Source organism: Paenibacillus sp. lzh-N1 (genome assembly GCF_002872435.1).
In the GTDB taxonomy this organism is placed as follows: Bacteria; Bacillota; Bacilli; order Paenibacillales; family Paenibacillaceae; genus Paenibacillus; species Paenibacillus polymyxa_C.
Genome location: NZ_CP025696.1, coordinates 2,980,685 through 3,038,355 on the forward strand (window position 1 = coordinate 2,980,685; position 57,671 = coordinate 3,038,355).

The 57,671-nt window shown below is 46.2% G+C and carries 54 protein-coding genes, 1 tRNA gene, 1 pseudogene and 1 riboswitch (1 of these 57 cut by a window edge); of the genes and pseudogenes, 31 read left to right on the plus strand and 25 right to left on the minus strand.

Features of this window, described 5'->3' with window-relative positions:
- Nucleotides 1-262: 262 nt before the first annotated feature.
- The 4 genes from C0638_RS13580 to C0638_RS13595 all read left to right on the plus strand — a co-directional run bounded on the left by C0638_RS13580 (nt 263) and on the right by C0638_RS13595 (nt 2,565).
- Complete coding sequence (locus C0638_RS13580; RefSeq protein ID WP_013372773.1) at nt 263-490, plus strand: helix-turn-helix domain-containing protein; 228 nt, start codon at nt 263-265, stop codon at nt 488-490.
- 420 nt (nt 491-910) lie between these two features.
- Nucleotides 911-1,393, plus strand: a complete 483-nt coding sequence (locus C0638_RS13585; RefSeq protein ID WP_025678785.1) for a hypothetical protein — start codon at nt 911-913, stop codon at nt 1,391-1,393.
- A gap of 165 nt (nt 1,394-1,558) precedes the next feature.
- The gene (locus C0638_RS13590; RefSeq protein WP_013372771.1) at nt 1,559-2,050 is read left to right on the plus strand and encodes a hypothetical protein; all 492 of its coding nucleotides are present in this window, start codon (nt 1,559-1,561) and stop codon (nt 2,048-2,050) included.
- An 80-nt stretch (nt 2,051-2,130) separates the two neighbouring features.
- Entirely contained in the window at nt 2,131-2,565 is a 435-nt protein-coding gene (locus tag C0638_RS13595; RefSeq protein ID WP_199771156.1) for a hypothetical protein, read from the plus strand.
- 72 nt (nt 2,566-2,637) lie between these two features.
- Here C0638_RS13595 and C0638_RS13600 read toward each other — a convergent pair whose 3' ends face one another.
- The 5 genes and pseudogenes from C0638_RS13600 to C0638_RS13615 all read right to left on the minus strand — a co-directional run bounded on the left by C0638_RS13600 (nt 2,638) and on the right by C0638_RS13615 (nt 7,503).
- Nucleotides 2,638-3,303, minus strand: coding sequence for a methyltransferase domain-containing protein (locus C0638_RS13600; RefSeq protein ID WP_233902203.1), 666 nt, complete (start codon nt 3,301-3,303; stop codon nt 2,638-2,640).
- A 102-nt stretch (nt 3,304-3,405) separates the two neighbouring features.
- Nucleotides 3,406-3,525 (minus strand): annotated as a pseudogene (locus C0638_RS26170) (rRNA (guanine-N1)-methyltransferase); the annotation flags it as partial.
- Between the two features lie 220 nt (nt 3,526-3,745).
- On the minus strand, nt 3,746-5,101 hold the full coding sequence (locus C0638_RS13605) for a dipeptidase (protein ID WP_025678779.1): 1,356 nt from the start codon (nt 5,099-5,101) through the stop codon (nt 3,746-3,748).
- Nucleotides 5,102-5,289: 188 nt separating this feature from the next.
- The gene (locus C0638_RS13610) at nt 5,290-5,466 is read right to left on the minus strand and encodes a YjfB family protein (protein ID WP_013372767.1); all 177 of its coding nucleotides are present in this window, start codon (nt 5,464-5,466) and stop codon (nt 5,290-5,292) included.
- Between the two features lie 57 nt (nt 5,467-5,523).
- Nucleotides 5,524-7,503 carry a methyl-accepting chemotaxis protein gene (locus C0638_RS13615; protein ID WP_058710312.1) on the minus strand — a complete coding sequence of 660 codons (1,980 nt, stop codon included), beginning with the start codon at nt 7,501-7,503 and terminating at the stop codon, nt 5,524-5,526.
- 164 nt (nt 7,504-7,667) lie between these two features.
- Here C0638_RS13615 and C0638_RS13620 point away from each other — a divergent pair, with 164 nt between their 5' ends.
- Nucleotides 7,668-8,084, plus strand: a complete 417-nt coding sequence (locus C0638_RS13620; RefSeq protein ID WP_058710313.1) for a hypothetical protein — start codon at nt 7,668-7,670, stop codon at nt 8,082-8,084.
- A gap of 221 nt (nt 8,085-8,305) precedes the next feature.
- Here the strand turns inward: C0638_RS13620 and C0638_RS13625 are convergent, their stop codons facing one another.
- Both C0638_RS13625 and C0638_RS13630 read right to left on the minus strand, forming a co-directional pair.
- The gene (locus tag C0638_RS13625; protein WP_058710314.1) at nt 8,306-9,433 is read right to left on the minus strand and encodes an SGNH/GDSL hydrolase family protein; all 1,128 of its coding nucleotides are present in this window, start codon (nt 9,431-9,433) and stop codon (nt 8,306-8,308) included.
- A 253-nt stretch (nt 9,434-9,686) separates the two neighbouring features.
- Nucleotides 9,687-10,400 carry a GT-D fold domain-containing glycosyltransferase gene (locus C0638_RS13630; RefSeq protein WP_058710315.1) on the minus strand — a complete coding sequence of 238 codons (714 nt, stop codon included), beginning with the start codon at nt 10,398-10,400 and terminating at the stop codon, nt 9,687-9,689.
- Between the two features lie 215 nt (nt 10,401-10,615).
- Here C0638_RS13630 and C0638_RS13635 point away from each other — a divergent pair, with 215 nt between their 5' ends.
- Genes C0638_RS13635 through C0638_RS13655 form a run of 5 tightly spaced genes read left to right on the plus strand, consistent with a single transcriptional unit; the run spans nt 10,616 to nt 15,656 of the window.
- Entirely contained in the window at nt 10,616-11,323 is a 708-nt protein-coding gene (locus C0638_RS13635; RefSeq protein WP_013372761.1) for a glycosyltransferase, read from the plus strand.
- A 19-nt stretch (nt 11,324-11,342) separates the two neighbouring features.
- A complete protein-coding gene (locus C0638_RS13640; protein WP_040103005.1) occupies nt 11,343-12,323 on the plus strand; it encodes a polysaccharide biosynthesis protein in 981 nt (326 codons plus the stop codon).
- 2 nt (nt 12,324-12,325) lie between these two features.
- Entirely contained in the window at nt 12,326-13,675 is a 1,350-nt protein-coding gene (locus tag C0638_RS13645; RefSeq protein WP_013372759.1) for a nucleotide sugar dehydrogenase, read from the plus strand.
- Nucleotides 13,668-14,531 (plus strand): class I SAM-dependent methyltransferase, encoded by an 864-nt coding sequence (locus tag C0638_RS13650; protein WP_102163554.1) that lies wholly within the window; start codon nt 13,668-13,670, stop codon nt 14,529-14,531. The genes C0638_RS13645 and C0638_RS13650 overlap by 8 nt, the downstream gene beginning before the upstream one ends.
- Before the next feature lie 9 nt (nt 14,532-14,540).
- The gene (locus C0638_RS13655) at nt 14,541-15,656 is read left to right on the plus strand and encodes a glycosyltransferase family 2 protein (protein ID WP_058710316.1); all 1,116 of its coding nucleotides are present in this window, start codon (nt 14,541-14,543) and stop codon (nt 15,654-15,656) included.
- Here C0638_RS13655 and C0638_RS13660 read toward each other — a convergent pair.
- Nucleotides 15,648-16,526 (minus strand): DUF72 domain-containing protein, encoded by an 879-nt coding sequence (locus C0638_RS13660; RefSeq protein ID WP_058710317.1) that lies wholly within the window; start codon nt 16,524-16,526, stop codon nt 15,648-15,650. The two genes, C0638_RS13655 and C0638_RS13660, sit on opposite strands and share 9 nt — an antisense overlap.
- 264 nt (nt 16,527-16,790) lie before the next feature.
- Between C0638_RS13660 and C0638_RS13665 the strand changes: the two genes are divergently transcribed.
- The 5 genes from C0638_RS13665 to C0638_RS13685 all read left to right on the plus strand — a co-directional run bounded on the left by C0638_RS13665 (nt 16,791) and on the right by C0638_RS13685 (nt 21,031).
- On the plus strand, nt 16,791-17,576 hold the full coding sequence (locus C0638_RS13665; RefSeq protein ID WP_058710318.1) for a class I SAM-dependent methyltransferase: 786 nt from the start codon (nt 16,791-16,793) through the stop codon (nt 17,574-17,576).
- A gap of 23 nt (nt 17,577-17,599) precedes the next feature.
- Nucleotides 17,600-18,610 carry an MBL fold metallo-hydrolase gene (locus tag C0638_RS13670; RefSeq protein ID WP_058710319.1) on the plus strand — a complete coding sequence of 337 codons (1,011 nt, stop codon included), beginning with the start codon at nt 17,600-17,602 and terminating at the stop codon, nt 18,608-18,610.
- Nucleotides 18,611-18,700: 90 nt separating this feature from the next.
- Entirely contained in the window at nt 18,701-19,336 is a 636-nt protein-coding gene (locus C0638_RS13675) for an NAD(P)-dependent oxidoreductase (protein ID WP_058710320.1), read from the plus strand.
- A gap of 167 nt (nt 19,337-19,503) precedes the next feature.
- Nucleotides 19,504-20,142, plus strand: coding sequence for a TetR/AcrR family transcriptional regulator (locus tag C0638_RS13680; RefSeq protein WP_043886140.1), 639 nt, complete (start codon nt 19,504-19,506; stop codon nt 20,140-20,142).
- A gap of 103 nt (nt 20,143-20,245) precedes the next feature.
- Nucleotides 20,246-21,031: an SDR family NAD(P)-dependent oxidoreductase gene (locus tag C0638_RS13685; RefSeq protein ID WP_013372751.1), complete on the plus strand. Its 786-nt coding sequence runs from the start codon at nt 20,246-20,248 to the stop codon at nt 21,029-21,031.
- A gap of 156 nt (nt 21,032-21,187) precedes the next feature.
- On the opposite strand, the gene C0638_RS13690 is transcribed toward C0638_RS13685, so the two are convergent.
- Nucleotides 21,188-21,625 (minus strand): GNAT family N-acetyltransferase, encoded by a 438-nt coding sequence (locus tag C0638_RS13690; protein ID WP_102163556.1) that lies wholly within the window; start codon nt 21,623-21,625, stop codon nt 21,188-21,190.
- Between the two features lie 75 nt (nt 21,626-21,700).
- Nucleotides 21,701-22,258: a phosphatidylglycerophosphatase A family protein gene (locus tag C0638_RS13695; protein ID WP_013372749.1), complete on the minus strand. Its 558-nt coding sequence runs from the start codon at nt 22,256-22,258 to the stop codon at nt 21,701-21,703.
- Between the two features lie 153 nt (nt 22,259-22,411).
- Here C0638_RS13695 and C0638_RS13700 point away from each other — a divergent pair, with 153 nt between their 5' ends.
- The 3 genes from C0638_RS13700 (at nt 22,412) to C0638_RS13710 (ending at nt 24,957) form a co-directional block, all read left to right on the plus strand.
- Nucleotides 22,412-23,470 carry a GerMN domain-containing protein gene (locus C0638_RS13700; protein WP_058710322.1) on the plus strand — a complete coding sequence of 353 codons (1,059 nt, stop codon included), beginning with the start codon at nt 22,412-22,414 and terminating at the stop codon, nt 23,468-23,470.
- A 93-nt stretch (nt 23,471-23,563) separates the two neighbouring features.
- Nucleotides 23,564-24,325, plus strand: coding sequence for a ribonuclease PH (rph, locus tag C0638_RS13705; RefSeq protein WP_013372747.1), 762 nt, complete (start codon nt 23,564-23,566; stop codon nt 24,323-24,325).
- The gene (locus tag C0638_RS13710; protein ID WP_013372746.1) at nt 24,325-24,957 is read left to right on the plus strand and encodes an XTP/dITP diphosphatase; all 633 of its coding nucleotides are present in this window, start codon (nt 24,325-24,327) and stop codon (nt 24,955-24,957) included. Before rph ends, C0638_RS13710 begins: the two co-directional genes overlap by 1 nt.
- Before the next feature lie 167 nt (nt 24,958-25,124).
- Here C0638_RS13710 and asnB read toward each other — a convergent pair whose 3' ends face one another.
- Nucleotides 25,125-26,969: an asparagine synthase (glutamine-hydrolyzing) gene (gene asnB / locus C0638_RS13715; protein WP_025678748.1), complete on the minus strand. Its 1,845-nt coding sequence runs from the start codon at nt 26,967-26,969 to the stop codon at nt 25,125-25,127.
- Nucleotides 26,970-27,132: 163 nt separating this feature from the next.
- On the opposite strand from asnB, the gene C0638_RS13720 reads away from it, so the two are divergent.
- Nucleotides 27,133-27,492 (plus strand): hypothetical protein, encoded by a 360-nt coding sequence (locus C0638_RS13720; protein ID WP_058710323.1) that lies wholly within the window; start codon nt 27,133-27,135, stop codon nt 27,490-27,492.
- A 309-nt stretch (nt 27,493-27,801) separates the two neighbouring features.
- Here the strand turns inward: C0638_RS13720 and C0638_RS13725 are convergent, their stop codons facing one another.
- Nucleotides 27,802-28,095 (minus strand): magnetosome magnetite crystal formation protein family, encoded by a 294-nt coding sequence (locus C0638_RS13725; RefSeq protein ID WP_025678745.1) that lies wholly within the window; start codon nt 28,093-28,095, stop codon nt 27,802-27,804.
- Nucleotides 28,096-28,269: 174 nt separating this feature from the next.
- Here C0638_RS13725 and C0638_RS13730 point away from each other — a divergent pair.
- A tRNA-Arg gene (locus C0638_RS13730) sits at nt 28,270-28,343 on the plus strand.
- Between the two features lie 65 nt (nt 28,344-28,408).
- On the opposite strand, the gene C0638_RS13735 is transcribed toward C0638_RS13730, so the two are convergent.
- A complete protein-coding gene (locus C0638_RS13735; protein WP_058710324.1) occupies nt 28,409-29,752 on the minus strand; it encodes a 6-phospho-beta-glucosidase in 1,344 nt (447 codons plus the stop codon).
- Between the two features lie 187 nt (nt 29,753-29,939).
- Here C0638_RS13735 and C0638_RS13740 point away from each other — a divergent pair, with 187 nt between their 5' ends.
- Nucleotides 29,940-30,908: a LacI family DNA-binding transcriptional regulator gene (locus C0638_RS13740; protein WP_013372739.1), complete on the plus strand. Its 969-nt coding sequence runs from the start codon at nt 29,940-29,942 to the stop codon at nt 30,906-30,908.
- Nucleotides 30,909-31,089: 181 nt separating this feature from the next.
- Here C0638_RS13740 and C0638_RS13745 read toward each other — a convergent pair whose 3' ends face one another.
- Nucleotides 31,090-32,001: an arginase family protein gene (locus C0638_RS13745; RefSeq protein ID WP_058710325.1), complete on the minus strand. Its 912-nt coding sequence runs from the start codon at nt 31,999-32,001 to the stop codon at nt 31,090-31,092.
- Nucleotides 32,002-32,105: 104 nt separating this feature from the next.
- On the opposite strand from C0638_RS13745, the gene C0638_RS13750 reads away from it, so the two are divergent.
- Nucleotides 32,106-32,447, plus strand: a complete 342-nt coding sequence (locus C0638_RS13750) for a winged helix-turn-helix transcriptional regulator (RefSeq protein WP_013372737.1) — start codon at nt 32,106-32,108, stop codon at nt 32,445-32,447.
- Between the two features lie 282 nt (nt 32,448-32,729).
- On the opposite strand, the gene thiE is transcribed toward C0638_RS13750, so the two are convergent.
- The 5 genes from thiE to C0638_RS13775 form a co-directional block, all read right to left on the minus strand.
- On the minus strand, nt 32,730-33,419 hold the full coding sequence (gene thiE, locus C0638_RS13755) for a thiamine phosphate synthase (protein WP_058710326.1): 690 nt from the start codon (nt 33,417-33,419) through the stop codon (nt 32,730-32,732).
- A complete protein-coding gene (gene thiD / locus C0638_RS13760; protein ID WP_102163558.1) occupies nt 33,416-34,246 on the minus strand; it encodes a bifunctional hydroxymethylpyrimidine kinase/phosphomethylpyrimidine kinase in 831 nt (276 codons plus the stop codon). The genes thiE and thiD overlap by 4 nt, the downstream gene beginning before the upstream one ends.
- Nucleotides 34,243-35,088, minus strand: a complete 846-nt coding sequence (thiM, locus tag C0638_RS13765) for a hydroxyethylthiazole kinase (RefSeq protein ID WP_058712323.1) — start codon at nt 35,086-35,088, stop codon at nt 34,243-34,245. The genes thiD and thiM overlap by 4 nt, the downstream gene beginning before the upstream one ends.
- 25 nt (nt 35,089-35,113) lie before the next feature.
- A complete protein-coding gene (tenA, locus tag C0638_RS13770; RefSeq protein WP_040103031.1) occupies nt 35,114-35,803 on the minus strand; it encodes a thiaminase II in 690 nt (229 codons plus the stop codon).
- 134 nt (nt 35,804-35,937) lie between these two features.
- A riboswitch (TPP riboswitch) is annotated at nt 35,938-36,039 on the minus strand.
- Nucleotides 36,040-36,102: 63 nt separating this feature from the next.
- Entirely contained in the window at nt 36,103-37,830 is a 1,728-nt protein-coding gene (locus C0638_RS13775) for an NAD-dependent malic enzyme (protein ID WP_102163560.1), read from the minus strand.
- Nucleotides 37,831-38,227: 397 nt separating this feature from the next.
- Here C0638_RS13775 and C0638_RS13780 point away from each other — a divergent pair, with 397 nt between their 5' ends.
- Genes C0638_RS13780 through C0638_RS13795 form a run of 4 tightly spaced genes read left to right on the plus strand, consistent with a single transcriptional unit; the run spans nt 38,228 to nt 42,700 of the window.
- A complete protein-coding gene (locus C0638_RS13780; RefSeq protein WP_013372731.1) occupies nt 38,228-39,349 on the plus strand; it encodes a glycosyltransferase in 1,122 nt (373 codons plus the stop codon).
- Between the two features lie 4 nt (nt 39,350-39,353).
- Nucleotides 39,354-40,619 carry a polysaccharide biosynthesis protein gene (locus C0638_RS13785; RefSeq protein ID WP_058710762.1) on the plus strand — a complete coding sequence of 422 codons (1,266 nt, stop codon included), beginning with the start codon at nt 39,354-39,356 and terminating at the stop codon, nt 40,617-40,619.
- Complete coding sequence (locus tag C0638_RS13790) at nt 40,603-41,829, plus strand: glycosyltransferase family 4 protein (RefSeq protein WP_058710763.1); 1,227 nt, start codon at nt 40,603-40,605, stop codon at nt 41,827-41,829. Before C0638_RS13785 ends, C0638_RS13790 begins: the two co-directional genes overlap by 17 nt.
- Nucleotides 41,789-42,700, plus strand: coding sequence for a glycosyltransferase family A protein (locus C0638_RS13795; protein ID WP_058710764.1), 912 nt, complete (start codon nt 41,789-41,791; stop codon nt 42,698-42,700). Before C0638_RS13790 ends, C0638_RS13795 begins: the two co-directional genes overlap by 41 nt.
- Here the strand turns inward: C0638_RS13795 and C0638_RS13800 are convergent.
- Nucleotides 42,668-43,372, minus strand: coding sequence for a response regulator (locus C0638_RS13800; RefSeq protein ID WP_013372727.1), 705 nt, complete (start codon nt 43,370-43,372; stop codon nt 42,668-42,670). The two genes, C0638_RS13795 and C0638_RS13800, sit on opposite strands and share 33 nt — an antisense overlap.
- 45 nt (nt 43,373-43,417) lie before the next feature.
- On the opposite strand from C0638_RS13800, the gene C0638_RS13805 reads away from it, so the two are divergent.
- From C0638_RS13805 to C0638_RS13815, 3 genes are read left to right on the plus strand one after another with little or no spacing between them, the layout of a single operon-like run.
- Nucleotides 43,418-43,864 (plus strand): hypothetical protein, encoded by a 447-nt coding sequence (locus C0638_RS13805; protein WP_013372726.1) that lies wholly within the window; start codon nt 43,418-43,420, stop codon nt 43,862-43,864.
- On the plus strand, nt 43,861-45,594 hold the full coding sequence (locus C0638_RS13810; protein ID WP_025678503.1) for an ATP-binding protein: 1,734 nt from the start codon (nt 43,861-43,863) through the stop codon (nt 45,592-45,594). The genes C0638_RS13805 and C0638_RS13810 overlap by 4 nt, the downstream gene beginning before the upstream one ends.
- A 50-nt stretch (nt 45,595-45,644) precedes the next feature.
- Nucleotides 45,645-50,072, plus strand: coding sequence for a hypothetical protein (locus C0638_RS13815; RefSeq protein ID WP_058710765.1), 4,428 nt, complete (start codon nt 45,645-45,647; stop codon nt 50,070-50,072).
- A gap of 41 nt (nt 50,073-50,113) precedes the next feature.
- On the opposite strand, the gene C0638_RS13820 is transcribed toward C0638_RS13815, so the two are convergent.
- Nucleotides 50,114-50,809, minus strand: coding sequence for a response regulator transcription factor (locus tag C0638_RS13820; protein ID WP_013372723.1), 696 nt, complete (start codon nt 50,807-50,809; stop codon nt 50,114-50,116).
- Nucleotides 50,810-50,970: 161 nt separating this feature from the next.
- Here C0638_RS13820 and C0638_RS13825 point away from each other — a divergent pair, with 161 nt between their 5' ends.
- A complete protein-coding gene (locus C0638_RS13825) occupies nt 50,971-52,326 on the plus strand; it encodes a sugar phosphate nucleotidyltransferase (RefSeq protein WP_058710794.1) in 1,356 nt (451 codons plus the stop codon).
- Between the two features lie 194 nt (nt 52,327-52,520).
- Here C0638_RS13825 and C0638_RS13830 read toward each other — a convergent pair whose 3' ends face one another.
- From C0638_RS13830 to C0638_RS13845, 4 genes are all read right to left on the minus strand, one after another.
- Complete coding sequence (locus tag C0638_RS13830) at nt 52,521-53,036, minus strand: thioredoxin family protein (protein WP_040103038.1); 516 nt, start codon at nt 53,034-53,036, stop codon at nt 52,521-52,523.
- Between the two features lie 134 nt (nt 53,037-53,170).
- Nucleotides 53,171-55,027: a beta-glucoside-specific PTS transporter subunit IIABC gene (locus tag C0638_RS13835; RefSeq protein WP_058710766.1), complete on the minus strand. Its 1,857-nt coding sequence runs from the start codon at nt 55,025-55,027 to the stop codon at nt 53,171-53,173.
- A gap of 225 nt (nt 55,028-55,252) precedes the next feature.
- Nucleotides 55,253-56,101, minus strand: a complete 849-nt coding sequence (gene licT / locus C0638_RS13840) for a BglG family transcription antiterminator LicT (RefSeq protein ID WP_016818607.1) — start codon at nt 56,099-56,101, stop codon at nt 55,253-55,255.
- Between the two features lie 234 nt (nt 56,102-56,335).
- A complete protein-coding gene (locus C0638_RS13845) occupies nt 56,336-57,307 on the minus strand; it encodes a LacI family DNA-binding transcriptional regulator (protein ID WP_040103040.1) in 972 nt (323 codons plus the stop codon).
- A gap of 209 nt (nt 57,308-57,516) precedes the next feature.
- On the opposite strand from C0638_RS13845, the gene C0638_RS13850 reads away from it, so the two are divergent.
- Nucleotides 57,517-57,671, plus strand: partial view of a glycoside hydrolase family 1 protein gene (locus C0638_RS13850; protein ID WP_013372717.1) — the beginning only. It continues 1,303 nt past the right edge of the window; the window shows 155 of its 1,458 coding nt (coding positions 1-155); the start codon lies at nt 57,517-57,519; its stop codon lies off the right edge, out of view.

Genomic DNA, 57,671 nt, shown 5'->3' on the forward strand with positions numbered 1-57,671 from the left:
CTATAGCGCGATCTCTATATCGAATTATCATTTTTTGATAATGATTATCAGTCGCATTTTTTCTTATCATAAGGCTGCCCTATATGCCTGTCAATACATATTTTAGACACAAAGTTCAACTCATCATTAAAGCTGCAAGTAAGGTGCCTATGCCCATTTTTATCCGCACATTGAACCATACCTGAGCACATGACATAAAATGTGTTGACTGTATCCCTTAACCTTGTTACACCACACAAAACCCGAGCAAGGAGGGGTGAAATTGACGAAGGGTAACGACCAGAAAAACAAGTTTTTGTTAACTCACCGTGAACGTGAAGTATTTGAACTGCTCGTGCAGGACAAAACGACGCGTGACATCGCCGGACAACTATTTATTAGTGAGAAGACGGTGCGTAACCATATTTCCAACGTAATGCAGAAACTGAACGTAAAAGGTCGTTCACAGGCGGTCGTAGAATTAATCAGGCTTGGCGAATTAAAAATCTGACCTCTCGTTCCTTGCGGGGTACAAAGTCTTCTCAATGATCCTTCAACAATGAAGGATGGTCGGGAAGGCTTTTGTTTTGTGATAAGTTAGCTGACACAATATATCTAAACTAGCAAAGGTGAATATATAACGAAAAAAGCGATTAAACCGCTGAAATATATGGGAATTTGTGTGTAAGTGGTGTACTATATAGATAAGGAAGAAAATACCATGTGTTTGCCAATAAATTATATGAATAATTGAGGTGGAAAAGCTGTACCACAAAGTTATGTTTAGATAGAAATGCATCTAGTGATAGTCTAAGAATATAAATCCCTACAAAAGCAGTACTCAGCATGGCGACAGGATGGAAGATGAATCAGGTTTTTGCCTAGAGCCTACCTGTGGTATATTCTTGATCGGAGGTGAACAATAAGACACATGACACCCAACCAACACTTGATGACTTATACGCTGAACAGCGGTATAAAGGGGACTGTCGACCTGACCAGTAAACAGGTGCAGGAATGGATTAAAGCATATCGAATTGGCAGCAAATTTGTAACGGTTGTGGGCAAACAATATTTTGGTTTAAACCCTGAGTTGGTAGCAGATTTCAAGGTACATAATGAATACTCGGAGCAGAGAGAGCACATATCCATGATACAGCCTGTAATGGAACACAAAGCTGTAGATCTGGACCCACTGGTAGAAGCGTATAGTCAGTATAAAACATTAATTCAGGTAGAATGTAAATGTGGTGCTTCCTATATAGAAGAATCACCTCATAAGAGAACCAAGTGGTCATGCAAGGAATGCAACAATATTGTGTTCCTGGATCGTAAAAAGGGCATGGTGGATACGAATACAGGTAAGGCCTGGTACATGACCAACAAATACTATGTAGAAAGACAAAGCAACTGACGGATTGTCAGTTGCTTTTCTAACAGACTCGCACGCGTCTTTGGTGCATTTCACGATATATTAAATCCATACCTGGAAATGCTACTATATCTTTTGCCAAATAATAAAATTGATGTTTTGTACGCTTTGTAGTACATTATCAAGTGTATTATAAGGAGGCTTCTCATGTACGGACATAGACAAGATGATACTTTATACATCATGACTTACACATTAAATAGTGGTATCAAGGGCACGGTGCCTTTGTCTAATCAACAGATACAGGAATGGCTTGAGTGTTACAGAATCGGTAAGAAATTTGTAACCGAGATTGGCAAAGAGTACTTTGGACTGCATGCGGAACTGGTGGCTGACTTTAAAGTGCACAATCAGTATTCAAGCTATCAGGAGGTCATTATCCCGATTCAACAGCCGGATACTGGCTTAAGAGAGCTGTCTCAAGCTTACAAATCAACAGAAACCTTAATTAAAGTAGATTGCAAATGTGGTACATCGTATGTAACAGAATCCCCCTTTAAGCGGACCAAGTGGTACTGTACCAAATGCCGGGAGATTGTTTTTCTCGACAATAAAAAGGGAATGGTTGATACTTCCAGAGGCAAGGCTCATTATATGACCAATAAGTATTTTGTGGAACGGGAAACAACTGGCGTATAAGCCGGTTGTTTTTTTGTGCAAAGCCGATTGCGCTATAGTGAACAAGGGGAAAGATAAACCTTAAAATAAATGATAGTCAGGTGGTGAACGTCATCCGGGAAAATCATACGAATGGTGCAAGAAATCGCGTGAGCACGAACCATGTGTACATAAACGAAACGCTTCATTTGGAACAAATCATAAGTGACCTGCGTGTGATGGGCTATGTGGCTTTTCATCATCATCCACATATTGTAGGTGAGCCTCATGAGCTGGAGAAGTTAAAAAAGCAATTACTGTCAATTTTTCAAGAGCATCATGTATTGTGGCTTGAGCTTGATCCGCTAACGCAATATGTGGTAGTCAATAACATGGGAAAGGCCACGGTGCTAAAACTCATGGGTCGAAAAATAAACCCGCTACGTGATCAGAGAGCGAACGCTGCTTTGGCCGGACAGCCGCTGCATGAGTTGGATCGGGAGATAGAACGGCTGAATCGGCTGGTTCACCTGTTGCGCTACACTCGTTTTTCTTAAGCGACGGCATTAACGAAAAAAAAGCATTCACGAAGCATGTATAATCACATGCCGTGAATGCTTTTTAGTATGTTATTTTTTACCACATAAGATTAGCAAATCTACTGTTACATACGGTAAATCTATTGCCTGCATTCGCTGCCAGTCTGCTTCCGTAGCTCTCCATGATAAGGGAGTCATATGGAGCAAAGGCTCCACGAGGTCGGCATTTAGCATAAAGCGATAGGTTACTCGTTCGGCGGATAGAAGATTAAATTGATCTTTAAATCGGCTTACTATATTGTCATTTGAATAAGCTGGCTTTTTCTGTTCATACAAGCATCTCAATTCCTGAAGGTAATATTGTTCGGGAATGACCTTTAGGATGCAGCCATCCTCCGAAAGAATCCTTTTAAATTCAGCATAATTAGAAGGGGACAGAATATTGAGTATACTGTCAAATTGTTGATTTGCAAATGGGCAATGAGCCAGATCAGCAACACACCAGAGGGCATGGGGATATGCTTTGGCTGCGGCCACAATACCTTCTTTAGACAAATCCATACCTACGCTTGTAAGCTCGGTGATTCCCTTCCTGGTAAGCTTGTCCTGAATGTGGGTTGAATGGGAGCCTTCCCCGCAACCTGCATCCAGCAAGTACAGATGTGATTTTTGATCGAACAGTGGCTTCATCAACTTCATCATCGTGCAGCTTATGGCTTCATTTAAAGGATCGAAAAATCCGTTATTGCACATCATTCTTCTGGAGTTAAATAGTTGTTTATCATACTTGGTTTTATGGGATCGGGCGGATAAATGTAAATACCCGTGTTTTGAAAGATCATAGCAATGCTGATTCGTACATAGGAGGCTTTTGCCTTCCACCATACGCATGGGTTGAGAGCATACAGGACAACTAAAAAGATGTTGATGCTTCCCGATCAGGCTAGCCTTCATCTCGTGTTTATTCCATATGGACATAGAAAAGCACCTCGTTCATTCGTATTGGGTGAATGAAAAAAGGCACAGCCAAATAAACCCAACCCATCTTCGAAAAAAATGGTTGAGTTCTCATGAACTGTACCTCACATTACCGTAAACGAATGAACTGAATAATCATATTGTGCAGCGCTCCTCTAAAAAAATAGAAAGGGCTTTCGCCCTCTCTATTGTAACTTAGCTATTAGAAGTTGTCATATGCTTACACAGATTTCAAAAACTCCACAATCGTCAGCATACCCTTATCGAAATTCTCCAAATTAAAATGCTCGTTTGGTGCATGCAGGTTTTCATCCGGCAAGCCGAAGCCCATCAATACAACTGGAGCACTCAGTACACGGGAGAAGGTTTCCACGATCGGAATGGAGCCTCCATCCTTGGTAAATAGGGCACGTACACCGTATACCTTCTCAAAGGCATCCGCTGCTGCTTGTAAAAACGCATGTGACGGGTCGATGTTAAAGGCGTTCGCTTTCTCACCTTGTTGAATATCCAGGGTAGCTCCTGCCTGAACGTGGGCGCGTAAATGGCGCTCGATTTTGTCCAGAATATCTTGTGGATTCTGGTTAGCTACCAGGCGACAGGTGATCTTAGCATGAGCTTCCTTCGGAATGACGGTTTTCGTACCTTCACCCTGGAAGCCGCCATATACGCCGTTCAGCTCCAGTGTAGGACGAGCCCCAACACGCTCGACGAAGCTGAATCCTTCTTCGCCATAGAGGGAATCAAGTGCAAGATCTTGTTGCAGTTTGCTCTCATTGAAGCCTTGCTTCACGAATTCTTCTTTCATGTCTGCCGATAATGGAGCAACATCGTCGTAGAATCCTTCGACGCTAACGCGGCCTTTATCGTCATGCAGGGTTGCCAGCAGGGACACCAGAGCATGCAGGGCATTCGGCACACCGCCACCGAAGGAGCCGGAATGCAGATCCGTGTTCGCCGTGTGAATGGCGACTTCCAGTGAGCACAGTCCACGCAAACCAGTGCAAATCGCAGGCTTCCCTTTTTCGATCAGGGAGGTGTCAGACACCAGTACAGCATCGGCTGCCAGACGTTCAGCGCCAGTGTGCAAAAACTCAAGCAGGTTCGGACTGGACACTTCCTCCTCGCCTTCAATGCAGAATTTGATGTTCAGCGGCAATTTGCCTTCCTGCTTCAAAATGGCCTCAACTGCCTTAATGTGCAAGAAAACTTGCCCCTTATCGTCTGTCGCTCCGCGCGCATACAATTTTCCATCGCGAATGGATGGCTCAAATGGTGGCGTTTCCCACAGGTGAAGCGGGTCTACAGGTTGTACATCATAGTGTCCATACACGAGGATGGTTGGCTTGCCAGGTGCATGCAAATGGTCGGCGTACACCAGCGGGTGGCCTTTGGTCGGAATAATTTCAACGTTTTCCAAGCCTGCAGCAGTCAGTTTGGCTGCTAGCCATTCGGCTGCTTGGTTAATGTCTTTTTTGTGCTCCGATAATGCGGAGATACTGGGAATGGATAGCCATTCCTGTAGTTCGCCCAGTTGTTGTTCTCTGGCTTTTTCAAAATATTCAGTATAACTCATAAACTATGTATCCTCCTTTTAAATGTAAATTGTGTTTATATTGCGCTATCCTCCGAACCGAGGTCGTGGACGATATGTCTAGTTTACTACGTTTTATGCTGAACGAAAAATAGGGAGATAAAAAAACGATTCTACTCAGGTCTGTACAGACCTGAGTAGAATCGCCTTTCATCATGAATAGGATGTACTTATGCCCGGATGTCCAGTTGACCCCCAAGATGTGGTTGTACGCTTTTTTCCATCATCTGTACCAAAGCCTGTCCTTGTTCACTAGCCTGATCCTTAGCCATACCCAATACCTTCACACTTACGGCTTGAGCCAAGCTGGCCTGACTCATACCTGTGGATAATGCTGCGATATCCATGTTCCATCCTCCTTCATTTTGATAATTCGCTTTCTCTGTATTTATCGGTAGGAATGGTTATTTTGTTTCATCCAATTGGAATTGTGTCAGCAAATCTTGAAGCTGCTCTGCCAGACGGGTCAAATCTGCGGCAGACGAACCGATCTCTTCCATGGAGGCGAGCTGTTCCTCTGCGGCTGCGGACACAGTCTCTGTATGAGAGGCTGCTTCTTCAGCGATGCGTGTAATTTCCTCCATGCTGCTAACGACTGCACTCGTTCCATTGGCGACTCCGGCGGTAGAAGCGGCCACGTTATCGAGTTGCTTCGCTGATTTGGCTACCGCCCTACGGATGCGCGAGAAGGAGCGACCGGATAGATCAATGGAATTGATGCCTTCAGTTACACGTTCCTTGGCAGATTCCATAGCGATTAGAGCTTCAGATACACCGCTCTGTATCCCTTGAATTTGTTCACGAATTTGCTGTGCGGAATAAGCTGAGTTTTCAGCCAGCTTGCGAACCTCTGTTGCTACGACAGCAAAACCTTTGCCATGCTCCCCTGCGCGTGCTGCTTCAATAGAAGCGTTCAGTGCGAGCAGATTAGTCTGGCTAGCAATTTCCGTAATGACGGTGACAATCGTTCCGATTCGTCCGGACCGGTCACTCAAAGCGCTGATAATCGTATCGAGCTCTTCCACGGTAGTGCGAATACCATCGATGGAGATGACACTATTGCCGATATGCTCACTGCCTGCATCCGATGCCTGAATAGCTTGTGCGGAATAAGTGGTCATTTCTGCCATGGTGTCGGTCATAGCTGTAATGTCAGCAGACATGCCGCTAACTCGTTCCTGATTATCTTTAGCACTGTCCACCTGACGTTCGCTGCCGGCAGCGACATCCTGAATGGCTATGGTCACATGCTCGATGGCACGGGTCGTTTGTTCTGCACCTGCGGCAAGCTCTTGCGAGGACGCTGACAAATTGCCTGTCATTGCCTGAATTTCTCTAATGATGTTACGCAGATTATCCACCATTTGCTGGAAGTATCTCGATAGTTCACCAATTTCATCTGTGCTGTTCGTAGCCACGTTAATCGATAGATTACCTTGGCTGATGGCATCCATAGAGTTACGCAATCTATGGATAGGTTTAAGTATGCTGCTGATTAGCCACATTGCGAGCACACCAATGATGATGGCTGCAATGACCAACACTACGATTGTCGTGAGAAGAATCGGTTGGGCGGAGGCACGGGTTTCTGATTTGTCCATCGTTCCGGCAATTTTCCAGCCTGTCAGCTCATTGGTTTTGAAGATCAGATGTTTAGCTACGCCAGCATCATTGTGATCGAAGCTGCCTTCCTTGGAGGCAAACAATTCAGGTGTTTTTTCTCCCATTTCGGTACTCCCACTGACTTCTGTCGGGTGGGTAACGATACGTTTGGTACTATCAAATATCACAATATATCCATTTTGTCCGATTCTTAGCTTTGTGATTTCTTTTAAATTATTCAAATTCAGAGAAAGACCGAGAACACCGCTGTTGTCGGGAAGTGTACGTGAAATGTACACAACGGGGACCTTGGCCGTATTGAGCCCGACAGGGCTGATTACGGTTTGACCGGGTTTCTCCATGGCCTGTTTATACCACGGACGCTCTCGAGGATCGTTTGTGGAGCCTACGGCTTTGCCAATGATAAGTTTACCTTCGGGAGTTCCTACAAACATATCAACAACTTCCGTATGCATTTTCAAATACACTTGTAATCTTTTTAGAATGGCATCATCTGCCTCAGCGCTGTCATCACTAGCCGTCAACGTTGTAGAGTAATATTCCAGATCGGCGAGTTTGGCTTGAATCGTTTGAGTAACTGCACGATCAGATGCGGTAACGCTAGATGTCGCACTGTCCTGTAATTGGCGATCAGTCTGGTTATATGCTGCCTGATAAGAGAAAGAGCCCACAATAATACTAGGAACAAGCATGACCAGCAGGAATGCTGCTGTCAATTTCTTGCGTAGTGTTAATGTTTTCAGTCGTTTCAGTTGTTTCATCAAACCCCTGCTTTCTATCTATATATTCATTTCAAAAGCTTACACCATATGTATTTACTATCGGTTTTTTCGAGCTGAATTGATAGATTTATTGCTAATTTGTCCAATACGTCTAAGAAATTGCTTGCATAGCATGGAGTATCTTGCAATTGGAGGGATAAGGTATGGGTTTTTTTCTAGATATGAGAAGCTCCACCAATTCATCAAAAACAGGGGAGGGTCCCGATATTCAATTGGGTCCTGTACCAGAGCGATTCGGTATGATTACGCTGCGAACCTTTCTTGTGCCGAATCCGATTGTGTCTTTTAGTGGTTCGATTGGTCTGATCGGTGAGCTTGGTGATACGTATGCGGTTGAAATCGTGCGTGGAGCCGACTATGATCCGAGCGAGGTAGTCTACCGCGCCGAGGGGGTGCTGGGCGTGACAGGATCAAATGAAACGCAAGCTTTTAATGCACAGGATTTGTCCGCTCCTTGGGCAATACAAACGGTATATTCTTCTTTTATTTCGGGTGTATCGACCACTGTTCGTAATGGTCCTGAGGTATTCACGGGCATCGCTTCAACTCCGTTTTTGTAAAATATATCAGACAAGTATTCCCTGGTTCAGGTTTGCTACCTATTCATGGTTTTCCTGGATTAGGCGGCTGCGCTTCAAGCCTACCAGCCACAGCCTGAGGCAGATATTTGCCGCAGGCTGTAGCTATGATCTTTAACCACAACACTCAGAACACAAATGATCTGATTGTTGTGATTTCTCTCGAAGTGTATTCTATAAAGTTTGATTGTGTTTCCCGGCTTTTAATTCTTTAAAATTTCTTGCAAATACCCAGCCAACTCTTCTGCTGCTTTAGTATGGGCGGACAGTCCGGGATGGCTGCGAGACCCTATCGTTTCTTCTGTCGTGTTAGGCAGTTGGAACACCGACACCTTCCGATCCTTCGTTCTTTTCTTGTATGCGTCTACCGCCCGGTAGACCGCTGGCATCATTGGAGTACCAAGCATTCCATAAGCCCACACAATATGGGCAGTAGGATTGCAACTCCGAAGCTTGACAAGGAAATGTTCGGTAGCGTTTTCAAAAGCTTGTAAATCTTCTTCATTGAACGTGCCATCCTCATTCAAACGTTGCTTATACACTTTCCCACTTACCGGGTCTGTCCATGCTGGAGAATAAAAGGCCCCACCGTCATTAGTCGCCAAATTCACTACGACCACGTCCGGCTGCCAAGAGGTAAAATCATGATCGGCAAAGGCTCCTAATGCTTCATTTCTCTCGCCGGTGAGTACACCACATATCTGCTCATAATATGCCGGTATATTCCCATGTGGATTGTTATCCCAGCTTGTTAGCACACCCCATCCGCTTTGTGAGAACACTCGGTAATCCGCATTCAGTGCCTCGGCTGTTATGGCTGTATAATTGCGTAGGGCCGTGAACAGCATAGGAACCCAGTCTGTCTCTTCCTTTGCTCCAATTGTTCCTTCTCCTGAAGTAATGCTGTCACCGATAAATTCTATCTTAAGAGGTTTATCCGGGACCGGCAGCAATTCTCCGTCAACCTTCAGGGCATGAATTTGCAACAAGCAGCGTGAGTCCGAACTCATAGGCTGGACATCCTTGACGATACGAACATTTTTGACCGTGTCAGAGTTCAAACCTCTCAAAAGACAGATCCAATGCCGACCAGCGGTCACCATCAGGCGACTCATCGGGACACCATTGACGACAATACTGATCCAAGACTCATAGATCTGATAATCGGCTTCGATTTCAATCCATAGCTCTGAGCCTTTCATATTCAATTCAATGCCGCTGCCTGTCCAAAATAGAGTGAGAGGTGTAAGTATTGGCGTAGTTCGGCCATGAACCTTTACATGCTTTGCTTTTGCAAGTGGATATGTCTTCAATCTCTTGTTATGTGACATACTCAACATCCTCCTCATGATCTCGAATGAATGCTAGTTTCTGTAATATTGTAAAAGAAGTAACAGGGAATCTCAAATTCTATTTTAAGAAGTCAGGGTTCAAGGCTTTATATGAATGATTTTGAGCAAATACGAACTTTATGGCAGCAATGGATAGCAAAAAGCACCAGCAGGTTTCATTTTGCTGATGCTTTTTTGATATTCAGAGCACAGTTACCGAATTTGATTTTTTTTCAGATATTACTTTCATTCTTTAATTAGCTTTGCCGAACATGACGATATTAATCGCCTTGCCGAAGTCTATACCTACTTTGCTAGTTAATTCTGCTGTTTTTTGCGCCAATACCACTGCATTGACACCACAAGAGAACAGCGCAATATCAAAGTCATCTTTGTGTGCTGCGATCCACCCGAGTGTTTCCGGCATCTGTTCATATTGATGAAATGCGATCGTGTGCGCGATATGCAGCCCATACGGATCGACTTCAAGAACAGGCTTTACTTCAGCAGCTGTCCGGGTCACCAGTAGAATGCGTCGATTTTTCAGGATGTTCCAGAAAGCGGGTGTCTCCGCCAAATATCGATTCAGGCAGGCATGGCAAGTCAGCGCGGGAGAAAGATCATAGTGAGCAAAGACCTGATCGGTCAGCTCCCGCTTCATATAGGATGGTGCTTTAATAGATTCGTCATCATAAGGCAAAATGCCAGCTATGCTGGCTTTGCTCACTGCCTCTGCCACTGCGTCTCGTAGTTCCGTATTCGGCAGAAATAGTCCCTTTTGGCCGAGATTGGCTTTGATTGCCCAGCGTTCCTGTAACACCTTTTCCATCGGCCAGACGGTGTCTTGAGCCAATACCAAATTTTCGCCATCTCCAATACGTATGAGTGAGAAGGGCTGGTGCTGATCGAGTGCTAGCTTCAAACGTTTCAATACCTCGTCAATCTCCAGATATTTTGGATATGTCATATCTTGTTTCCTCCCTGTCAGTCCTGCTTGTTCGACTTTTCAAATAGAGCCAAAAACTTCGTATTCTATCATATGTCGAAAGTAAAAAGGTTTTTGTATGAACGGCTATTCTTTTTCGATTCTACCTATTTTTGCAAGAGTTGTTGCATCTGTACGTGCCGTTTCAGGAGCGTCTTCATAACTTGAGAGAAGACGGATGAAAGGGAGGAAGTTCAATGAATCGCAAGATTGTGATTGAAATTAACTTTAATAACTATGGGATGAATCCCAACCGCCTGACACGTGAGTGGATTAGCGAGCGATTGGATATATTCAGAACCTTTACACTGCGGAGTCTGCTCAATCAGACGAATGCGGATTTTTTATCTGTCGTCAAGTTGGCGGGTGGATGCAGCGACATTGTGGAAGAGGAACTGGCCCAACGTGAACCCATTCCCGAGCACATCCGTTTTGGTACGAGCATTGAAAGTAAACGTCGTATCAATGCGTATATCGAAGGCGCGGACGAACTGCTCATTGCTAGAATTGATTCCGACGATTTGTACCACCAGTCATTTGTACAGCAGTTGCATGATTACAAGTTTCAACCGGATACAGTTGCACTGGTAAATCAAATGGGGTACTTATGGGATGCGGTTGAGGGACAGATGGCACCGGTGTTTCACCGCTCGCCTTCCTTTTATGTGTTTCGCTATCAAGTAGAGGAATTTCTGAATGATTACCGTGTCGTTATTCCTGGGAAAGGCACACACGGATATGTGACGGAGCTGCCACATGAGGTGATTCCGCTTCGCAACTATGTGAATGTCATTCATGCCGCCAATACTTCGGTGAAAAAGGTGCCGGCAAAGGATCGACTCTCAGAAAATGAAATGAACGCGGTGCTGGCTGAATTTTTGGGCACAGGCATTGCCAATTCCTAACGGTCAGGAGGAGATTATATTGTTCAAAGGAAAAAAACTGCTGGTGACCGGAGGAACGGGATCTTGGGGGCAACGCCTAACGGCTGAATTGCTGAAGGAGGGACCGACGGAAATTCGTATTTTCTCACGCGGCGAATTTGCGCAGATTGCCATGCAGCGGCAATTCCAGTCTGATCCCCGGCTGAATTTCATGATTGGAGATATTCGGGACCTTCAGGCATTGCAGGAGGCTTGTCACGGGGTAGATTATGTGTTCCATTTGGCGGCATTAAAGCATGTCCCTGTGTGTGAGAAACAGCCGGAAGAGGCTTTCAAGACGAACGTACATGGTACGGAAAATGTGATTCGGGCCAGCATAGAGCAGGGAGTCGCCAAGGTCATTGATGTTTCTACAGACAAGGCGGTAGACCCGGTGAATGTATATGGGATGACGAAGGCGATTGGCGAAAGATTGATGATCCGCGCCAACGCCTTAAGTGAGCGTACTCGCTTTGTGTGTATTCGCGGCGGCAATGTGCTAGGGACAAGTGGAAGTGTCGTGCCCCTGTTCAAACGCCAGATCGCGGAAGGTCAGGATTTAACGCTGACGAGTCCAGATATGACACGTTTTTTCCTCACGCTCGGAGAGGCAATTGGCTTGCTGCTAAAGGCTTCTGTTACGGCGATTGGTGGAGAGACGCTAGTCATGAAAATGAAGGGTTGCAATATTGCGGATTTGGCAGAGGTGATGAAAGAACAGGCGGGACAGCCTAAGTTAAAAGTGAAAGAAATTGGTATACGTGGTGGGGAAAAGCTGCATGAGGTGCTGATTTCGCCCTATGAGGTGCCGCACACGTATCGCTATGATGATCGTTATTTTGTTATTCTTCCCCAGCAAGCAGACAAGCGTTTGTTGAGTCAATATGGTGGATTGGAGCGGGTGAGCTTCGAACAATACCGTTCGGACGATGAGTTAATGGATCGCGCTGGAATTGCTGAGTTACTGCAAGGTATGGAGTAACGATGAAAGAGGTGGGTATTTTGCAGCTTATGGGAAAAATCACAAAAGGAACTGTAAAGGTGGCTGTGATCGGCCTCGGTTATGTAGGGCTGCCCATGGCAGTGGAAATGGCACAGGCTGGTTATGACGTATATGGTGTGGATTCCGATCCTGTCAAAGTAGCCAAGCTGCTTCAAGGAAAGTCGTACATCATAGACATTGGCGATGATGCATTGGAAGGTCTGATCGGACAGCAATTGCATCCAGTTACGGATATCAAGGTGCTAGAGCATGCGGATATCGTCGTGATTTGTGTGCCTACGCCGCTGACGGATGGACATCAACCGGATACGTCCTATATTGAGACGGCTATTGATCAGGCCATACCTCATTTGCGTAGACAAACGCTGTTGATTCTGGAAAGCACCACCTATCCTGGAACGACCGAAGAACTGATTCGGCCAGTGATAGAGCAGCGCAGGGGATGGACAGTGGGTAAGGATTTTTATGTGTGCTTTTCACCGGAACGTGTCGATCCGGGCAGCGTCCATTTTAACATTCGCAACACCCCTAAGGTGATCGGCGGTTGCACACCGGATTGTCTGGCAGCGGGAGCAGGTTTTTACGGGTCTTTTTTGGATCAGATTGTTCCGGTTAGCTCAACAACCGTGGCTGAAGCCGCCAAGCTGTTTGAGAATACGTTTCGCAGTGTCAACATTGGAATGGTCAATGAGCTGACAGCGGCCTGTGAGAAAATTGGCATCAATATATGGGAGGTACTGGATGCAGCGGCAACCAAGCCGTTCGGCTACATGCCTTTTTATCCGGGACCAGGCATTGGAGGACACTGTATCCCGGTTGATCCGCTATACCTGTCGTGGAAATCGGAGCAGCACGGTTTTCCGCTGGAATTCGTGGATCTGGCAGACCGCATGAATCGGCGTATGCCACTGTATATTGCGGAGCGAATCGAATCCATGCTAGCTCAGGAAGGGAAAGCCATAAACAAGGCCAACATCATTCTGGCGGGTGTAGCCTACAAAAAGGACATTGATGATGTTCGGGAATCCCCGGCTCTTGTCCTGTTCGAGCATCTAACAAAAATGGGTGCTTCGGTTAGCTTCACCGACCCGTATGTATCGAGTTTTAAGCTGAACGGTGAAGAAATCCCATCTCGGACGGCAAATGCCCAGCTGTGGGAAAGTGCAGATATCGTGGTCATCACGACAGACCATTCTGTGGTGAACTACCAACAGTTGGTTGACCATGCTCGGCTGGTCTTCGATACACGTAATGCGACTGCACATTGCACAGGTGGACATGTCGTGATTTTAGGGCATCCTGGTGACGGAGGGGGCGCCGCTGTTGGCTAACCGTGATCAGGTAAACGAACGTTATTACGGGCAGATTAATTCAGAGGAATCCCATGAAGCCACCCGCAATAGAATTCACTGGATTTGTCGCCATGTACAGGGTCGTACCGTGCTGGATGTTGGATGCAGTCAGGGGATAACGTCCATTTTGCTTGCGCGGGAAGGCTTTGAGGTAACGGCGATTGATTTGGAAGAAGACAGTATTTCTTATGCGAAAAAAGAACTTCGTCAGGAATCTGCACCCGTCAGGGGAAGAGTCCATTTTCAGTTAAAGGACATTTCACAATTTGAACGTCCTCCCGGTGGTTTTGACACTATTATTTTAGGAGAGATTTTGGAACATTTTGCGCATCCCGACACCCTGCTGGCCCATGCTTACCGCTTGTTGAATAAAAAGGGGACGCTCGTCCTGTCTGTACCTTATGGATATCATCCATTCCACGATCACAAACGGACTTACTATGCCGGAAGTCTCTCTCGTGTGCTGTATCCTTACTTTAAAGAACAAGCGCTGGAGGTACATCATAAATATTTGTGCTTTGCAGGTCACAAGAAGCCAAAAGAGCTGCGTGAGGCTATGCCAGGAGCAGAGCAACTGAATGAGTGGATGAAACTGGATGAGGAGCAGTTTCGACGGGTAGAGCAGCAGCATGTTCGTAAAATGAATCAGCGAAAGGCTGCACTCGACAAGGCGGTACAGCGAATCCGGTATATGGAGCAACAACTATTGCCGTTGGAAAGGGTTACGCGTGTCGAACAGATAGACAAGACGCAGACTGAAAGGAGAGGTGCATATACTGATGGCAAGTCTACCGGAAAAACAACGGAAGAATCAGCCAACGGTAAAAGGGGATGACGTGAAGTCATGACTGAGCATCCAATGACCATCAGCTTGTGTATGATCGTAAAAAATGAGGAGCAGATACTGGCCCGGTGTCTGGATTCGGTCGCAGACCTGATGGATGAAATCATCATCGTGGACACGGGATCGACGGATCAGACAAAGACGATAGCAGCCCGCTATACGGATCGGATATATACGTTTGAATGGATGGATGATTTTGCCGCCGCTCGTAATGAATCGTTTGACAAGGCAACGTGTTCCTATATCATGTGGCTGGATGCGGATGATGTGCTATTGGAACCCGATCGTGAACGTCTGCGTTCCTTAAAGCAGCGATTGTCTAAGCATATCGACGCGGTGGTGATGCCACTTCACTTGGCAGAGGGTGAGCAGGGTGAACTGTTGTTCACCTCACGCCGTATACGCCTTGTGAAGCGGGATCAACAATACCGCTGGGAAGGGCGCCTGCATGAGGATCTGGTGATACCTCAGGGGCAAATCGTACATTCGGATGTGGCAGTGACACATCGCCGAATGCAAGACCATACGCTCCGTAACCAACGTATTCTCGCCCGGTGGATCAGCGAAAGCGGCAAGCTGGAAGGGCGTTTACTGTATTTTCACGCCAATGAATGCTTTGACCGCAAGGAATATGCCGAGGCAGCAGAAGCCTTCGACCATTTGCTGGAGGAGCCGAGCGGCTACCGGGAAGATCGGATTACTGCTTGTGCGCGATCGTCTGAATGCTATCTCCATCTCGGGAAGCCCGAGCAACAGCTGGATCGTCTGCTACGTTCTTTTCGATACGGGGTGCCGCAAGCAGACTTGTGCTGCATGATCGGGGACTGGTTTTTCACAAGAAACGAATGGAATACTGCCGCATATTGGTATGAAAGAGCAACGGAGCAACAGCATCACCTTCCTGGTATGCGACCTGTCCCACTGCCATGCTACTCTTGGTTACCTCATGTGCGGCTCAGTCATTGCTTTGCACATATGGGTAAGCTGGAAGCTTCGTATGAGCACAACCAAGCCGCTTTACGTTATTTGCCTGATGATCCGCATTTGCTGGATAACGAACGCAAGCTCAGGAAGGTAATCCCCAATCATTCATCCACAGCCCGGTCCTCAAAATAATTCAAGCTGTTCTGGCCCGTGATCCGCATCAGGCGGCTTGCGAGGTGGAAAAGGCTTAGGCTCCATGCCCAGCATGGTCATGAGTTGCTTAGCGTTGGCAGCAGCGTCTCCACCTGAGTTGTTGTTGAATATCACGCATACCTCACGGCTTTGCTGCTCCAGTTCCAGCAATCTGTCTTTCCATTCGGTCAATTCCTGTTCATTGTACCGATACAGATAACGAACCTCCCGCCAATTAGGCGCAGAGCTTTGATTCCAGCCTGATACGTTACGTCCGTGGAGACGTACGATGGTCAGGTTGCTGTCTGTAGCCTGCGGCACAATGGGAACTGACCCGGGTCCTGCCTGCGGCTCGTCGCATACGCTATGTATCCAGCCTTCTTCACGCATAAATGCCAGCGTTTGCTTCCGAAAATCTGCTGTGAACCAGCTTTGATGTCTAAACTCAAGTACGGATGGGACCTCTCCCATCCTATTTTTCGTGTCTCGCAGTATGGCGACATTCTCACGTGTGCAGTCAAACCAGGGCGGGTACTGAAACAGCACGGCTTTAAGCTTGCCCGCTTCGCGAAGAGGCAGTATGGATGCATGCAGTGCTTCGTACATGGCATCTATCGTTTTGAAGTAAGGCTGTTTGCCGCGGGTGTGTCCGGTCATGCCTTGATAGGCCTTGACGAGAAATGAAAAGGAATCTGGAGTTTCCGCCGCCCAGCGCGCCATACGATCCGTAGGCTGTACTGCATAAAAAGAACTATCCATCTCTACTATCGGAAAATGGCTTCCATAGACACTTAGTTTTTGGTTAGCTTTAGTGCCCGTTGGATATAAGTCATCGTGATCGCCCCAACCCGTCAGTCCAATTTGAATCATAACTTTGCCGCTCCTTTCCTGCATGAAACCTCTATAAAGGCGTTCCCATGATTCATTTTAATGATAAAATGGGGTAAATCACATGAAGTTGGTATGAAGTTCCTATGATTATTTAAGCTCAAATACGTTTATTGTAACATGCTCTCATGACAGGAAGCTTTGTGCTTTAAAAAAATGCTTATTCGTAATGTTTTTGAGTTTCCAGTTTGAAAAAGCTAATATAGTATGTAATAGAGCGAAATGAGTTCATGGAGGAGAAACGATATGGCAGAATGGTACGAGCAAAGCTTTGGGGAAGATTATTTATTGGTATACAAGCATCGCGACTTTCAGGGAGCCTATCAGGAAGTGCAAAAAATGATCTCCTGGCTCAAATTACCGCAAGGCTCCAGCGTATTGGATTTATGCTGTGGGATGGGACGTCATTCGCTTGCGCTCGCAGATGCAGGTTATAAGGTGACAGGTGTGGACCTTTCCAATGTGCTACTGAGAGAGGCTCGTGCAGCTGATTCCGAAGGGCGGGTAAGTTGGCATCAAGGGGATATGAGAGAGGTGCCGCTGGATGAAAGTTATGACGCAGTGATGAATTTGTTCACCTCCTTCGGTTATTTTGAAAAGGATGAGGAGCAGCTTAAAGTATTAAAGGAAATTTATCGTCTATTGAAACCGGGAGGCCGTTTTATTATAGATTATTTGAACCCTTCCTACGTAGCTGCTCATTTGGTACCGCATTCGTCCCGGGAGGATGAAGGAAATTGGATTGAGGAGCACCGGGTCATTGAAGATGGATTTGTGAAAAAGCAAATTGCCATTCGGTCAGCCGCATCTGTGACGACTACAGAAGCAGCCTCAGAGCTGGGTACCACTCACGCTGACGCAGAACCCGTGCGTGTGTACTATGAGCGAGTAAAGCTATATCCGTATGAAAAGTTCCGTGATTTGCTAGAACAAGCCGGGCTATCCGTAGAGCAGGTGCACGGAAGTTATGATGAAGATCAATATATAGAAGATGCTTCGCCCCGAATGATTTTTGTCGGTGTGCGGGCTTGAAACAGAAGGGCGGATGGGAAGCCATGAAATTGCCAGAGCTTACGCCGTGTGAGCGAATAGACGGAGGCTTTCAGGTCAAAATATCCATGTCTTTTCCGCTGCGCTGGGTGAATAGCTATGTGATCAAGGGACAGCATGGTTTTACAATTGTAGACCCGGGTCCGCGCAATCTGGATACAGAGGCAGAATGGGCATTTGTGTTTCAACAGCTGGGCATGTCCTTTGGGGATATTTCGGACATTGTGGTGACGCATCATCACCCCGATCATTACGGATTGGCGGGGTGGATGCAGCAGCAAGGTCAGGCTCGCGTACATATGTCAGCTCGCAGTCATAAGGAAGCGATGATGATGTGGGACGCTCCAGAATTGACGACCGCTATGGAGAAACGGCTGCCTAGCTTTTTTGTCCAGCATGGCTTTCCTTTGGAACAGGTATCAGCCTTGGAATCACATATGCAGCAGGCTTATTTGCAAGTGAATCCGCAGCCTGAGATTACCTTCATTCCTACCGGAATAGACGCTCGTCTGGAATTAGACGGACGGTTCTGGCTGCCCGTTGAGACAGGAGGGCATGCGCCTGGGCATGTGTCCTTATATGAGCCGAATAGCGGCGTTATTCTGTGCGGTGACGCGGTGTTGCCGCAGATTTCTCCTAATATCAGTCTGCTGCCGGGCAGCGATGCCCAGCCGCTGAAGTCTTATATAGACGGCTTGCAGCGCCTAGGTGAACTAGAGGTCGCCTGGGCATATCCCGGGCATCGCAATCCGTTTGGGTATTTTCGCGAACGGACACAAACATTGCTGGCGCATCATGAAGAACGGCTGGAGAAATTCTGGCAGCTGATCCAACCGGAAGGCAGCACAGCCTATGAGCTGTGCATTGCCGTGTTCGGCGACAAGCTGGGGATTCACCAGCTAAGGTTTGCCATGTCCGAGACGCTGGCCCACCTGGTGGAGCTGGTGCGCCGTGAACGGGCCTCTATGAGCGAGGAGAATCCCATCGCGCGCTTTCATTTCTTTTGCCGTCCATAATGGCGGAAAGTTAACGAATATAGCGATATGACAAAGCAACATGACAGAACAACATGACAAAGCGGCATGCATGCCGGGGAAGAGGCTTTTATGAATTTGCTGTTGCTGGGAGCTACCGGACGTGTGGGCCGTTTTATATTAGATTATGCGTTAACGGATGGTCATACCGTAACTGCCCTAGTTCGTTCACCGGACAAGTTGGATGATTTCGCATCCCAATACGGGACACAGCTGCAAATCGTACAGGGTGATGCCACCAACGCGAAGGATATAGCACAAGCGCTGAAGGGCGGGCCAGCAGTTGTGATCAGTGCGCTGAATACAGATGGAACCACCACCTTATCCGTTAGCACAGGTCTGCTGATTCGACTGATGCAGGAGCAGTCCATTCACCGGCTCATAACGGTAGGAACGGCAGGGATTTTGCAAAGCCGGACCGAACCGAGCCTGTATAGGTACGAGTCCTCCGATACCCGGCGACGCAGCACCCGTGCGGCCGAGGAGCATCGGCGGGTGTACGAATTGCTGCGTGAATCGGCACTAGACTGGACAATCGTATGTCCGACCTATCTGCCAGATGGCGGACGTACAGGTGTATATCGCGTGGAAAAAGACTTTCTACCCGAAGACGGCTCACAAATTACCACTGCGGATACAGCTGATTTTACCTATCGTCAATGGAAGAGTTGCGATTTTATCCGTACAAGGGTGGGTATTGCCTATTGATCGTGGAACGCAAAACATAGCTTTATTGATAAGCATCCAACCAGAGCGCAGTAAGTGTATCTACTTATGTTGCGCTCTTTTTTGTTTGACAAACATTCCGGGATTGAATACTATGGTTCTATAAGGAAACAGTGTTTCTGAGATAAGCAAAGGAAGTGCATTGAATGATGTCTGAGCCATCGCAACCTTATAGAACCTATTCTGAGGTGAAGTTACAGCAACAGCAATTGCTCCGTAAAAATGTGATTGATGCCGCATGCATCCTTCTTGTAGAAGAAGGGCCTGAGGCTGTGACTGTACGGCGAGTTGCACAGAAATTAAGCTGTTCCACCAAGATCATTTACAGTATTTTTGGCAGTAAGGATGGTCTTGCCAATGAGATGTATCTGGATGGATGCCGGCTATTGGCCGAAACCTTTCAACAAGTACCTGTTACCCAAAATGTACTCGCTGATCTGGAAGCATTATGCTGGGCATATTGGGAATTTGCGCGGCTTCATTCAGCCTATTACAAAATGATGTTTGGCGGGGCATTATCTGATTTTAAGCCAGATGAACAGAGTTTGGAGGGCACCACAACGGCATTATCGCGAATCCTGCAAACCGTCATACACGCTATGGAGCTGGGAGCACTGAAAGAGCAGGACCCGCTACTGGTTGTCCGAATGCTATGGTCAGCTTTACACGGGGTGATACATCTACAATTTGCAGGTCATTTTTTGACTGTGGACATGGCACAAGAGGTATATGCATTTACACTGAGGAATACGCTCGATGTATGTAAACCCTCGTCATCTCCAGCGTAAATATGAAGTAGCTGAGGTCATCCTCGTGATGGCTTCAGTTCATTATATAGTAGTGGTAACAATGTTTCCAAAATAAAACGACGATACTATGGAGGTTATCATCATGTTTATGTATGCAAACAAAACAGCACTCATCACAGGGGCTTCATCCGGAATTGGCGAGGCATTTGCCTATTCGCTCGCGGCTAAGAAATGTAATCTCATTTTGGTAGCGCGCAATGAAACCAAATTAAAAGCACTGGCGAAAGAACTCTCCGCTAAATATAACGTAAAAGCTACGGTGATTGCGCTGGATTTATCCTCACCAGGAGCTCCTCAAACATTGCATCAAGAGGTTCAGTACCAACAACTCAAGGTAGATCTTCTGATTAACAACGCCGGTTTTGCCACCTACGGGTACTTTGAGCAGGTTTCAGGAGAAAGACAGCATGAGGAAGTGATGCTCAATGTGGCTGCTTTAGTCGATATCACACATGCATTTATGCCTGATTTATTGCGTAACCGGGATGGGGGACTCATCAATGTTTCATCCACCGCTGCATTTCAGCCCGATCCCTATATGGCCGTATATGGAGCAACCAAAGCATTCGTACTTTCTTTTAGCGAAGCGCTGTGGGCCGAAAATCGAAAACGGGGGCTCAAAGTGCTCGCCCTCTGTCCAGGTGCAACCGAAACCTCATTTTTTGATGTAGTAGGCTCCAGTGAAGCCTCTGTGGGTTCCAGAGAAACACCCCAGACTGTCGTCCATAATGCCTTGAAAGCATTTGAAAAAGGGCGCAGTCATATGATATCTGGTCGACAAAACTATTGGGTAGCTCAAGTATCCCGATTTTTCTCTCGTCAATCCACACTTAACATTGTAGAACGTACGCTACGACCTCAAAATTGATTGCAATTCATGAATCAAGAAAGCCTATCCTTAATCGTCATGATTATCGCTCAATAAGCTGAAATTTTATACGCCGGGTCTGATTTCTTCCAGCTCACTTGAACTAGAAGAAATCAGGCTCGGCGTTTCTATTTACATAGATCAAGCGTTCAGATGCTATCCCAGATCTCGCGAATATAATAAAATCCCATCTCGCTTCTCCCAGCCGTTAGCTGACCAGAAGCGTTGACCTCCTATATTATGCTCCATCACAAATAGATGACATTTATCAATGCCTTCCTTGAGTAAAGCGGATAACGCTTTATCTACCAGTCTGGGCGCAATCCCATGACCACGATGTTCTGTGGCTACACCCAGATGATACAGAAACCCTCTGCGACTATCATGGCCTGCTAAAATCGTGCCTATGATGTTTCCAGCGTGCTCACAGACAAAGCTAAGGCCTTCATTTCGCTGCAAAAATCGTGCAATCCGCTCCGGTGAGTCGGCCTCACTCAATCCTAACCCGTCTAAGCCATTCCATAGTGCAATAGCTTGATCATAATCGTCAGCCTGCATCGTACGGAATGTATATCCATCAGTTACGTTTGCCATGTCTCTAGTTCTCCTCTTACCCTTGTATATATCTATTGTACGCCAACGCATTGTTTGCAATTAGCGTGTCATTGTTTACCGTGTTGTATTCGGTGCGCTTTCTTCTCCAAGCTCCTGTTCGCGCTCTGCCTGCTTGCGATGGGCGATACGACTGCTGGCCGAGGCTGCGATTGCACCCACAATATCGTCCAGAAACGTGTTAATCGGTCCAAGGCTTTTATCGTTCAGGCGTTCCAGCACACCCGGTTTGAGCTTATCGACATAACCGTAATTGGTAAATCCAATACTGCCGTACACATTAACGATGGAGAAGGCTAGAATTTCATCCACTCCGTATAATCCCTCATCATGCTCAATCATATCCTGCAATGGGGGAAGAAGAGCACCCTGTTCCGCAAGAATATCTAGCTGGATGCCCGTAAGCACGGCATTTTGAACCTCGCGCTTCATCAACACCTTGTCCACATTCTCTAAACATTCTTCCATCGTTAGGTTCGGGTAATATTTTTTCTGTAGAAGCATAACCAGTTCTGCGATTTCAGTCATACTTACACCACGCTTGTGCAGCCACTCACGGGTGGCATCGGCTACCTTTTTACTATTCAGGCTGTAAGGTACTTTTTTCTTGTCCATAAAGTTGAAGTTACCCTCCTCGTGTAGATCCTAATTTTCTACTGCAATTATGACCAGTGTGTCCAGTCTGCTAAAAAAATAGTTATTTTTTACGCGGGGCTCGTATACATATTAGTACAATCTGTACAAAATTGTTAGGGAGGAACTTCATTTATGAACATAAAACACCCATGGCGTATGACCTCTGTAGCCGGGCTGCTATCCCTGCCCCTGTTGTTGTCCGGATGCAGCCTTTTCGGCAACGAAGCCGCGTCCATTGACCCTCCGCCGTCCACGACAGAGCAGTCCATGATTAAGGCTGTAACTGGAAAAGCACCTGCCACGACCGGGCAGTTGAGGGCTGTCTTTTTGCAAGATCATAACGGCTTGCTGGCCCCTGTATCTTTACCGATTGCTTCAGGCGATGTACAGGCAGATGCCAAGTCGGCGCTGGAAACACTGGTTGAGGGCGGGCCTTATGCCGGATTATTACCAGAAGGATTTAAAGGTGTACTGCCTCAGGGTACAGAAGTGAAAAGTGTGACAGTGGACAAGAATAACAAGCTGGCAGTTGTCGAATTTAACAAATCTTTCGCCAACTATAAGCCACAGGAAGAACGCAAATTAATGGAAAGCTTGACCTGGACCCTGACCGATCGTCCCGATATTAAGAGCGTACAGATTTGGGTGGATGGTAAAAAGCTGAACGAAATGCCTGTTGGCGGCACACCGATGGACCATCCGCTGACGCGCGCAGTAGGGATTAATTTGGAGGTCGGTCATGGCGTGACCCCTCTGGATTCCAGTCCAGTCACCGTGTATTTCTCTTCATCTTCTCCTGCTGGGGTACAATATTATGTACCTGTAACACGACTGGTCAGTCCGGAAAAAGATCGTGTCCAGTCAGCTCTGCATCAATTAATTCAAGGGCCACAGACCAAGGATGGATTGCAGGAAGTGATGACAGGGGAGACGGCGCTGAAATCGGTAGAACGCTCCAAAGATAACGTCATTACGGTATCACTCTCGGATGATATGTTTGCCAAAGGAGAGGCCGTACCTGCTGAATTTTTGGAATCGGTCGTACTGACAGCGGCGGACAATTCGGATGATGCGGTCAAAACGAAGATTCGGATTGAACTGAATGGTGAGAAAAGCGTGATTGGACAAAATAATCAAAATTATGGAGAGCCTGTAGCCAAGCCGCAGCACATTAACGAAATTCCTCTTTAAGGACAGGGAATCGTCCTTGGGGTGCTTTTGCCTGCACACTTTGGTAAAATAAACATATAAGAACAGGTTGCATACGACGTAGGAGGAAAAAGCATGAGTAGATCTAACGGACGAAACGGTGATGAGCTGCGCCCGATGAAATTGACAGCAGGAGTAAATAAATACGCGGAGGGCTCTGTTTTTATAGAGGTTGGCGAGACGAAAGTCATCTGTACGGCTACAGTGGAAGAACGCGTTCCTCCCTTTATGAAGGGCCAAGGAAAAGGCTGGGTGACCGCCGAATATTCCATGCTTCCGCGGGCGACACATAGCCGCAATCAGCGTGAAGCTGCGCGCGGCAAGTTGACAGGCCGTACTATGGAAATTCAGCGTCTGATCGGAAGAGCGTTGCGTTCGGTTGTCAATTTGCAGGCGCTTGGTGAACGGACGATTACGTTGGACTGTGACGTCATTCAGGCGGACGGCGGGACACGTACAACCTCCATTACCGGTTCTTTCGTAGCATTGGCGATTGCAGTAAATAAAATTGCGATCCAGCACAAGTTGCCTGTTTTCCCTATTACGGATTTCCTGGCTTCTGTCAGCGTAGGGGTTGTTGGTGACAAGGCGCTGCTGGATCTGAATTATGAAGAGGATTCCAAGGCCAAGGTGGACATGAATCTCGTCATGACTGGCAGTGGAAAGTATGTTGAGCTGCAAGGTACAGGGGAAGAAAGCCCATTCGACCGTCAGGAATTGGATCAGCTGCTTAGCTTGGGCGAACAAGGGATTCTGCAAATGATTGAGCGCCAAAAAGAAGTGCTCGGACCGATTGCTGATAAGATTGGTGCTGGACGTACAGGAGCTGGGGCCTAATGCGACTGGATGGTCCGGTTGTCATTGTCGCTACGAAGAATAAAGGGAAGGTGCGGGAATTTGCACATGCTTTTGCGCCGTTTGGCAAGGAAGTCAGAAGTATGTACGATTATCCCGACATTCCTGATGTCGTTGAGGATGGCACAACCTTTGCCGAAAATGCGTTAAAAAAAGCCAAAGCGGTGGGAGATGTGCTCGGATTGCCTGTGCTGGCCGATGATTCCGGTCTGTGCGTGGACTTGCTGGATGGTGCGCCGGGCGTATATTCGGCTCGTTATGCTGGAGAAGGTGCCAGCGATCACGAAAACAATATCAAGCTACTCGACGTTCTGGAATCGAAGCAGCTTGGTGATGATACCGGACAGCCTTTGCTAAGCCCGGCTCAATTTGTCTGTACCTTGATTCTGTATAATCCACAGACTGGGGAGACGTTGGAATCGACGGGCTCCGTGGAGGGCTGGATTACGACTGAAACCGCGGGCAGCGGTGGGTTTGGGTATGATCCGCTGTTCTATTTGCCAGAGTTTGAAAAGACAATGGCAGAGCTGACGTTGGAACAAAAGCAAGCTATCAGTCATCGGGGCATAGCCCTGCGTAATTTGGCAACAAAGCTAGGAAATCCGCAGGCATAGTTTGGTAGCAGGGCGAATAATATACCTGTCATATACGAAAAAAAGGCTATCCGTCAGTCATAGGCTGCGGATAGCCTTTTTGGTACTTTCTGTTCCACGTATCGTATGCATCAAGAAAGATGGGCGGTTGCCACCTCGTACTTTACGGTTTAGGCAGTTAGCACATTTTATCGAATTGCCACCTTGTAAGTGCGAAGCCAATTATCCACTTGCGTCAAGTAAGCAAATAACTGCGGACCCGACATCAGCTGGCCAAACCAAGGTAGATTGGTGGATGCCTCCGGTGAGGCGGCAATATCCCGTACCTTTTGCGCATCGATCAGCTTGAGCAGTGGGGAAGAGGAATCGTCCAGCAGTTGTAGCGCCTGCTTTTTCACAGCGGCAAGATAGGAGGGATTATGCGTTTTGGGATACGGGCTTTTTTTGCGATACAGCACATCATCCGGCAATACACCCTCCAGTGCCTTGCGTAAAATACCTTTTTCACGTCCGCCTGTCATTTTGATGCTCCACGGAATGTTCCATACATATTGCACCAGCCGATGATCGCAATACGGCACCCGTACTTCGAGTCCAACCCCCATACTCATCCGATCCTTGCGATCCAGCAGGGTAGGCATAAAGCGGGTGATGTTCAAATAAGACATGACGCGCATTTGCGCAGCTTTTCCTGTTTCACCCGGTAGCTTTGGTACTTCTCCGACTGCTTCTGAGTAGCGGTCGTTCAAATACTCCAGCGGTTTGATCCAGTCCCGCACTTCTGGGGATAGCAGACTCGCTCTCATATCGGGAGCAACTGCCCACGGAAATGTGCCTGAGTTCAGCATATCCTCCCGATGGAACCATGGATATCCGCCAAACACTTCATCTGCTGCTTCACCAGAAATAGCAACCGTAGCGCCCTTTTTAATCTCCCGGCAAAAGAGATACAGTGACGAATCCACGTCCGCCATTCCGGGTAAATCCCGCGTTAGCGTGGAGTTGTTCAGAGCTGCTACAACTTCTGGTGTATCGAATTCAATCCAGTGATGATTTGTCCCTAATTCATCGACCATTCGCTGTATCCAGGGGGCATCAGCTCCGGGCTGAAACGCATGGGCTTTAAAATGCTTGTCGTTGTCCACATAATCGACCGAATACGTATGAACTTGTCCCTGCCCGGTACGTTTGTAATAATCGACGGCTAATGCGGACAGGGCGCTTGAATCCAGCCCGCCAGACAATAAGGTACATACCGGTACATCCGAAATAAGCTGCCGCTCCACGGTATCCATCAACAGCTCTCGTACCTTGAGTGCCGTTTCTTCGGTGTTATCCTCATGTGCAATGCTTTCGAGCTTCCAATAGGCTTGGATGCGTACGCCGTCACGGCTGTAGGTTAGGGTATGTCCGGGACGCAGCTCCTTCATCGATGAATAGACGCCGTGTCCGGGGGTGCGTGCAGGCCCAATGATAAAAATTTCTGCCAGTCCCTCGGCGTCTACGGCGGCCTCAACGGCTGGATGCTGGAGCAGTGCTTTGGGTTCGGAGCCAAATACGAATACATCTTCGGTTTGGCTATAAAATAGCGGCTTCACTCCCAGTCGATCTCGTGCCAGAAATACCTGCTCCCGCTCACTATCCCAGACCGCAAACGCAAAAATGCCGTTCAACCGATCTACACAATCGGGGCCCCATTCGATATAGGATTCGAGCAGTACCTCTGTGTCGCATTGTGTACGGAAAAAATGCCCGCGCTGTTGCAGCTCTTTTTTCAGCTCAGGCGCGTTATATATTTCCCCGTTATATACAATCGTATAAGTGATATCCTCAAGCTGCCGGATCATAGGCTGAGCGCCGTTTTCCGGGTCCATTACGCTTAGTCTTCGGTGTCCGAAGGCACACGGGTTGGATATCCAGGTACCCGCAGCATCCGGTCCGCGATCGGAGAGCGTTTGCGTCATATTTAGCAGCAACTCAGATTGATGCATCAAGTCTCCGTTCCACTGTATGAAACCTGTAATTCCGCACATGTCTATTCATCCTCTCTTTGTCGTGTTCATCCAGTGTTGGAATGAATCAAAAACTAAATCCCCAGTTCATCAGTATATATGCCGAAAAGAAGCATAAAATGTCTGTCCGTTCCGAAAACTACAGATGGGGCAACCCGTTTACTCGTGAGGAAGGAGGGAGACAATGTACTACATCAAGGATGCCAAAATACGCCGCTTCACTGAACTTGACGGAGTGCGCTGCGCTGAGGTAGAAGTGCGTCCCGGTGCCGCAGATGACCCGGAACTGCTGGTTTATATCACAGCCTCGAATCAGAAGGATGGTCAGCCTGGCTATGACATGGTAAGGATCATCCGCAATGATGCCGATCTGGAGCTGGATTGGTATGACAATAATCTGCATTCGGCATTTGAGGAAGTGACCGACAAGGCTTTTACTGACTCTACGCACATTACCGCTGGTGAGGAACGGGAAAAATTCAAAAGGGAATTGCTTTCCTATGGGCAGCTTAGTACAGAGTTTGCCAAGGAGTTCGGGACATGAGAATATGGTGTACTATACCTCGGCTTTTGTTGATTTGGGCACCGGCGCCATCGCCGGATCAGCGTGAAAGGAGGGGGAAATCATAGACGGCAAAGCGAAGTATAAGAAAAACAAAGGCAGCAGTTATATTCATAACAATGAGTTCGCGGAAGAAGTGCTGGAGAAAAACGTAAGACATGAAGTACGCAGAAGTCCTAAACGCTTTGGGAATAAATAAGCTACCAGTGAACTAAAGCAACTCATCAAAGTTGATCCCAAAGAAGCCTCCGTATTCGTCAAATTTGCGAATATGGGAGGCTTCTTTTAGAATTAGGCCGCTTCACGCAGCGTCATGATCCCTTTGTAGATGTTATAAACAAAAACGCCGAGATAGACCACTACAAATAGCAGTACAAACCCGATAACTGAACCTGCATGATTGGCAGTGATAATAAAATACACTAGCGGAATCGCCGCAATAATGGGGAAAATGTGCGATAAAATGGCTTTTTTCGCGTGTCCCTGAACATATTCGTCCCGGACTGCAATCCACACAATGACCGGTACCAGAAAAGGTGCGAAAAAAATGCTAAAATAACAAAGTGAAGACAAAAGGCCTTTCACGGATAACCCCTCCTTTTTGGCGTCGTTCTTTGTACATAATACCCCGTTAGCGTCCAAATGATTCCTTTTGCAGCCTGCTTTCCTGTATAATGAAAAAATGCTTTTGACAGTTGGTCAAAATATGATATAATAATTAATGCACTGAATACATAAGGTTTTATTGATTGTTATCTTGTCCCAGTAGCTCAGCTGGATAGAGCAACGGCCTTCTAAGCCGTCGGTCGGGGGTTCGAATCCCTCCTGGGACGTATAGCAAAAGCTTCCTACATGTAGGAAGCTTTTTTGTATCCCGGCAGTATGATTGATTCTGGTTTTATACTGTCGCCTTCTCCTTATGAGCAAAGAATTGCGGCAAATGTTCTTTGTGTGCTTCCAGCAATTCATCCAGTACGGTTTGGGCGATATCTCCGCTTGGAACGAGCGGATTCAGGGTGAAGGCTTGCAGTGCTGTCGCATAGTCACCAGTGACCGCCGCTTCAATGGTCAGCTCTTCCATCGCCTTCATGACTTGCAGCAGGCCCCGCTGTGCTGGTGGGAATTTGCCAAAGTTTACAGGCTCTGCACCATGCGCGCGAATGACACTGGTTACTTCGATGGCGCTATCATAAGGGACATCATCAATCGCACCATTGTTACGTGTACTAACCACCATCAATGTGCCTTTGTTGTTATAAATGGAATTAATGATTTCACAGGCAGCATCGCTGTAATGTGCACCGCCGCGTTTGGATAATTCCTCTGGTTTGTAATCCAGATTCGGGTCTTTGTACAATTCAAACAAACTTTCTTCCAGACGTTTGACGACTTGGCCCCGAGTTCCTTCGTTTTTGGCCTCCTCTAATTCTTCCTTGAGCATGTTGTCGGTCATGTAGTAATACCGATGGTAAGGACAAGGCAGCATTTTCAATTGACGAACCTGATCATACAGGAAGCGCATGTTCTTAATATTTTCAACAACCTTCTCCGGTTTTGCACCAGGTGCGTACAATCCTTCGATGACTTGCTCTGTTAATTCTTCTCCGGTTTTGTCATAAACTTTGTGCCAATGAAGGTGGTTAATTCCTGCAAATTTAAAGAACAGCTCTTCTTCCGATTTGTCCAGCACAGCCGACGCACTCTTAATCGCGCCGATTGGCACATTACATAATCCGATGACTTTATCCCACTTACCATAACGAAGTACCGCTTCGGTGACCATACCCGCAGGGTTGGTGAAGTTAATCAACCATGCATTCGGACACAGTTCTTTCATATCTTCAACGATACTGAGGATAACGGGGATGGTACGAAAAGCTTTGAACATCCCGCCAGCCCCATTAGTTTCTTGACCGATCATGCCGTGTTTTAACGGAATACTTTCGTCCTTAATCCGGGCTTCCAGCAAGCCTACCCGAAATTGTGTTGTGACAAAATCGGCACCCTTCAAGGCTTCCCGACGATCCAGTGTCAAATGTACTTCACAATCAATGCCTGCGGCCTTCACCATCCGTTGGGCCATGGCCCCCACGATCTCCAGCTTTTCGCGTCCTGCCTCAATATCTACCAGCCATAATTCCCGAATGGGAAGCTCTGCATAGCGTTTGATAAAGCCTTCTACTAATTCTGGTGTATAGCTGGAGCCTCCGCCAATGGTTGCGATCTTTATGCCTTTTTTCATGGTTAGTGCCTCCTGAGTATGTTTTTTAAAACCGCTTTCTTAAGCTCAAATTCACTGTAATCCCTGTAATGCATTACAGGTCAAGCGCTTTTAAAAAACTTATTTGGGGAAGGTGACAATTGTAGGGACGGGACCACGAACATGCTAAACACGAACATGCTAAAATAGAAAGAACGAGGTGAGAAATGTGGCAAATATTCATGAAATTGCAAAGCTGGCGGGCGTATCCTCGGCAACGGTGTCCCGTGTCATTAATAACCATCCGTACGTAAGTGAACCGACAAGGCAGCGTGTACAGGAGGTCATAGACCGACTGGATTATGTACCTAATTTGAATGCGGTTTCATTAAAAAAGGGCATGACCAAGCTCATAGGAATTATTTCAATTTCTTTTAATGATTCATTGGGTTCATTTGTGCGTGGATTTACAACCTATGCTCAGGAGCATGGTTTTAATATGGCACTATTTATTACGAATGGAGAGAAGGAGCGGGAGCTTGAAGCACTGGAAATGCTGCGGAGAAAGCAACTGGACGCCTTGGTCTGTATGATTCGCGTCAATGAATGGAGCGTGATTGAACACTATACCAAATATGGTCCAATTGTGACGTGGCAGCGTGTAAACATTGATGCAATCCCATCTGTATTTATGGATCAGTATCAGGGGTACATGCTTGCGCTGGAGCATCTGTATGCCAGAGGCTACCGCAGCATTGTGAATGTATACGGGAATATGAGGGGACTGAATACGAAGGAGCGCATACGGGCTTATCATGATTTTTGCAAAAAATATGATTTGAACGCTGATGCCTTCCCGCATTTTTATGATTTAAATTCAATGGAAGCGGGTGAACAAATTGCTCACTGGTGGAGCGAACAGCCCAATAAGCCTGATGCCTTCGCTTGTTCTACCGATTATTTGGCTGCAGGGCTTTTGACTGAAGCACGTAGGCTCGGTGTTTCTGTACCAAGTGATGTTGCAGTGGTGGGCTTTGATAACATCGAAATTTCGCATTTGCTTGATTTAACCACCATTCATTACCCGATTGACAAACAAGCGGAAAATGCATTCATCATGATTCGAAATGCCCTAGAGGGGCTTCATGAAGAATTACATCCTTTGGAATTCAAATTAGTAGAGCGAGCGACCACCTAATATCCTGGTTATTCTTTTTCGCTTATCGGTGTGCTATTCAGGGATTAGTAAATAAAAAAAGGGACTCCATAATAGAATAAATTCCAGAGGAGTCCTTCTTTGCACGTACTCTAATTCATCGGTCTCTCATAATTCCATTACGAAATTAACGTCAGAATAAATGCACAGATCGTAAGTAGAATTAATTATTTAAAATAGGTATTTCTCCAAGCAGATTCTTTAAATTAATAGCATCCCACGGCATATGCTCGGTTATACCTAACCCAACTACATCGGTTTCTTCAGATAGTTCTTTAATCAGATGAAGTAGTTGAGGTATTTGCATGGTTCCCGCAGGAGAAAGATTATAGGGAGCTTCAGGGTTGGCGAATAATAAAGAACGAAATGATTTTGGATCAAGTACATCTAAATCAAGGTGAATCGCCAGGTGCTTGATGCCGCTTTCTGTAATCCACTCTTTTATTGATTCGGTACTGATCGTTAACTCTTTGGTTCCAGCAGTTCGAATCCCTAATCTTTGAATTACTTCAGCATCTGTTTCTATAGTAGTAACACCTAGTTTTTGAAATGTTTCTGAAAATGTTTTTGTCTCTTCTTCTGTAGGAGCCGCTAATCCAGCGATAAAGACATTTTCAGGCTTAAGAGGAACTTTCACATGTTTTGCAAACTCCTCATCTCCTTCTCCCAACAGATTCCCAAGTGGTAATGTATGTCCGTTATCATAGCCCACATATCTAACTAAATCACTGTGAGCATCGATCCAAATTAGCCCTAATTCTCCACCGTATCGTTCGTTCAAATAGGCAAACGGGGCTTGTTCGACTAAGCAGTCACCACCAAACATTACAATGCGATCTGGCTTATGAGCGTCAATGATATGTTGAGCAGCCTCTAATTGTTCAAGTAGCTGTTTTCTCCCATACATACCGTTCTCGTTATCAAGCGGAGTTCCATCATAAGCTTGAACTGGAACATGAATAAGGGGTTGATCATTGTCTGGGGCTAGCCAAGCCAGCAGTTCAGCTCCAAAAGAGTAGTTAGGATTGTTTCCTCCTTGCCATTGCGGCATTAAGAGGCGTATTGTTCTAGTCATATTTTCTCTCCTTTACTTCAAATTACGGTTAGTATAAACTGAACGCAAATAAAAACGTAGTACGCACTAATTTGATAGGTACTACCCGAAAGGATAGTGTGAATATGAGTATGGCTGAATTTAAAGGTAAAGTTAAAAATATTGAAGATACACCTTTTGGTTATACAGTGTCAGTCATTGGTGGTAAATGGAAAATGGTTATTATTTATCTTCTGGCCGAAAACCAAGTGGTTCGCTTTAATGATCTGAAAAGACAAATCGGAGCTATTACATACAAAACATTGAGTTCACAGCTAAAGGAATTGGAAGCGGATGGATTGGTGAACCGGAAAGAGTATCCTCAAGTTCCGCCTAAAGTCGAGTACAGTCTCACAGAAAAAGCGGAAACACTATTGCCTGTTTTGGAAGGGTTATGTGAGTGGGGAACCAAAAACCAATATAATTAAATATCGTTTTCTAATTGTTCTCGAATGCTATACGAATATTAGAAAAGACGATTGACATATATTTACAGTTAATCAGGTATTTAACGAGCTCAAGTGCACTGGGGATAGGAATGCTTAAAAATCAGTATCATTTGGGGGATGTGATATTTTGACTATGGCAATTATTTTTATTTTATTTGTAGCGTACAACACAGAGCCTCATTTCTACTTTATTAGTGGAAATGAGGCTCTTGCGTAAACAATAAAAGTGACATAATGGGGTGAAGGAAGGGACATAGCATTTTATAGCTTTTGGGACATCCCCGGATGTTTGATGCTTAGCACTACCTTTTTCTTTAATCCCTCTGCAGCAGCTCGAATCTGTTCTGCCTGCGTCACGGCCGAAATCACCGCTACACCATCGGCACCCGCAACTACCACTTCCTCCACACGGTCTATCGTAATACCTCCGATCCCAACGATGGGCAGATCAATTCCTGCTTTGCGCATTTCATATAAAATGGCTGGACCCTGCACCGCATGAGCATCATCCTTTGAGATGGTGGGATAGATGGGGCCGACACCGAGATAGTCCGCACCATGCAGGATGGCTCGGCGTGCTTCTTCAATCGTATGGGCGGAGACGCCAAGGATTCGGTTTCCGATCCGCGCGCGCACAGAATCAGCCGATTCATCATCCTGACCGATGTGAACACCGTCGGCGTTGAGCTCAAGAGCCAGCTCCACATCGTCATTGACGATAAAAGGGATACCAGCATAGTGGCACAGATCTTGTAGCTGACGCGCAAGTTCGAGCATAGGAACCCCTGTTAACGCGCTACGGCCCTTTTCCCGGAACTGGATCATGGTGGTACCGCCAGCAAGAGCCTCCTGCACAACCCGACTTGGTTCCGCGAGGCAGTTCACGCTTCCAACAACCAGATACATCTGTAAATGCCGCCGCATGATCTCAGGTAATATTCGGCCGCTCATTGGAGTATCTCCTGACGACGGCGGTAGGCCCAATGATTGGTGGGACCGTGTCCCTGGCCCAGATACAACGTATCCTCAATCGCCGCCTGAATGAAGGCTCTTCCATTCACTATAGCTTCCGGTACAGACACACCTTTCCCTAATTCAGCGGTAATCGCTGCTGAGAACGTACATCCTGTTCCGTGTGTGTGGACAGTTCGTACCCGCTTGCCGCCCAGCTCGGTGAAGGCTGTTCCGTCAAAGAGCAGGTCAACAACTTGACCGCTGTTTTCGCTCTCCTCATCATGGCCACCTTTGATCACAACAAACTTGGGTCCTAGGCTGCTAATATGTCTCGCAGCTTCGCGGCGATCCTTCATCGTACGAATGCTTATCCCGGTTAAGGCTTCCGCTTCCGGGATATTTGGTGTGACGACCAAGGCCAAGGGGAGCAGGTCGTCGTTCAAAGCCTGCACCGCTTCCGGTTGCAACAGCTTTGCGCCCCCTTTGGCAATCATTACAGGATCGACGACAACCTTTTTCCAGCCGAACTTTCGGATCTGCTCGGCCACAAGGCGGATGATGCCCGCGTCAAACAGCATGCCAGTCTTTAGGGCGTCGACTCCAAGATCTGATCCTACAGCTTCGATTTGCTGCGCTGTTGCTTCCTGTGGCAACGGATATACACCGTGAACTCCCAAGGTATTTTGTACCGTAATGGCTGTAATAGCCGACATGCCGTATACGCCAAGCTCCTGAAAGGTTTTGAGATCGGCTTGAATTCCAGCTCCGCCGCCGCTGTCTGAACCGGCAATCGTCAGCGCTCTCGGTACATGCACGTCTCTCATCGCGCACCACCTGTTGTAGTTGTTCCAGCTTCACGGATCGTGACATGCCCCTCCAGCGAACCAGTATGTAGTTTGGCAAGCTCGTCGAGAAAGGCAATCTGGAAGCTGCCTGGCCCCAGTTTTGCAGTATGTGCTGCGGCTCGGGAAGCTGCTGCACCGTAAAATGCCAAACCTGCTGTACCTGCGAGCAGCAGGTTGGGTTCAATTGCTGCAAACGCACCCAACACAGAGGTCAGCAGGCAGCCTGTTCCGGTTACCTTCGTAAGCAGCGCGTCTCCGCCACTAATCAATCGTACTTCAACCCCATCGGTGATGACGTCCTCTTTTCCAGTGATGACAACCATGGTATGGAGCGTTTGTGCAGCCCGAACTGCCAGATCGACATTACTGCTGTCAGCACTGTTGCCTGCATCTACCCCTTTAATCTCTCGGACTTCTCCGATTAGATGGGCGACTTCGGCTGCATTGCCTCGCACTAGTGAGATTTTTACTTCTTTTAGGATCCGCAGTGCTGACTCGGTTCTAAAGCTCGTCGCTCCCGCACCAACCGGATCCAGCAGAACTGGAACACCATGAGCATTCGCTGATTGTCCAGCAATGATCATGGCATCTACCAGCTCGCGGTTCAGCGTACCGATATTTAACACGACGGCGCCCGCTATTTTTGCCATATCTGCTACTTCCTCGGGTGCATAAGCCATCACCGGGGAAGCGCCCAGCGCATACAGGCCGTTGGCTGTAAAGTTGGTGACCACCACATTGGTTATATTATGAACGAGGGGGTTGCTATTTTGTACCTTTGTCAGGAGATCCGAATAACTTTGTTCCCATATACTCATCATGTTTATCCTCTCTCATCTCTACTGATTATTCCAAGACCGTAGCGCGCATCTGGACGGGCCATTGTTCCTGCTTATAAGCCATATCCCAGAACATATATTCCAGCTGGCAGCTTAGCATAAAATGCTCAATCATCCGCTCTTGCTCGGCAGCCGTGGCGACATTCGCCCAAGCATCCACACGCTCGCGATATTTGGATGTTACATCTTCAATCTGGTTTCCATAGAAACAAATCCACTCATAGAATGGATGAGACTCGTCCGGTCTTACCTCATCCATTAGCCTGCGTCCAATCTCAAGATATGTCCATGGACATGGCAGCAGCACGGCCATGATTTCTCCAAGACTACCTTCATGTGCGACTGTCAGCATATGGCGGATATAATGATGAGCGGACGGAGCGAGTGGATATCCCTGCATCTCTTCATAGGTGACACCTGCGATAGCACAAAAGTTTTGATGCGGATGAACCTCGCTGTTGAGAATAAAAGAGATCTGTTCGTTAAATACAGCCATATCCTCCCGGCTTGTGCTTTTGGAGATCGCGATGCCGTAAATCCGCATGTAGGCGTTCAAATATTCAAAGTCTTGTTTTACATAGTGAATCAGCTGCTCCTTTGTTAAATTTCCTTCAGCAATACCTCTCACAAAGGGATGCTCATAAATGGCTTGAAAAATGCCATCCGCCTGCCGACGAAGTTCTTGCGAAAAACTCATTTCCCCACCTCCAATAAAAATGGAGAACAAGAAGTCCCGTAAGATACAATTCTCGGAACAACGCCAAAAAGCCGCCCCGAAAACTGGAGCGGCTTCAACATAGGTTCAATGCGCAGAAAACGCTTGAAACCTTATATACGAAGGCTCCACTTTCCTACGCTAGTACGAACTAGATCAGGTTCAAAGGGTCCAAGTTCATTCTTGTCTCAGCCATAATGGCTCCCCTAGTGGACTTTCCTATTCTTTTGACTAATACTGTACATTCGTTCCTAGGTTATGTCAAACTGCTTTGATTCCAGTCAAGGATTATGAGGGTGCTGGATTACACTTTCCACGGCTTTGACCCTTACATATTCCGGTTTCCACATCGCATCCCGAATGGCTTGTTCAATATCTGAAATGTGTGCCTGAGCTACCTGATCCTGAATTGCAGCCTTCGCTACCGCAACCGCAACCGCGAACGAAACATCACGTAATTTTTGGATATGAGGCAGCAGTGCACCGCCAAGTTCATTCGAATCTACGGCGTTGGCAACGGAATCAGCTGCTGCGGTAAACATGGAAGGGGTGATTCTTTTGGCCTTGACCACAATTGCGCCCAGACCTAGCCCCGGGAAGACAAAGGCATTATTCGCCTGTCCAATTTCAAACTTCGTACCGTTATAGGTGACGGGCTCAAAGGGACTTCCGGTAGCAATCAATGCTTTGCCATCAGTCCATCGTATCAAATCTTCGGGTACCGCTTCAGCAAGGTTGGTAGGATTAGACATGGGCATAATGATCGGTCGTTCCACATGCTTTGCCATTTCCTTGATAATCTCTTCAGAAAAGGCACCCGCTACACCGGAAGTTCCAATTAAGATTGTGGGTTTTACCTGACGGATGACCTCCAGCAACGGTATTTTATCATCTTCCGATCGGGCCCATGAGCTGATTTCTTCCTTTTTACGCACATATGGTTTCTGATAATCCAGTACATCTTCCATATCGTCTGTTAACAGTCCGCGATAATCAAAGGCCCAAAATGCCTTGAATGAATCTTCTTCAGGAAGCCCGTCCTCGATCATTGCACCCCGTATTTGGTCGGCGTTACCGATTCCTGCTGCCCCTGGACCAAAGACAAGTATTTTTTGTTCACGTAGCGGAGTTTTAGTGACACCTACCGCCGAAACAATCGCAGCTAATGTCACTGCTCCTGTGCCCTGGATATCATCATTGAAGGTGAGAATGTTTTGACCGTACTTCCCTATAATGTGTCGTGCGTTCACGCTACCCACATCCTCCCAATGCAAAAGCGCCTTCGGGAATTGTGTTAACGTTTTGCTGATAAAGGTATCAATAAATTGATTATAGGCTTCCCCGCGAACTCGTTTATGGCGGTTTCCGATGTACAGGGGATCATTCAGCAGCTTCTCGTTATTCGTGCCGACATCCAGTACAATGGGCAGCACCCGCCCGGGGTGAATGCCTGCCGCAGCTGTATATACAGCGAGTTTGCCAATAGCAATGTTAATTCCCCCGACACCCCAGTCACCAATCCCCAAAATACTTTCCGAATCCGTCACGACGATCAGGTCAACATCCTCACTACTCAAACCGGTATTATAAAACGCCTGTCCAATACCGTTCGGATTATCTATCGATAAATATACGCCCCCAGGGCGGTTGTACTCATGGCTGTATTCTTGAATGGCGGTTCCTACAGTCGGTGTGTAGACTACGGGCAGCATTTCACTCAAATGGTCGGTTAGCAGTCGATAGTAGAGTACGATATTTCGATTGTGAAGGTCGTTAAGTGAGGCATTTTTACGCAGCATGGTGGGTTGTGCCAAGAATTGCTGATATGCCCGAACGCTCTGTTTCTCCAATGAAAGGACAGTGGGAGGAAGAATTCCTTCCAGGCCCAGTTCTTTGCGTTCTTCTTCTGTAAATGCCACTCCTTTGTTCAAAAGAGGGTTTGCTAGCACGTCCTTTCCTCGTAAGGGAGTAGATAATGACCCATCACGATTGACATGGAATGCTTCCATAAAAAGACCTTCTTTCCCTGTATTTTGATAATTATTCATGATGAAAGATGACATGTTATCCATAGTATGGACATGCAAATTGGTTTTATTCTTCTATTTATCTATGACAAAAAGACCATATATATATCTTCTTATTAATCTTATAGAACTAATTTCAGTTTCGGATTCATCTTGTAATTCGCACGTTTATAGTCCTAATGAATCAGGTCCAAATACTCTGTTTTTATCAAATATGAAAATAGATTTTTCTTCTCTTAAATGTTTATATATCAAGGGATGTGAGCTATTTTGTTAAGAAAATATGAAGTATTTGGACATTAATTTAATCTTGCTAAGCAAACATTTTTAATTCTTTTTCAACAAAATAGAATTATTCGGAGGAAAAGGAGAGGTTTGTGTGCAGGGACCTATAGCCATTTTTAGCGATAACAACAGGGCTATTGATTATCCCAATGTGATTTGTTTTTACCAATATATACAGTGCGAGGACACGGAGACCGCTTCAGTCTACGAGGATGCATGTTGCTGCCTGATTGATTATAGGGAGCCGGGGCAAGCCGTGCGGAAAGCTAATCAGATCCGTAGCCAATTTCCGCAAATGCCATTGCTATTGGTGACGGATGTAACCTTTCCGTTCAGTGATCAGCATATGGTGCAAATTATCGGAGTAGGCCGATTGCGTCTGCTATTTTGGCAAGCCAATGATACCGAAGAAATCATTTCTGAAATACAAAGCTTGCTCTATCCCGAGTATTCGACCAAAAGCCAACATGTTGCATTCATCTTGTCTGTATATAACGAAGAGAAACGTTTTGTTCATGTCAAAACCTTTGCTGAGCGACTGCAAACCTTTATCCGCAGCCATATTATAGAGGGTTCGATTTATCTCATTGATGATGGTAGTCACGATGGCACGAATGCCTTGATTAAAGCGCTGGAGGCGGCAACGGACTTGTCCGTAAACCGGATTAACCAGAACCTGAGTCCGCTGCTTCAAACGAGGGAATTGGGACGCAATACGCGCAAGGCAGGGACGTATCTCGAAGGAATGCGGACCATCGGTGCGGATTACTACGTATTTGTGGACGCGGACGATTCCTTTTTTATTGAGGACATTGCCAGAATGATTAATGTTGTTCAGCAGGGCTACTATGATGTTGTGATTGGAACCAAAGATATGACCGCCGAGAATCGCTCTTTATTGCGATCTATCGTCAGCTTTGGCAAAAGGGTCGTTTCTCGCCCCTTTTTACCAACAGGTGTGGTAGATTCCCAGACGGGTCTTAAAGTGATGAGTTCGGTTGCCGTGAAGCGGATGTTTCCACATTTGAAGGAACAACTCGGACTGGCGCTGGATCTGGAGATGATGTTTATTGCCAAGCGACTTCAGCTCCGTGTGCTGCAATTACCCGTCAAATGCATTGACCGAGATGGCTCGCACATTCATGTCTGGAAAGATTCCATTCGTTTTTTGCGCTCTATCATTGAGATTTGGCGACTGGATCGGCGGGTGAGATAACCACGTGAACAACCGACTGCGTTCGTTGATGTTTCCCCTCTTTAATGTGCTGCTTAACGGATTTAATTTTTTCTTCCACATTGCAGCGAGCTGGTATCTTACCGGACAAGCCTATGGTCAGGCGAACGCGCTGCTGGCCCTCTTTGCACTGCTGTCCGTTTTGGGCTTATCCATCCAGCTATTAACCGCCAAGCTGGTATCCAAGGGTGACAAGAAACTTCCGCTACGCAGCTTACCGCTCGGTTCTCTATTACTAAAAGCACCTCTAGTGCTAACTGTGCTTGCCATGATCATTTTACTTTCCGTTCATCCGTTGCTGCACTCGCTATTGGGTGTTGAGTCTGGCCCACTGTTCATGCTGTATGCCTTGATCGGATTGCATATTCTCGTGAGTTCATGCCGCGGAGATTTACACGGTAGGGAACGCATGCTAGCGCTCAATGTGAATTATTACATTGAGGTATTAGGGAAACTGAGCCTGTTTTTTGTCCTGGCCGCACTAGGTTTAAAGCTGGAAGCGCTACTGTTGGCAAGTTGCGGAGGAATGTTGCTGTCGCTGCTTCACGGCTGGATCGTTTCGGCTCGTGGCTTATCCTTATCTACACACAGTGGAGAACATATCCCTTCTGGGCTATGGAAGTCGCTAGGTCAGGATTTTACCGATAGCCTTATGACGAATTTATTCATTCTATTTTGTATCTCCATCGACATGTTGTATGTACAGCATTACTTTCCCGAGCAAGCCAGCAGCTATGCCATTGCGCTGAAGTACAGCCAATTGGTCTATTACGTTTCCTACAGCCTGATCGCGGCCTTTATTCCCAAGATCGGTGCGCAGGGGCATGACCGCCAGGCTTTGGGCAAGTTAATTGCCATCTATGCTGGGTTAATGGCTGTTGCTGCGCTGTGTGTATATGTGGGCACGACCTTTGTGTTCCCAACGTCTATTCCCATATTATTCGGAGCTTCTTACCAGTCAGCTGAGGTCTATATTCCATGGGGGGGTTGGGTGTACTGGCTATTTTCCATCGTGATGTTTTTTGTGCATGTGCACGTATTAGTGGGCAGACGCAAATTTATATTTAGTCTGGTAGCAGGAGCAGCTGTTTTAGTAGCAGCCTTTCATATGTCTCACACAGACCCAGTAGATTTTTTGCTGTCAGAGTTCATTGTTTATGGGGCAATGTCTCTCTATTTTGTGATAGATGCCTATATATATTTATTCAAAATAAAGATAAGGGGGGATTCACCCCATGAATACCATACTTGAACAGAACGGTAAAACCGTCGTTCTATTGCTTTCCTGGCGTGACATTCGTTCTCCGAAAAGCGGGGGAGCAGAAATTTTCACCCATGAAATGCTAAAACGCACACAGCAAGGCCGTTTTCAGTTCATTCATTTCTCACCCCAATTTGAGGGGATGCCTGAGCATGAAGTCATTGACGGTATTACGTATATTCGAAAAGGAAACATATACAGTGTTATTTATTATGCGATGCGCTATTACCGTCTTCATCGGCAGCAGATTGACTATGTAATTAATCAGGCGAATACGCATCAGTTCTTTACCCGATTTTGGGTGGAGGCATCCAAGCGGATCTTTTTCATACACCAGCTAACAAGGGAAATATGGTATGAAAATGCTCGATTTCCGCTAAATATGATTGGATTTCATATGGAGCCCCTGATGCTTAAGCTGGCTCGGAAGGATCGGACGCTCACCGTATCCCCGTCTACCCGGTATGATCTGCTTAAGCTGGGCTTTCACCCGGATCGTGTTCACCTTTTACCGGAAGGCATTGAGTTTGATCATTGGCCGCGTGAACAATTTTTAATGAAGGAGTCTAACCCGACCTTTATGTATGCCGGACGCTTCGTTAAATATAAAGGCATTGATCTGGTCGTTGAAGCCTTTGGGCAGCTCAAGGAAAAGTTCCCCCAGGCTATGTTATGGATTGCTGGAAAAACCGATAAAACCTATGTGACAGAACAATTATTACCGATTATAGAGCGGTATGAATTGACATACGGAGAACCGGATGAACAAGGACAATCCCAAGCAGATATTACCTTTTACGGATTTGTTTCAGCAGAGCATAAGCTGGAGCTGATGAGTCGTGCCCATGCGCTTGTGTTTCCCTCCCTGCGTGAAGGCTGGGGGTTAACGATTACGGAAGCGGCAGCCGTTGGAACACCTAGTATTGTCAGCAATTCCCCCGGTTTGGTGGATGCGACGGATTTCGGAAAAAGCGGATATTTATGCTTTCACGGCGATATTCGGGGATTATCTGAACAAATGGAAAGAGCAGCAAAGGGTGGCGAAGATTACATGGCCATCCGTGAGCGAGCGTATCAATATGCGCTAAGATTCCATTTTGATCATACAGCTGCCGCGTTTGAGCAGTTGATGGAGAATTGGACAGAGGAGGCGGAACAGAGTGGACAAAGTGGTCATTCTCTTCTCCACGTACAACAATGAACGTACGATAGAGCCTTGTTTGCGAAGCTGTTTAGGGCAAAATTACAAGGATCTGCATATTGTAGTTGCTGATGATGGCTCCAATGACCGGACGGTTGAGACGATTCGTATGCTGTCAGCAGGAAGTTCGGTACCCGTAACGATACTAGAGCTTCCTCATGGAGAGCGGGGAGTTGCGAGGGTCAGGGCGGTTGAGGAAGCGAAACACTTGGGGGCTGAATACATATTTGTATTGGATTCCGATATGATTTTAGCCGAACATCTGATTCAGCAGAGCATCGACTTTTTTGACAATCATCAAGATATTGGCGCCTTGGTTGTTCCGGAGGAGGCATATTCGGAAGCAAATAATTTTTTTTCCAAAGTGAAAGTTTTCGAGCGGAATGTCATTAACAACGCGGGAGAGACCTTGGGAAAACGCTCCATTGAAGCAGCACGCTTCTGGCGAATGAGCGCTTACGAATCGACAGGCGGATTTAATGCGGAGCAGATTGCTTTTGAAGAAATACAGCCGACCTTGCGCTATATAGAGTCTGGCGGAGTCATTCGCCGGGCGGTTTTTACACGGGTATATCATGACGAAAAACAGGTATATCTGCAGGATGTATTACGTAAAAAAGCCTACTACTTCTCGGTAATGGATCGTACAATGTCATCTGAAGAGGGCGGATTGCGAAAGGCGTTGGAACGTTGGTACTTCTTCCGTCCGGTGTTGTATACATGGGGGAATGTGAAAAACTACATCCGCCATCCGCTGCTGACGGCGGGGATGTTGTGGATGTATACCTGCCTGACTGTGATTGGGATAGCCGCCATGTTAAAGGGCGGCACCCGTCACTCAGGCGATCTCGCTAAGGCGGATAAGGCGTAACGATGAATGACCGAGGGTCAGCGTATCCAGCGAGTACAAGTCGGGATCGGAAGATTCCGGCTCCTCATACGGTATATATAATGAATGCGGAGTTAACTGAATACCTTCACCGTCAGGATGACGCAGTGAGCAGCCGACAGGATACAGCTCAGCAAGTGCAATGTGTACGGCAGTTACGATATCTTGATCATTCAGCAGTACATACGGTCGGTACGGAGCATTCAAAATGCTGTTTATAAATACCGATAGGTCAGATGCGACATTCTGGTTTGCATACAGGCTGTTTCGATTGAGCCTAGCCTGATCAAGCGCCTCATACAGTATCTTTTTTAGCGTATCATCATCCAGCTCCAGCGGTTTCGTTAGAAAACGGAACACGCCGACTTGATTAATGGCCGATAAAATAGACTGCGTATGCAGGTGACCAGATAAAATGATGCGTACGATATGCGGATAATCCTTCTTAATCATACGAAGGAACGTAATTCCGTCCAAACCAGGCATAAGCAGATCGGAAACGACTACATCAATCGGATACTTTTCCAGCACTTGCAGGGCTTCTTTAGGCGTGTGAGCGGTATGTAAGGTGAAGGTTTCTTGCATCAATGTCCGTTCAAGCAGGGACAGAACCATTGGACTGTCGTCAACAAATAGAATGTTTTGGGGTGTCATAAGAACTGCGCAACTCCAATCAGGAAGTAAGAAATGAGGAACTACATGTATAATATCAGCGTTTTGGCATTTTTGAAAGATGTCAGTACAGAACGGGCGTTGCGTCTTTTTTGTGAACGATTTGATTCGGCTGAACATGCGCTCTGGGAAAAAGGGATGCGTCTTCTTCACGAATATCATGCTGCGCGACATACAGGGGTGACCTTGGCTGTCTCCAGCGCACTTCAGCATATGGACGACCGTCATGATATTTACGTTGTTGATTTGCGAGCATACAGCGAGGAAGATTTGGATCGCCTGTATATCGCAAAAACATGCGAGTTGATTCTGCTGACGGACGGGGCAACGGAAACCGCTGCGAGGTTTGCCGCACTCCAGCGTCGCACTCCCCGGTTGCTATGCGCGCGTCTACCGCTGGTCAGCTACGAGCTGGAATGCCTGATGCAAGCAATTTTGAGCCGTCTTGAACAAAATGGAGGGGACAGGGCATGAAGCAATGGGCTTTGTTGAGACCAAGCTGGCAAAAGCTGATCCTGTACCTGATCGTCCTGTGTGTGACCGTGTTCTTGGCCGCTGTGCTACAATGGTTTGTCATGCGGCAATTCAGCGGTCAGTTGGCGGAGATTCAGAATGAGCAGCTCCAGTACGAGGTACAGGAACTGTCTGGCAGCATAACGGAGCGTTATGCCGCATGGCAGGCTGAACTGAAAGAGCTGTCGTCCAGTCTGGGCAGAGAGATACTGAATCAGGGAACACGCCAGTATGCTGAGGGGTTTAAGCGTGAAAGCGGGTCTTTTTATGTGCTGGATGAACAGTATCATGTGATGGCCGGACGTGACAATCGTGAGATGAAGAGTGCAGTCCAGCAGATTAAGTGGCTGCAAAATGGTTGTGCGATAAGCTCTTTTGTGACTGAGGATCATCAGCCTGCCCAGTACATAGCGTGCAGGATTCAAGGGGCGCAGACGGGCGGTTTTATGGTGCGTACGGTTGACGCTGAGATGCTTAGTGGAATTATTAAAAGTAAGCCGGTGAATCAGCATGATACTTTATTTTATAACGGTCAATTCAAGATCGTAGCTTCCCGAAATACTCCGGATATCAACCGGACGGACATCACGGGTGTAACCCGTAAGCTGCTGGAGGGCAATACGGGTATCGTTGAAGATCGTGGAGAGAAATACGGAATAGGATTCAGCCGCATTGGGGAAGAGGCCCTTTACATATCGGTTAAGGATATTAGTCAGGACACTGCCCAGCGAATTAGCTCCTTTCGCAAACAGTTGTGGATGGTGATGGCTCTAATACTCATGATTCTGTGGGCCATGCTCATCCAGTTCCGCAAACGGATTGTGAAAGATGCCATCGTGAACAATCAAGTGCGTGACCAGCGGCGGGATGAAGATATGCGACAGCAGCAGGACACGTATTATTTGCCGTTAATGCAGACGATTGAGCAGCAGCTGCAAGAGCTGCAAGAACAGACTAGCCGTCTCACGGGCGGCGATGATTTAAAGCTGTTGGGATTTTATCAAGATCTAGCCAACCGCTTTGAAGTGGCTTCCAGTCAGGGAAAAGGAGCATCTCATGAGGAACTGGAGTATTTCCGCGAGCTGAATGGAAATTTCATCCAGGGTCGTCTCAGACAGGAATCCTCACTTGGAGAGTTACTGACAGGTGTCCGTAGCTTGCGTGATGAGCTGGAAGAGAAAATGCATGATAATAGTGGAATTAGCTTCACGGATATGAACGAGGTATTGTCTGAATCACTGAAATGGGCGAACCGTTCGCTGAATATGAAGCACATTCAAGTGATCACGCGGCAAGAGCCAGTTCCATCCATTGCAGCACAAGCACCTATGCTGTACAAAACGATTCAGGGGTTGCTGGAAAATGCAGTAGAGGCCATGAACCGAGATGGAGAGCAGCTGGAGGAGCAGGAACGGGGCCGAACGGGCCTGCGGTCCAAGCGGCAATCTCATATGCTTAAGGTTAGCTCACGACTGGAAGAAGCTGAAATTATGATTATCATTGAAGACACAGGCGGCGGGATTGATGATAAGATGCGTTGGAGTTATTTCCAGCCGGATTATTCCCAAAATGCGCAGGAGCATACGTTCAGCCTGTATCATATGGATGCATATCTGAAGACTATAGGTGGTCGCTTAAAGCTGCGTAATACCGATCAGGGATTGCAGGCCATCGTTCATTTGAGAAGATAGATCCTAGATAACCAACCGATACACAAGAAGTTCAAGAGAGGGGGACAAGCATGAAAAAGTGGATATTTCGCTATCGCTACGATATGGCGGCAATCATATGGATGCTGGTTGCGATCGTTGCGTATCTTGCCCCCATCTATGGACCAGGCCAAATCGTGTTCAGTGACATTGCCTTTGGAGCCACCTCTCATCGGTATCTGGAGGAAATAACCGGGGTATGGAACGAACGATGGTCTACCTCGACTCTGTTCAATGCTCCACGCATTCTGTACATCTTGCCTTTCTATGAACTTTCATTATTATTTGACGAAAGCGGTCCGGTTTTGCTCAAGTCGTTTATCACAGGCTTGTTATTTGTTTCGGCTTTTTCGATGTATGCCTTTGCCAAGCGACTGGTCAGCGTGTATTATTCACCAAGCTTTACGAAAACCCGTATTTTTGCCATTGTGGTGGGTTCGTTGTTTTATGCACTGAATCCGTGGGTTATTTTTCGCATCCAGCATATTTATTTGCTTTGTGGCTATAGTTTGTTTCCGTTAATGCTGCGATTTTTTTTCAGTGCGGTGGACCCCAAGTTTCAAATTCAACAAATTAAAAACTATCATCCCCATAAATTGTATCAGCGGAACTGGATTGACCTGTTCCTGCTGGCTGCAGTATTCACCGTGAGTGCTGCGGCCATTCATTATTTTTTCTTTGGGATGATTTATTTGGGATTGTTCACCATGTTGCTCCTGCTCAAACTGACCTGGACCCATCGTAAGGCAGGGCGCGCCTATTTACAGCCCTTATACGGTAATTTTTTGCGTAAAGGTATGATTTTTGGCGTGTTTTTCGGTCTGCTCAGTTTTTATTGGTTGTCCCTGTATGTAGGCAGCATGTTGATGGACGCTCAAGCGTCTCAGCATAATATCAACGTCGTGGATACGTTGTCTCTATTCAGCCGTAACAGCAGTTTATATAATGTGGGTTATTTACTGAGCTATTGGTGGCCCATGTTCTCGTTTTCCTCGCTGCCTGCGATGTTTTATGTAGGTGGGGGATTCTTGTTGCTATTGATCGGGTACGCGATGGTGACACGTTCACATAAAAATCCGATCATTCTGATCTTCTCGCTCCTTACGCTGTTATTTATGGTTGCAGCGACTGGAACGACATTTCCGTCCATTGCCAAGTGGTTTGTCATTCTGGTTACGAAAACCCCTGTGATTGGTTCGGTTTTCCGTGATCCTAACAAATTTATTGGACTGCTCTCCCTTAATTTCGGAGTGTTGCTGACCTTTGGCGTCATTCAATGTATGGAATGGTTTGGATCATCACCGCTACAGCGTGGGTATAAAAAGCTGGCGGTTGTTATCGTCGTTTTGTGCCTGGGCGTGTATTTGGCTCCCTTGCGTACGCAGTTCATTGAGGGGTATTACAAGCCGGTACAAGTGCCGGAGGATTATAGTCAAATGGCTGAAAAGCTGACTGACTCAGATCGTTTTGACAGCAAGGCACTGTATTTTCCAATTGCTGATAATATGATTCAAAGCTATAACGGAGTAGCGACGCCCAAATGGAATAAAGGAAAGACGGCAACCGAGAAGGCGACTGGAGATTTTCAGGTATACTCTTCTCCTAAAAATACGATCTTTCATCATGAAGGCAATGATCCCGGTATTACATACTATATGAATTTTCTGCAGTATGTTATGGACAACGGATTAAGCTCGCGATTAGGCTGGCTATTCTCTACTTTTGGGGTCAACCAGTTGGTCTACCATGACGAATATGAGGGACAGGAGAAGCGGCAGGATTTCCACCTGTCTCAGCTGGAAGGTCAGACCGGGTTGAAACGTACGTATAAGAACGACTTATTTTCCATATTCAATCTTGATCAGGCACCGCCCTATATGAATATCCTTGCAAGTAAAATTGTGACACCTTACGGATTTAGCCGGCTGGAGAGCTATAGTCATTTGCCTGGTTTTGATTTCAGCCGTTTTGGAGTGCTGTTCAGCGCGTTGAAGCCTGAGCTAAACACCATTCAGACGGTCAACAAGGGGGATTATGTGGAGGCAGTCTCCTTCAATGACTTGCTGTTGTCACAGCTCCCGGCAGAGAATTACTTGCGGCCTTTTGATGCGATTGAGGATGGCAATGCTTTTTTGAAATGGTCCAAAACTTTTGCATCAACCAACGATTGGTTGTGGTATTTATCCTCCCAAAATATACGGAACTTCCCGTTTGATATGGAGATGGATGCAGGGATTGCAGTCACCTTTGCCAGTAAGAAGCTGGATGTAGCACCGTATCAGATGAGCAGCATTGAAGGGAATACGGTGCTGGATTTTGACTCTATGCTGAGAACGGAAACCTTTTTCAAGCCTGATAATCCGCAGTTGTTCAGTGTGCAGGCTAACCCCCGAGAGGAATCAAACGATGTGCCGACTCTGCATGGCGAGATTATGAAGGGAGATCCGAGTAATATATGGCAGGTCGCCAGATCTGGATTGCTAGAAGCCAAGGAAAATAATCCATATCAGTTCCACATCACCGTTTCTGGCCGTGGGACGAACAAAATGCATGTAAAAATGAGGTTTTATGATAAGCAAATGCGTGAGCTGGGGGTCAGCTATGTTGTGGCACCTTCAGAGGGCTATAATTTTGACAGTGTAAAATTTTACGGGGAATACGTTTCACCACCTGGTAGCTATTGGATGCGAATGGATTTGTTAACCCTCCAGCGTCCGCAGCAAAAAAATTACTGGTGGATTCACGATATTCAGCTGCGTGATTTGGGGCAATACAGTAAGCCTAACACGTTTACGATGCATAAAAAGATGGACCAGCCTCAAACCTCGCATGTATATGCTAGAGTGTTCATGAATAAGGCAGGCGGGAAATTGCAAGTCACACTGCCGGATGGAGTGACTAACATCAAGACCCATGATGAGGGATTAAACCAATTCCAATGGGTCGATCTGGGAGAACATGTTTTTGCAAAAGGAGATAACCCAGTCACGGTTAATAACCTGCAAGGCTTTAATGCGGTCAATCAATTTGCGATTGTTCCTGTGGATCAACTAGATCGGTTATCCTTTCCGGTGGAGCAGGCATTGAAGCGGGGCAAGCTCTTTTTCACCTTGGAGGCAGAGAGCGATTTTAATGCCCAAGGGAATGTGCAGACGGAACGTGCGTTACCAAGACTTAGTATGGGACGGGGAATCAGTTACCAAAAAGGGACGTTAAGCAGAGAGGTGGAAGTCGCCAAAACGGGAACCTATGCCACAGCAATTTCGGCTAATCTACCTGCCGGATACAAAGGATCATTAACAATGAAATGGAAGAATGAAGAGACTGGAGAGGTGCTGACCAGAACAATTCGTACGGGTGAGTCATATAAGCGGTTACCCGCTACCTCATTATCCGAAAAGCAGGTTATTGAAACGGTGCCCAATCAGGATGGTTTTGCCAAGAAAATTATACAAATTCCCGGTCTGCTGAACGACTATGGCCGAGTAGAGTTCAAAAATTTATTCTTAACCAAGGGAAAATATCGCTTAACCCTTGCCCTGGACAGTCAGGTGCCGTCATTGAGCCATTTTACAGATATTCATCGAATGGACGGGCAGGAAGTGACGGTAATGCCTGGGCAGGACACGAAGGAATCATTGAGCACGGATGTTGGATGTGTAGCAGATATTCGGCCTGGACAGACGAATCTGTCCATCCAGGATAAAGAACTGTCTATCCGTTACGCACCCAGCTATTCCTGTGACTGGAATATTTATGCGTCCAAAAAAATGAAGGCAGAGCCGCTGCAAGAGTACGTGGTGCAGTTGGATGCACGATCAGAACAAATTGGAAGTCGGCACATGAAGGTCATTTTCTTAAATAAAGCGTCCCAGATTCTTCAAACCTCCTATATTGATGAGGTAGAGGAGAGAGATAAGGAGCAATGGAATCATTATGATCAAATAGTGAAGGCTCCAGCAGGAACCGCCTTGATGCAGTTTCAGATATTGGCGCATGCGCACAAGAAGCAATCAGGCTTATTTCAAATGAGGCAATATTCCATCATCCCTTATCAAGCGATGATTACAGTGGATCAATTTACGCTGTTTGAGGGAACGGATATGGAAACCTTTTTTATGGCACCACACGCTTCGGAAAGCATTCAGGCTACTCGTGAAAATTCCATGGAACGCAGCTTTACACTATATAATCCAATACATCAGCAGGTGCTGATCCGGGAGACAGAATCACCCAATCCATTATGGGAGTTCAGGCTGGGTAGCGAAAATCAGCGAGCACGTCTGTCTGTGAATGGAGTAACGACCGGATTCATAACGAATGGCAGCGGAAACGGTAAGGTTGCCATTATTCTGGCTTCAGCCTACCGTTTTGGCTGGGTATTGTTTGTCATAGGGATATTGGGTGGAGCAGCTTGTTTTCTTCCTTATCGGCGATGGACAAAGCGGAAGCTTCCATAAGAAGCAAGCTGCCCAGAGGGAACCAGACCGTTACTATACGGCTACATCTCGTATTTGTAGCCTCTGCCCCAAACGGTACGGATATGCTGAGGATTTTTAGGGTCACGTTCAATTTTTTTGCGGAGGCTGGAGATATGTACGTCGATGGTACGATCCAGATAAGCGCCATCGCCGCCTTTGACCCGATCCATCAATTCGCTACGGGTAAAAACTTTCCCTGGATTGCAGGACATCTCTTTTATAATAGAAAATTCGATGTGAGTAACTTCGATTTCCTGGTCATCGACCAACAGGCTATGACGGTAATCATTCACCCAGACTCTTACCTTTTTAAGCTTTTGGGTTATCGTTGGTGTCTCAGTGAGCATGTTGCTGCCACTGCGGCGCAGCAAGGCTTTGATGCGGGCGTTTAACTCTCTCAGACTGAAGGGCTTGCATAAAAAGTCATCCGCTCCGTCGTCTAGAGCCTTTATTCTTGTGTTCAGCAGGGTGTTATTAGAGATGACGAGCACAGGAACCGTAGTAAATTGGCGGATGTGGCTGATCAGCTCACATTCGACTTTACCGGAAAACATTAGCGCGGTCACAATAATGTCCGGCTTAAAGTGCATTAATGTAGGAATTGCGAGTTTACAATCATAGATTAGTTCGGTATGATAGCCTTCCTCTTGAAGATGAAGAGCAATCATATCAGCCAAACTTTTTTGACCTTCAATGATGAGTATTTTTGTAGGCATGACAGACATCTCCTGTACGGACAAAGATACAATTAACATTGCATAACTATGTATGTTCTACGATGTTACATACTTATGTATTCGGCAAAAGCACGAAAAGCAAACAGTCCTATAATGTAAGGAAAATATGAATTTAAAGGAAGAAGGTTGCATCTTTGCGAATGATTTTATTATCCGGAGGTTCGGGTAAACGACTATGGCCCTTATCCAATGTGAACCGCCCCAAGCAGTTTCTTTCCATCCTACGTCATGACGAGCGACCGGAAAGTATGCTGCAACGGATATGGAGACAGTTAGATGAAGCTGATTTGGCAGATCAAGCTTATTTTTCTACGAGTGGAACTCAGATCGAACTGATTCAGGGGCAAATTGGCGGAGATGCTGTGGTGATTGAGGAGCCGACTCAGCGGGATACCTTTCCAGCCATTTCCCTGGCTACGGCTTACTTGCATGACGTTGCAGGCGCATCACGCAACGAAATCGTAGGGGTCATGCCGGTGGATGGCTATGCGGGGGATGAATTTTTCGAGCATCTGCGCAGGCTTCCTTCGATATTAGAGCAATCAGGAAGCCATATCGCATTGATGGGGGCTGTTCCAACTGAGCCCTCGGACAAATATGGATATATTGTGCCTTCATCTCCTTTGTCTGACCAGGAATACTATAGAGTGAGTTCATTTGTAGAAAAGCCTGATCTGATTCGCTCCGAAGTATTGATCCGTGAAGGAGCGTTATGGAATTGCGGAGTGTTTGCTTTTAGAATCGGATTTTTATTGGATGTGCTGACGCAAATGGGTTTACCAGCCGATTATGAAACACTTTCGACAAATTACGCAGACTTGCCTAAAACCAGCTTTGATATTGCGGTAGTAGAACACACTCGTAAGCTCTCCGTGCTCCCATATCATGGAGAATGGAGAGATTTAGGAACATGGGATTCGTTGGTGCGGGAAGTGAGTTCAAAGCTGAGCGGTCCCGGATATATTTCAGAAGCATCACATGATTCGCATATCATCAATGAACTGGAGATTCCGGTTAGCATTTGGAATGTCCCAGACATTATTGTTGTTGCTGGGCCGGATGGCGTGCTGGTTACGGATCGACAATCATCAACAGGAATTAAGGATATGGTGGCAGAAATTGAAATTGGGCCGCGTTTTGAGGAGCGCTTTTGGGGTAAGCAAACGGTCTTATCCCATCAACAAGCAGCAAGCGGGTTACAAACGGTCACCAAACGGGTTGTCATTTCGAAGGGGAGATTTATCAGCTATCATGAGCATCAGTTTCGAAAAGAGGTTTGGACCATCGTTTCAGGAACCGGAAGCGTCTGTATCAATGGGATGACACAGACCGCCAGCCCCGGTATGGTCATCGTTGTAGAACCTGGTACCAAGCATTTTATAGGAGCCGTAGAGGGAGATTTGGAATTCATTGAGTCACAGATCGGACATATCGTATCCGAAACAGATATTATCCGATATGAATTTCCCGATTCGGTGGATGCTCGTGTTGTATAAGGGGCCCAGAATATAGGAACGAATGGGTAAAAACGAGGTGCGTACGAAGCCAGTGAAGAGAGCTAGGAACTATTTTTTAGCCAAGCTTGATGACTAGGAATTCTCAATAAAAAGGTATTCATGCGTTTTTCGCTTGAATACCTTTTTGCATGAACAACTCGTATTGTTCTTAATGAATTGGATAGGAAAGAGGCTTATAAAATGAGTTTTTTGGAGGTTAGCCACTCTTTTACGGCATCTGTACTGAGGTCTCTTTTCGGCGTCCATTCTATTTTATCCACCAGCTTGCCGTTTCTGAATTCTGCAATTGTGGGGGTGTATTTTACGTTGTAATCTGCTTTGAATTTATTCCATTGGGCTTTGTCCTTATGAATTTTGTGAACGTTCAAAAACGTAATTTTGGAGCCCAGATCATACTGTTCGATCATCTTGTTAAAGTTAGGCTCAAATCGGTTGCAGTCGCCACAACTGGGTCTGCCAACATAAACAAATACACTTTGATCCTGCTGAATGAATTGTTTAAAACCATCAATTGTAACCGCATTCAAGTGGTCATATATTTCGGGGTAATTGCTTTTGCTCGCTTGGATCTCTTTATCTTTCTGCTGAACTACCTGCTCTAGGTCTTGAAATTTAACTACAGCTGAAATAGCGATACCAATGATAAGCAACACAATGACACTTAACCCGGCGATATATCCTTTTTTCACAGAAATCCTCCTTTTTTTACAATCTCAAACTTACAATATATGATATTTCCATTTTTCGCTGTAACACTTGTCTCATGATGTATAAAAAAGAAGCTTTCCATTAGGAAAGCTTCTTTTAGTCTGAAAGTTAAACGTTAGACTACAACAGTCAATAAGTAATCCTCACGTTTCACTTCAGTTTCCATGGTGTTCAGTACATCCAGGTATTGAGCGGAATTGGTTACGATGATCGGCGTAGTCGTTGTATAGCCTGCCGCCTTAATTTGTTCGATATCAAATTCAAGCAACAACTGCCCTTGCTTAACCACATCACCCTCTTTGACGCGCTTGTCAAAGAATTGTCCTTTCAGCTTCACCGTATTAACACCAACGTGAATCAGAATTTCTGCTCCATCATTGGAAGTAATACCGATGGCATGTCCGGTCGGGAATACGGTCGTAATCGTTCCGTTAACCGGAGATGTCAGCACACCCTCTGTAGGATCGATCAAGATTCCTTTCCCCATAGCGCCTGAAGCAAAAGCAACATCAGAAGATTGTTCCAATGGCAGCACTTTACCTTGCAACGGACTTACGAGGATTTCCTTTTCGATTGTTACTTCTTTTTTTACGGGTGCTGTTTCTGTTTTTGCAGCTTCTTCTTTTGGATCATCAAAGCCCAAAATCATAACCAATACAACTGCGAGTACAAAGGCAACAAGTAAGCCGAGGACAACCCACAAGAATCCAGCTCCAAAATATGTTGGAAGCGCCAGTAAACTAGGCAGGGAGAAGGATTTTGCAGTCGCTCCACCGGAAGCGATAATCGCGCCCCCAATACCACCAGAAATACAAGCATAAATGAACGGCTTTTTCAATTTCAAAGTTACACCATAAATCGTAGGTTCAGTAATCCCGAATACAGCTGCCAGTGTAGAGGAACCAGCCAAAGCCTTCATTTGAGTATTTCGTGATTTCAGGAATACCCCCAGTGTTGCACCAGCTTGAGAAAGTACGGCTGCTGTAAGCATTGGAAGCATCGTGTCATAACCCAATGTTTGAATATTGGACAGCATAATAGGAACGAAGCCCCAGTGTACGCCGAAAATAACAAATACTTGCCAGAATGCCCCGGCAACAGCCCCGGCGATCAATGGGCTTAAATTGTATACCCATGTAAAACCGTTCGCCAAGCCTTGACTGATCAGGTTACCGACTGGACCAAAGGCCAAAAACGTCAATGGAACAACGGCCAGCAGTGATAGCATAGGTACGATAATGTTTTTAACTGATTGATGAACAAAGGAATTAAACCAGCGTTCCACATAGGATTGTACCCATACCGCGAGAATAATTGGGATTACACTGGAACTGTATTTTATCAGAATGATTGGAATCCCGAGAAAAGCCAGTTTTGCCGGATTGTCCACCGCTGCAATAACATCCGGGTACACGAGTGCTCCAGCAACTGCGACTGATACAAAGGCATTGGTCTTAAATTTACGGGACGATGTAATAGCTAGAAATATAGGCAAGAAATAAAATACGCTGTCCGAAGCGGCGTTCAGAATGAGATACGTACCGCTTGCAGTATCAATCCAATGAAGCGACGCAATTAAGGCCATAATCCCTTTGAGCAAACCTGCTCCGGCAAGAGCACCCAAGAGAGGAGAGAAAATGCTGGAAATGATATCGACCGCTTTGCCGAGAAAATTCGTTTTTTCGGAAGATTCTTCTTTTTTCGCATTTGGATTATCCGCATCCTGCAGATTTGTTTCTGCCATCATATGCTCAAAGACTTGGCCTACATTGTTACCGATGACCACTTGGAACTGTCCGCTGCTTTCCACCACTGTAATGACACCAGGCGTAGCTTCCAGTGCAGCTTTGTCCGCTTTTGTGCGATCCTTTAATTTAAATCTCAAGCGTGTAGCGCAATGAAATACCGAATTGACATTCTCTTCGCCGCCAACGAGAGTCACTATTTTTTTGGATAGCTCTTTATCACTCATGTTCAGAACTCCTTAAGTGTTATTCTTGCTACTGATAGGATTTACCGTTTACAGCTGTTGCTAAGATGCGCCGGCGTGCATCTTTATAACCTTGTAAACAAGAAAAACCTAAACTCGTGGTGAAAACGACGCACTCCTTCTATGAGGGAACGTTGATTTCACCATCAGTTTAGGTTTTGCCTGCCTTACCAGTCACAATCCATGAACGATGAGGATATGAAATTTTTAGCCTGATATGTTATTACGCTCAGTTACCCGATGAATGTGAATCGTTAGATATACATATTCATCTTTGCTTAAATATTGATCATATGTTTTTTCTAGATATTCATTAATTTTTTGGGCACAAGCGAAAGCTTCGGTATATGTTTGCTTTACCTGGTTGTACAAAAATTCTTCACCACTGTGAATAACCTCTTTGCGAATCACTCGCATTGCAAAATATTGCAAATGGGTCAAAAATCTCGAATAGCTAAAAGAAGACTCATCCAGCACAATCCCATAATGATACGTAATAATGTTCAATATGTGTTGGACAATCTCGGTCATTTTCAGTGTAGCCTTCATCTCGTTACCGTCTATCCGTGCATTCACCATATGCAATGCAATAAATCCCGCTTCGTCTTCGCCCAATTTTACACCGAGCGTATTTTCTATTTTTTGCAGAGCATCCAGTCCAACTGCAAATTCTTTTTTGTAAAAGCGTTTAATTTCATACAGCATCGCGTTTTTGAGTGCTAATCCTTTTTCTTCCCGCTGTATGGCAAAATGAATATGGTCGGTCAATGTTAAATAAATGTTATCACTTAACTCCGTATCCAGCACTTCTGCTGCATGGGTCACGATTTCATTCACGACCTCCAGATGAGACACGGGAATATCGTTCAGCAGCTCAGTTAGTCTGGCCGTGAACTCGTTTTCATTTAACATGAAAATCTTATCTATTTTATGATCATCGACTTGGTCGCCAGCCACCTTTTTGAAGGAAATACCTCTTCCCATGACGATGACCTCTTTGCCTTTATCGTTTTTAGTCAACAGGACGTTGTTATTGAGCACCTTCTCAATAATCATTGAAGTTCCCCCCTCCCATCCTTTACCAATAAAAAATGCCCAAGCACAATTCAATACTATTGTTAACAATAGCACTCAATTGAACTCAGGCATTGCCCGCATCACCGGTCACAATCCTTCGATATAGTGCTATTGTAGCACAAAAAAAAGCGATTTCAACATATTTTATTCTCTTTCGACAAAAAATATTTTATATTAAGGCCCATTTGCCTAGTTTGCGAGTCAACAGTAACTTTAAGTGGTCGTACGCTCAATGAGGCTGTACTCCAGCGAATGAAGCTCCATTTGGCGTCCAATCAGCTGAGGAGAAAGCATGAAAAAAGCATTTTGTGCCTGAGCCATAATGGGATTTTGAACCGTTGTAATTCCCATCGTGTGCGCCAGCTCCGTGTTATCAAACCCAACAATCGCCAGATCTTCTGGTACCTTTAGCAATTGTCTGCGCGCTTCGCAGAGAATGCCCACTGCTACATAATCGTTAGCACACAAAATAGCCTCCGGAAATTCCTCACGATGCTGTAATAAATTGCGTACAACCTGTTCGCCGTCACGAATGTTATAAATAGAAGAATAGTTCCAGTGCTGCAACACTGGCAGATTGTGTTCACTCATGATCTGCTCATAAGCTCGTTGTCTGCTGTGAGTATTGATGCTGCTTGGACGACCAAAAGCATTGGCTATACGTGTATAACCTTTTTGTATCAAATGTTTGAGCGCTAACATATATCCTTCATACTGATCCATTGCGACGGAGCGAATATCGGTATGCTCCATTCGTTGCCATGCCACGATCGGTCCATATTTGCAATAAGTACTCAAAAAATCAGTGTCATTCACGCAGGAAATGATGACCAGCGCATCGACTCTTTTTCTTTTTAAATCCTCGAAAGCTTGAAGCTCTTTCTTTTTGTCTTCTCCCGAAGTATAAATAATGGTTTGAAATTCATATTGTCCTGCGATTTCTACAAAGCTGTCCAGAAATGCCAGAACAATTTCATTAATAGTTGATGTGATGATACCAATCTGAAGCGTTTGGCCCTTGGATAAAGAAATCGCATTCCGATTAGGAACATAATCTAATTCCTGCATGATTTTTAAAATTTTAGTTCTGGTTTCGTGGCTTACATGGGGGGACTGATTTAACACTCTGGATACCGTAGCTTTGGAAAAGCCCGCCAGTTTTGCAATTTGATCAAGATTCGACATGATGCTTCTCCTCACCTAAGAAAAAAATACTTGACATGAAACGCGTTACAACAATTAGGATGCTTATGAGGGCATTACGTCTATTTTAAAGCATCTATCGGTGCATTTCAAAGGATAACGGTCACCGTTAGTTATTGATTCGCATTGCAGCACCTGATGGGTTATTGACTAGAGTGAAAACATTAGATAAGAAAAGAGGTTTTCATACCATGACGAAGACGCTAAAAGGATTCCCGCAAAACTTCCTATGGGGCGGGGCAACTGCAGCCAACCAATTGGAAGGTGCTTTTGACGTAGATGGAAAAGGCCTGTCCAGCGCAGACATGATAGCCTATGTACCTAAGGCAGAACGTAAAAACGATCA

Excerpts from the sequence above, each read along its gene's own strand:
- C0638_RS13585 (WP_025678785.1), top strand. The coding sequence starts at position 911 with ATGACACCCAACCAACACTTGATGACTTATACGCTGAACAGCGGTATA.
- C0638_RS13590 (WP_013372771.1), top strand. The coding sequence starts at position 1,559 with ATGTACGGACATAGACAAGATGATACTTTATACATCATGACTTACACA.
- C0638_RS13600 (WP_233902203.1), bottom strand. The coding sequence starts at position 3,303 with ATGATGTGCAATAACGGATTTTTCGATCCTTTAAATGAAGCCATAAGC.
- C0638_RS13605 (WP_025678779.1), bottom strand. The coding sequence starts at position 5,101 with ATGAGTTATACTGAATATTTTGAAAAAGCCAGAGAACAACAACTGGGC.
- C0638_RS13610 (WP_013372767.1), bottom strand. The coding sequence starts at position 5,466 with ATGGATATCGCAGCATTATCCACAGGTATGAGTCAGGCCAGCTTGGCT.
- C0638_RS13615 (WP_058710312.1), bottom strand. The coding sequence starts at position 7,503 with ATGAAACAACTGAAACGACTGAAAACATTAACACTACGCAAGAAATTG.
- C0638_RS13620 (WP_058710313.1), top strand. The coding sequence starts at position 7,668 with ATGGGTTTTTTTCTAGATATGAGAAGCTCCACCAATTCATCAAAAACA.
- C0638_RS13625 (WP_058710314.1), bottom strand. The coding sequence starts at position 9,433 with ATGTCACATAACAAGAGATTGAAGACATATCCACTTGCAAAAGCAAAG.
- C0638_RS13630 (WP_058710315.1), bottom strand. The coding sequence starts at position 10,400 with ATGACATATCCAAAATATCTGGAGATTGACGAGGTATTGAAACGTTTG.
- C0638_RS13635 (WP_013372761.1), top strand. The coding sequence starts at position 10,616 with ATGAATCGCAAGATTGTGATTGAAATTAACTTTAATAACTATGGGATG.
- C0638_RS13645 (WP_013372759.1), top strand. The coding sequence starts at position 12,326 with ATGAAAGAGGTGGGTATTTTGCAGCTTATGGGAAAAATCACAAAAGGA.
- C0638_RS13655 (WP_058710316.1), top strand. The coding sequence starts at position 14,541 with ATGACTGAGCATCCAATGACCATCAGCTTGTGTATGATCGTAAAAAAT.
- C0638_RS13660 (WP_058710317.1), bottom strand. The coding sequence starts at position 16,526 with ATGATTCAAATTGGACTGACGGGTTGGGGCGATCACGATGACTTATAT.
- C0638_RS13665 (WP_058710318.1), top strand. The coding sequence starts at position 16,791 with ATGGCAGAATGGTACGAGCAAAGCTTTGGGGAAGATTATTTATTGGTA.
- C0638_RS13670 (WP_058710319.1), top strand. The coding sequence starts at position 17,600 with ATGAAATTGCCAGAGCTTACGCCGTGTGAGCGAATAGACGGAGGCTTT.
- C0638_RS13675 (WP_058710320.1), top strand. The coding sequence starts at position 18,701 with ATGAATTTGCTGTTGCTGGGAGCTACCGGACGTGTGGGCCGTTTTATA.
- C0638_RS13680 (WP_043886140.1), top strand. The coding sequence starts at position 19,504 with ATGTCTGAGCCATCGCAACCTTATAGAACCTATTCTGAGGTGAAGTTA.
- C0638_RS13685 (WP_013372751.1), top strand. The coding sequence starts at position 20,246 with ATGTTTATGTATGCAAACAAAACAGCACTCATCACAGGGGCTTCATCC.
- C0638_RS13690 (WP_102163556.1), bottom strand. The coding sequence starts at position 21,625 with ATGGCAAACGTAACTGATGGATATACATTCCGTACGATGCAGGCTGAC.
- C0638_RS13695 (WP_013372749.1), bottom strand. The coding sequence starts at position 22,258 with ATGGACAAGAAAAAAGTACCTTACAGCCTGAATAGTAAAAAGGTAGCC.
- C0638_RS13700 (WP_058710322.1), top strand. The coding sequence starts at position 22,412 with ATGAACATAAAACACCCATGGCGTATGACCTCTGTAGCCGGGCTGCTA.
- rph (WP_013372747.1), top strand. The coding sequence starts at position 23,564 with ATGAGTAGATCTAACGGACGAAACGGTGATGAGCTGCGCCCGATGAAA.
- C0638_RS13710 (WP_013372746.1), top strand. The coding sequence starts at position 24,325 with ATGCGACTGGATGGTCCGGTTGTCATTGTCGCTACGAAGAATAAAGGG.
- asnB (WP_025678748.1), bottom strand. The coding sequence starts at position 26,969 with ATGTGCGGAATTACAGGTTTCATACAGTGGAACGGAGACTTGATGCAT.
- C0638_RS13720 (WP_058710323.1), top strand. The coding sequence starts at position 27,133 with ATGTACTACATCAAGGATGCCAAAATACGCCGCTTCACTGAACTTGAC.
- C0638_RS13735 (WP_058710324.1), bottom strand. The coding sequence starts at position 29,752 with ATGAAAAAAGGCATAAAGATCGCAACCATTGGCGGAGGCTCCAGCTAT.
- C0638_RS13745 (WP_058710325.1), bottom strand. The coding sequence starts at position 32,001 with ATGACTAGAACAATACGCCTCTTAATGCCGCAATGGCAAGGAGGAAAC.
- C0638_RS13750 (WP_013372737.1), top strand. The coding sequence starts at position 32,106 with ATGAGTATGGCTGAATTTAAAGGTAAAGTTAAAAATATTGAAGATACA.
- thiE (WP_058710326.1), bottom strand. The coding sequence starts at position 33,419 with ATGAGCGGCCGAATATTACCTGAGATCATGCGGCGGCATTTACAGATG.
- thiD (WP_102163558.1), bottom strand. The coding sequence starts at position 34,246 with ATGAGAGACGTGCATGTACCGAGAGCGCTGACGATTGCCGGTTCAGAC.
- thiM (WP_058712323.1), bottom strand. The coding sequence starts at position 35,088 with ATGATGAGTATATGGGAACAAAGTTATTCGGATCTCCTGACAAAGGTA.
- tenA (WP_040103031.1), bottom strand. The coding sequence starts at position 35,803 with ATGAGTTTTTCGCAAGAACTTCGTCGGCAGGCGGATGGCATTTTTCAA.
- C0638_RS13775 (WP_102163560.1), bottom strand. The coding sequence starts at position 37,830 with ATGGAAGCATTCCATGTCAATCGTGATGGGTCATTATCTACTCCCTTA.
- C0638_RS13790 (WP_058710763.1), top strand. The coding sequence starts at position 40,603 with ATGAATACCATACTTGAACAGAACGGTAAAACCGTCGTTCTATTGCTT.
- C0638_RS13800 (WP_013372727.1), bottom strand. The coding sequence starts at position 43,372 with ATGACACCCCAAAACATTCTATTTGTTGACGACAGTCCAATGGTTCTG.
- C0638_RS13805 (WP_013372726.1), top strand. The coding sequence starts at position 43,418 with ATGTATAATATCAGCGTTTTGGCATTTTTGAAAGATGTCAGTACAGAA.
- C0638_RS13810 (WP_025678503.1), top strand. The coding sequence starts at position 43,861 with ATGAAGCAATGGGCTTTGTTGAGACCAAGCTGGCAAAAGCTGATCCTG.
- C0638_RS13815 (WP_058710765.1), top strand. The coding sequence starts at position 45,645 with ATGAAAAAGTGGATATTTCGCTATCGCTACGATATGGCGGCAATCATA.
- C0638_RS13820 (WP_013372723.1), bottom strand. The coding sequence starts at position 50,809 with ATGCCTACAAAAATACTCATCATTGAAGGTCAAAAAAGTTTGGCTGAT.
- C0638_RS13825 (WP_058710794.1), top strand. The coding sequence starts at position 50,971 with ATGATTTTATTATCCGGAGGTTCGGGTAAACGACTATGGCCCTTATCC.
- C0638_RS13835 (WP_058710766.1), bottom strand. The coding sequence starts at position 55,027 with ATGAGTGATAAAGAGCTATCCAAAAAAATAGTGACTCTCGTTGGCGGC.
- licT (WP_016818607.1), bottom strand. The coding sequence starts at position 56,101 with ATGATTATTGAGAAGGTGCTCAATAACAACGTCCTGTTGACTAAAAAC.
- C0638_RS13845 (WP_040103040.1), bottom strand. The coding sequence starts at position 57,307 with ATGTCGAATCTTGATCAAATTGCAAAACTGGCGGGCTTTTCCAAAGCT.